Source organism: Rhodospirillales bacterium, assembly GCA_018666775.1.
Taxonomy (GTDB): Bacteria; Pseudomonadota; Alphaproteobacteria; order SMXQ01; family SMXQ01; genus JABIXC01.
Genome location: JABIXC010000012.1, coordinates 1 through 47,244, shown reverse-complemented (window position 1 = coordinate 47,244; position 47,244 = coordinate 1). Strand labels below are relative to the sequence as shown.

The following is a 47,244-nucleotide window of genomic DNA, read 5'->3' as shown; positions in this document are numbered from 1 at the left end:
GGTGCTGCCCATGTGGCTGTTCTGCTATGGCCTGTTTCACATGTTGCTGCGCATCCTGTGGCCACAGGCCTTGATTGGCACATGGTTCCCGGTTCTGCGGTCTATCCGCGAGATCAACCTGTTTTAGTTAGGTCCGGTAATTTGGATATAGCCGGTCCATCTGGCGACGGATGGCGTTCCAATCGCGCGCACCCGCGATGCCGGGATTGGGTCGATTTTCGATCCAGCCTTCGGCAATTTTGGCGCAGACATCATCGGATGGCTGGATGATTTCCCCGCCCCCGGCCAATGCGCCGATTTGGATGGTCATGGCGCGTTCCAGAAAATGATTGAGCAGAAATGCCTCGCCGATGGTGCGCCCGACAACCAATGTGCCGTGGTTGTGTAGCATCAAGACGGTTTTATCGCCCATATCATCGATCAGTTGTTTGCATTCTTCCAGGCCTTCGCCGTGCACCAGCCCTTCATAGGTGTGGGTGGCGATTTTGTTCCAAAACCGCATGGCATCCTGGGAAATAAACAGAAACCCTTTTTTCTGTGCCGATACGGCAGCGCCTGCATCGGAATGAAGATGCATGATGCAATTCACGTCCGTGCGCGCCTTCAAAAGGGTGCCGTGCAGATTAAAGGATGCGGGGCTTTTGTTCAGGGCCTGATCGTAGACCGGCCTGTCATCCAGATCGAAACACAAAAGGCTTGAAGCCGTGACCTCTTCGAACATCAACTCTGTTGGCTTGATCAGGAAGTGATCCGGTGCATCAGGCACGCGGGCCGTCAAATGGTTGAGGGTGACATCTTGAAACCCCGCATGGGCGGCGGCTCGGTAAAGGGCTGCCAGATCAAGTCGGGTTTCCCATTCAGCATCGCTGACCGCGTCCTTCATGGATGGGATGTCGATGTCGTAATGGTTGCTCATGATTTTATATACCCTCTAAAGAAAACGCGCCTGCGGCAATATTCCGCAGGCGCGTCTAATCGTCAAGTCCTGGAACGTCAGGACTATTTTTTCTTTTTCTTCTTTTTCTTTTTCTTACAATTTTTCTTACAGTTCTTCTTATAGCCCTTCACGACATTGCGGGTCATTTTGACCAGCGCTTTATCAGCGGACAGAACCACTGCCGTGATCTTATCCATTTCTTCGCCGGTACCAGGCTGGATATGGGCATTGCGTTTCTTGGCTTCGGCCAAGAATTTGGGGTCCTTCATGGTCTTTTTGAAGGCCACCCGCAAGGCTTTGACGCGGTCCGCAGGTACGCCAGGGGCTGCAATCAATGTGCGGCCAATGGCACCACCAGAGAACAAGAATTTGAAAATCTTCTTGTTTTCGGCGCTTTTTGTCAGGTCTTGTGGCAGGGGAAGATTGGGCAGATCCAATTCACGTACCAGACCAAACTGGAGGATAGGAATCAGGTTGCCGTTTTGGATTTGGTCAAATTTGCGAATTTTCCAGCTGATCCAGGCGCTGGACTGGGCATCAATATCGCCACGCGATTGTGCCAGACTCTGTGGGGCAGAACCCGCATAGCCGCAAACCATCTTGAAGTTATAGCCCAGCAATTCCAAAGTGGCCTTGGGATACAAGTAGCTCTGGGAAGACCGTCCAGAACAAGAGACGACCACTTGATGCTTTTTGGCATCGGCAATGGTCTTAACCTTGTGATTTTTATTGATCACCAAGACCGGGTTAACCGGGGTCAGGCGACCGATATAACGCATGTTGCGGGCGTCATATTTGGCCTTTTTTGGGAACATCAACTGCCCAAGGGCTAAAGAATCGGACAAAAAGCCGAGCATGGTGCCGTCTTTGGCAGCCACATTATAGAGATAGTTGGCAGCCCGTGAGCCACCGCCGCCTTGGCGATGTTTGGTCAGGATGTTGGGCTTGCCGGGAATATACTGGGCCATGTGACGGGCCAGCATACGGGAATAGGCGCCATAAGATCCACCGACGGAAAAGCCGACGATGAAGGTGACATCACGGCCCTTATAGAAATCTGCAACCGCATCTGCACGTGCAGGTGTGGCTGTCATGGTCGCAGCCAGCATTGCTGCGCCTGCAGCCATGCCAACCCCGATCCGGGTTAAAATAGAAAGTTTTTTCATAAAATAGTCTCCCAGTTATCAATTCAATTTACTGAAACGGCCCGAATTTCGGCTGTTTATATAGCCTTTTGTCCGTATCCGGCCCGCATTTAATTCGCATTCGGACAGATACTGTCACAATTCCGGATCACCTTCTACTGTTCTAACAGGGGTTTCGGGAATGACGTCTTTGACCCGGCGTTGCGCCGTTCTTCGGCCATTTTCTGCATAATCCCCCTCGACCGCTCTTCTGGCATTTTCATCCCATGCTTCGAACCAGTCCCCCATGTCGTATCCGTGCCAGGGGGATTGTTCCTTGATCGGGGGCAGGCCCAGTTTTTCCCAGAGAACCTTGGCATTTTCCATGAATTCGCGTTTTGGTAGTGCCAGCGGTGGCATATCACCCTTAGAGGTGGCATCGATCAAAAGGCTGCCATCCTGGGTGACATTGCCGCTTTTTGGGCCATGTCCCCGTGGCCGGTGGTGCAGGATTTCCACGTCTGACAAGACATTCGCGCGATACGCCAGCGCCCAGAAGATGGAATCGCCGTTTTCTGGGTCAATGTCATCGTTAACCGCAATGACATATTTTCCGCAATCAGCGCGCAAACTGGCCGCCCCATAAAGTGCCCGCCAGACTTCTGTTGCGGGGATGCCTTTTTCCACGACGATGAAAATCACCTTGCGGATGTTGGTCAACGGTTCATGGAGAGACACGCGTTTAATACCGCGAATGCCAAGATTGTCGCGCAAATGGGCCAGGAACATGGGCTCATAGGCCACCCGTTTGATGACACTGGATTCGCTGGGGGTGACTTGGGAAATGATTGATACCAGCACCGGCTTTTTCTTCATGGTGATGGCGGTCACTTCGAAGATCATGTTGTAATCTTCCAGCGCGATATGGCCGTGGGATTCCCCAAAGGGTGCTTCGGGTTCCAGATATTCGGTGTCCACCAATCCCTCAATCACCATTTCGGCTTCGGCCGGCACCATCAGGTCATTGGTTTTGCATTTTACCATGTTGATGGGTGCGCCCATCAAGGCACCGGCGACCTCTGCTTCATCGCGATCGGGGCTTAATTTTTGCGGGCCAAGATAGGCCACCGCCGGGGGTGCACCGACAACAATGGCGCAAGGCATGGTTTTGTCGCCGCGTTTTTGATATTTGACCCAATGCAAATAACCGCCCGCCCCACCGGTGCGCGATGCCATGCGCACGGCCAGACGGTTGGATGCCTTCAGGCCGGCGCGATAGGTGCCCATGTTCTGGACCCCGGTATCGGGGTCGCGGGTGACAACATTGGTGGCCGTAAAATACGCCGTGGCGTCATAGCCGGGCGTTGAAATGGGTACGGGCAGGGCATCGAGGCCCTTGTTTTCGCCAATCAGGTCTGCCCCGGTGATGACGGTTTCCTGACAAGGCGCTTCTTCAACCACGTTGGGGGGAATGGGCGCATTCATGGCGCGTTCCCAGGTTGGGCCAATCTCTTCGAGGGGGACATTCATGCCAATGCGATAAATTTCCTGATTGCCCGCCAATGCGCCAACCACCACGGGGATGTCAAATTTGCGCCCCCGCGCGTCGGTGACATTGGTAAACAGAAAGGCCTTACGCTCAGCATCGGGGATGCCGCCACGATATTGCCAGCGCACCAGCGGGTGCAGCTCTGTGTCCTTGTTGACGGGTTCATCAATGGTAACCAAAAGTCCGGCTTCATCGAGCGCCTTAAGGTGTTCTTGCAGGTCGCGATAGCCCCGTTTGGGGAAGGCATTTGCCATGGTCTCTCCAATATATTTTTGTTTTGCCCAAAAATTGTAATCAGGCCGGTTTCCAGTTGCCCCCGATTGCGCTACATATTGCGCATCATTCGGTGCCTGAAATTAAGTATTTAAGACGGCGAAGTCCATAGGGAGCGATCCATACCCATGTCTGGTGATTTTGACACATTTGAAACAGAGCTTGAAACCCCTGGAGATGACGGGTTTAGGGCCATCGGCAAGCCGATCCGGCGCAAAGAAGACCACCGGTTATTGACCGGTGCGGGCGCATTTTCTGACGATTTCAGCCTGGAAGGCCAGGTTCATGCCATTATGGTGCGCAGCCCCCATCCCCATGCTAAAATTTTGGGTGTGAACAAAGATGCAGCACTGGCCATGCCCGGGGTGCTTGGGGTTTACACCGGTGCGGATTGTCTGGCCGATGGGTTGGTTCCAATTCCCCATTCCCCGGTGCCGTCGACAAAGTTTGATATGAAGCTGACCGGCCCCGGTGGGGCGAAGGTCTTTGATGGCCCCAATATGTTGTTGGTCACAGATCGTGCCCGCCATGTGGGCGAAGCCGTGGTTATGGTGGTGGCAGAAACCAAGGCCCAGGCCATGGATGCTGCCGAATTGGTAGAGGTGGATTACGAAGAACTGCCATGGGTCCTTCATTCCGAAGATGCCATTGAGGCGGGTGCCCCCAGCGTTTGGGATGAAGCGACGGATAATATTCTGGTCGACACAACCTTTGGCGATGTGGCCGCGACCGATCTGGCTTTCGATGCCGCCGATCATGTTTTTAAGCGCGAATTTAACATTGGCCGCGTCACCGGCGTGCCCATGGAGCCCCGCGCGGCCCTTGGGGATTATAATTGTGAAACCGGGCGCTATACCTTGTACGCGGGCAGCGGTGGTGCGGTTCGCCAAAAAGGCGAAATGGCCGCGGTGTTGGGGGTTGATCGGGAAAAAATCCGGGTGTTGTCTTATGACGTGGGCGGCAATTTTGGCACCCGCAACCGGATCTATGTGGAATTTGGTCTGGTGCTGTGGGCATCTGAAAAATTAAAGCGCCCGGTGAAATATCTGGCAACCCGGTCCGAAGCCTTCCTCAGCGATTATCAGGGCCGCGATCTGGTCAGCCGGGTTGAATTAGCCCTGAAAAAGGACGGCACCTTTTTGGCCATGCGGGCGACAAACATTTCTAATGTCGGCGCGCGCTGTGTGTCGTTGTCCCCCTTGGCCAAGGGCTCTGCCCTGATCACGGCGGGCTACAACATTCCCGTGGCCACCATGCGCGCCCTTGGGGTGTTTACCAACACCATGCCGACTCAGGCCTATCGGTCATCGGGGCGGCCAGAGGTTAATTTTGTCATTGAACGCATGATCGAGCTGATTTCCAAAGATTTGGGCATTGATAAAATTGAACTACGGCGCAAGAACCTCCTGACCCCGGATGTGTTCCCTTATCGGAACCCGATGAACACCCTTTATGACAGTGGCACCTATGAAGTGAACATGGATTTGGCCATGAAAATCGCCGATTGGGATGGCTTTGAGGCGCGGCGCGACGAAGCAAAGGCCCGGGGCAAATTATTGGGTCAAGGCATTGCCAATTATGTTGAATCATCCACCGGCGCCCCAAAAGAACGCACAGAGATCACGATCAAGCCAGAAGGCAGCGTCGATGTGGTGATTGGCACCCAGCCCAGCGGGCAGGGCCATGAAACCAGTTTTGCCCAGGTGGTCTCTGATCTGTTGCATGTCCCGGTGTCTTTGATCCAGATCATTATCGGCGATACCGATATTGTTACTTTGGGCGGCGGGTCCCATTCGGGCCGGTCCATGCGCCATGCGGGAACAGTCATGTCAATGGCGGGTAAGGCACTGATCACCAAAGGCAAGGCTATTGCTGGTTTGGTGTTTAAAGTCCCGGCCGACCAGATCGATTTTAACGACGGGCTGTTCAGCGCACCCGATAGCAACAAGACCCTTGGCTTTCTGGAACTGGCGAAAGAAGCATCCCTTTTGGAATTGCCCGATGAACTTTCCGATGGCTTGGCCGTTGTCATGGACAATGAAATGCACGAACAGGTGTTTCCCAATGGCTGTGCGGTTTGTGAAATAGAGGTGGACCCAGATACCGGCGGCACCGTTATCACGCGCTATTCGGCGGTGGATGATGTTGGGCGGTGTATCAATCCCTTGATCGTTCATGGCCAAACCCATGGCGGCATTGCCCAGGGCGTTGGTCAGGCCATGTGGGAACAATGTTACATCGACCCACAAACGGGACAGCCCTTGATGGGGTCGTTCATGGATTACGGCATGCCGAAATCCAACAACCTGCCCTTTTTAAACACAGAAATTGTCGAAGTGCTCTCGCCCACCAACCCGCTTGGCATCAAGGCCGGCGGCGAAGGCGGGACCACCCCGGCACCGGCGGTGATCATCAACGCCATTGTTGACGCACTTCATGATTACAACATTGACCATCTGGAAATGCCCGCAACACCCCAATCGGTTTGGCGCGCAATTCACAAACAAGGATAATTTCACGTGAGCGAAACAAAAGCCATTGAGTTGATCTGTTTCCCGGGCGCCCCCAGCCTGCCCATTTTCGCTGCCCAGGAAAAAGGCTTCTTCGAAAAAGCAGGCGTTGCTGTCAATTTGTCGACCACGCCAAATTCTGCCTATCAGGCTGAAAACCTGATCAACGGCACCTTCCAGATTGCGGGCACCGCCTTTGATAATGTGGTCGCCTATCAAGAAGATGCAGGGGTCTATAAACCTGAAAGCACGCCCGACCTGTTTGCCTTTATGGGGGCATCACAGGTGCAATTGGCGCTGGTCACCGCACCGGATGTAAAAACCTTTGATGATCTAAAGGGTAAATCTTTGGCATTGGATGCGTTGTCTACGGGGTTCGCCTTTGTGCTGTATGAAATGCTGGCGCGCGCCGGGCTTAAATCAGATGATTATGAAATGGTCACCGTTGGGGCCACCCCACAGCGATGGGAATCGGTGCGCGAAGGCAAGACCGCGGGCACCCTGACCATCCAGCCCTTCACAGCCATGGCCCAATCCCAGGGCTTTAACGTGCTTCAAACCAGCACCGATTTGTTTGATTGTTATCAAGGCGGGTCTTTTGCCGCCAGCCGCGCATGGGCCGCAGATAACGCCGATACGGTAAAGGGCTACATCCGGGGCTATCTTGATGGGCTGGACTGGGTGTTTGATCCAGAAAATCAGGATGAAGCCATTGAGATTTTGCTGCGCAACATGCCCGCCATCAAACCAGCCGTTGCCGGTGGCGTTTTGAAAAACCTTTTAAACCCGCGTTCTGGCCTGACGCCTAAGGGCGCCATTTTGCCAGACGGCGTTGATACGGTTCTGGATCTGCGCTCGCGCTATGGCGATGGGCCAAAACTGACCGATCACGCCCGCTACATTGATCTTAGCTATTACAATCAAGTCATATAATCGTTTCAGGAGAATAAGACATGGATATCCGCAGGGTTGTGACCGGCCATGATAAGGACGGCAAGGCGATCGTTGAACGCGATGGGTTGATGAGCAATGTCAAAGTGATGCCATCGGGACACTCGGGCTGCGTCATGTGGGCGACCGAAGATTCCCCAGCCGCAGTGTCCGGCGATGATGATCCGGCCATGAAGGAAATGGGGCTGGCCCCCCAGCCCAGAGGGACCATCTTGCGCATTCTGGAACTGGCCCCCAAAAAGGATGCCTTCATGCACCGCACCGACACGCTGGATTATTGCATCGTGTTAGAGGGCAATTGCGTCATGCATCTAGACGATGATGAAGAAGTGGCCCTAAGTGCCGGCGACATTTTGGTGCAGCGCGCCACCTGGCATGGCTGGGAAAACCGCAGCGATGACACGTGCCGGTTGGCGTTTGTCTTGATGGGCGGCGAAGCACCTGAAAAACACCAGCACGAAAAACTTAAAGGCTAAGACCCTAACTTGCGCAGGGTCTTGACCTCTGTGGTGGCGGCCATGGACATCAGCACGCCATCGACCCGGCCCATGATAAACCGCCCACCCATGGCGTAAATGGCATCCAGCATCGGGCCTTCTTTAATGCCGCCAATGCCCAAAGCCTTACCGTGTTTTTTGCAGGCATCCGCCGTGGTTTGGTAGGCATCACGCACCTGATCAGAATCCAGCTGGCCGGGAATGCCCATTTCCATGCACAGATCATTGGTGCCAATCAGCAACATATCAACACCTTCTACGGCGGCGATGGCATCGGCATTTTTGATCGCTTCTGGCGATTCCAGCATGACAATTAAAACGGTGTTTTCATTGATCAACCGATACGCATCGGTGGTGCCCACCGATTGCCCGGCCAATGGGCCAAGCCCGGTCAATGACCGCCCGCCCATGGGCGGATAGCGGCACGCATCAACGCAGGCTTTGGCTTCATCGACGGTATCCACATGGGGCACAACCACCCCATGGGCACCGCCGTCCAGAACCCGGCTGATATAATGATGCCCATGACAGGGGACCCGGACCAGCGGCACAATCCCGCTCATGGCGGCGGCCATAGAAATTTGCGACACCTGATCAATGGTCAGCGCGCTGTGTTCAAGATCACAATACAACGCATCATAACCGGCCAATCGGGTCACCTGGGCGATTTCGATGGTGCGGGAATAGCGCACCGTCATGCACAGATTTAAATTTCCCGCCGCCAAACTGCGTTTAAAGTCGCGGCCCAAAAGCCCGGTGATCTTGCTGTCGTCTGTATCTGCCATGGTTTTTCCTTAACGCCGTGAATTAGCTTTGTGGTTTTTGAAATAAAAGGGTGAAGCGGTCGGTGTTGCCGCGCACGGTTTTGCGGCCCACTTCGAACCGCAATTCATCATCTAGGCGCAGGAACAGGTTGGTGTAGTCCACGAATTTGAAACCGGCGTCTTGCACCTGTTTGATGATCTTGACCGGGTCCATGCGGCGGCGATTTTCATTGGTGTCTGGTCCCATATGACGCCGGGTGTGGTCAATGATGCAGTAATAGCCGCCGGGTTTTAGGGCCTGATAGGTGGCTGCGTTAAATTTATCGACGGTCTTCATATCCAGATTGTGATATTCACGAATGTTCAGCGCCATATCGGCATCGCGCATGCCAAAATCCAGCGTATCAATGGTGATGTCATGGGTGATGGGATGGCGGATCACTTTGACGGGCAGTTTTTTAACGGCACGCATCAAGGGCGATTTTAGCAATTTGTTCAGGCGCTTTAAAGATACGGCGCGGTTGGACGCATAAAGCTGCCCCCGGTCTTTTAAAAGCACGCCCAGAATTTCGGTGTACCAGCCCCGGCCCGGTCCCCATTCAAGGACCTTCATATTGTCTTTCAGGCGGCAAAATTCCATGGCGCGGACAGGGTCACGGTTGCGATCACGGCGCCGGTTTTTGGCGCTGCGATGGGGCATTTTCAAGATGACAGCGATTTTTTTCTGCAATGCGGTGGGGTTGATCACCGATCGCGATGATTGGGCAAGTGTGGGCGTTGTGGCCAACATTGCTGAGACGAGAAGTCCCGAAAATGCCGTCATGGTGATGAATTTATGCATAATTCCCCCCTTGAATTTTGATATTCAGGATAATCGCTCCGGTGGCTGGCAACAACACGATATTGGCTTGCTTGCGGAATGTGCCCTAAATCCTTAAAACAGATGGATCATAAGGGGTTCACGTCAGGTTGTTTAAGGGGAAGTTGTTATGAGTGATACATCGAATATGAATTCTGTCCTGTTTTTAGGGCCCAGTGACGTCAAAGATGTCATCACAATGAAAGATGCCATTGATTTGGTCGATCAGGGTTACGCCGATGCGGCCAAATATCCCATTATCAATGCCCCGCGCAGGCGCGTGCATTCCCCCCAAGGGGTGCGTGTTTCCAATTTTCCCGGCGGCATCGATTCCCTTGGCGTGATCGGGTCGTTGACCCGGGCGGAATCTGTTTCGCATGACCCGAACAATCAGGTTTATCCTTATCGCGAACATCCGGTCTATTTGTTGTGGGATGCGGAAACGGCGCATCTGAAATCAATTATGGTTGGTGAAATTACCGACAAGCGGGTGGGCTTTTCTTCTGTCATGGCATTGCGCACGGCGGCCACCACCGGGGTGGGCATCCGCCATATGGCGCGCAAAGATTCCGAAATTGTCGGGGTCTATGGCACGGGCGGCCAGGCCTTGCACAAGGTTCTGGCGGCAGCGGAAGAAAGAAAAGTGAAGCGCTTTAAGATTTATTCCCGCGATCCAGCTAACCGCAAGGCGTTTATTGAAAAACTGGGCCCCTTGGTGGATGCGGAATTCGAAGACCTGTCAGACCCCCAGTTGGTTTGTAAGGATTCTGATATTGTGATTTGTGCGACCAATTCCAACGTGCCCGTTTTTGATGGGGACTGGTTAGAACCGGGCCAGCATGTGGTTACCGTGGTGGGATCGAACAATGCGCTGGTCAAGGGTGGCTGGCTGGAATCGGGGCGGCGTGAAAACGATGACCGCACCTGTGAACGGGCATCATTTATTGTCACCAATTGGCGCGAATCTGTGGTTCAGGATCAACAAGCCGGCTTGATTGAGCCCATTGAGGCCGGTGTCATTACTTGGGACAAGATCGTGGAACTGGGTGAAGTCATTGCAGGCACCCATCCGGGCCGCACATCGGATGAAGAAATCACCTATCATGCCAACAACAACGGCACTGCCGCATCGGACCTTGCCATTGCAAAATGGGTCTATGACAAATGCACCGACATGGGCCGCGGGCAAAAGCTTGAAATTCCCGTTCCCGGCACCCAGTAATTGATCCAGAAATTATGACCGCCAAATCAGTAACAGGATTTCAAACCCGCTGGAAGGCGTTGTCAGGGAACACACGGGGTGCCATCTGGATGATGGCATCGACCGTGGTGTTTATTTCCATGCAGGTCATTGGCAAATCCCTTGGGGATGAAATTCACGCGGTTGAGCTGACATTTTTTCGCTCCCTGTTTGGCACGCTGACGGTTTTGCCATTTGCACTGCGTTTGGGATTGAAGGGGATTAAAAGCAAACGCCCGGGCCTGCATTTGTTGCGGGGCATATTGGGGGCAACGGCCAGCTTTTGCGTCTTTTATGCGGTCACCCACATCTCTCTTGCCGATGCCACGGCACTTTCTTTTACCCGGCCCTTATTTATGATCATGGTTGCCATGTTCTTGTTAGGCGAAGGATTCAAGCCGCGCCGATCAATTGCCACGGTGGTGGGCTTTCTGGGCATTTTGGTCATGGTTCGCCCGGGCTTTGGTGGCGTCTTTGATCTGGGGGCAGCGGCGGCCGTTGGTTCGGCCCTGTTCTTTTGTCTGTCCCATGTTTGCATCAAAAAACTCTCAACGACCGAGGATTCATCAACCATCCTGATTTATTATTCTGTGGTATCGACGGTGGTCTTGTTTGTCCCGGCCTTGTTTTTCTGGGTGACTCCCAGTTTGGAACAATTGGTATGGCTTGCATTGATGGGCGCATTGGGGGCGGCGGCGCAGACATGTATCGTTTATTCATTGCGTGCCGGTGAAGCAACGGTGGTGGAACCGTTTGAATATGTCCGCCTGATTTTTGCCGTGGCCTGGGGCATTCTTTTGTTTAATGAATTCCCAAGCTACTGGACGTTTTTGGGGGCTGGGGTCATCATTGTCTCTAATTTGTATATCGGGCATCGCGCGTCACGCGCGGCACGCGCGTCAAAGATGGAACCCACGCCGAAAAAATAATGACCAATGATCTTGTTTCCCTATACCAGTCCCAGATTGAAAACGGGGACCTCAACGCCGATCCAATTCAGGAACGCACGGTTGCGGTGTTGGAGGCTAAGCGCAGCGAACTGGCAGCGTTTGATCCACGCCATGGGCGGGGATGGAAAAAATGGCTGCCCTTTGGCCGTGATGCGGCAGCACCCCGGGGCATTTACATCTATGGCGGCGTTGGGCGCGGCAAATCTGCATTGATGGACATGTTTTTTGAATCAGCTTTAGTGGTTGGTGATCGCAAACGCCGCGTTCATTTCCATGCTTTTATGCTGGAGGTGCATGACCGCCTGCACGCATGGCGCAATGATCCGTTGATGGCCGAAAAATCTGATCCCCTGCCAGCGTTGGCCATAGAGATCGCCCGGGAATCCCTGTTGATTTGTTTTGATGAATTTCAGGTGAGCAATATTGCCGATGCCATGATCCTGTCCCGATTGTTCGCAGCCATTTTGGACCAAGGCGTGGTGGTGGTTGCAACGTCGAACCGGGCACCGGACGCGCTTTATGAAAATGGTCTGCAACGGGAATTGTTTCTGCCCTTCATCGCCCTTTTGAAGGATCAGTTTGAAACCGTGCACATGGATGGAGAGACCGATTATCGTCTGATGCGGCTTCGCGATATGGATGTTTATTTTTCGCCCCTTGATGAGGGCAGCAATGGCAAACTGGATGAGGCCTTTTGTAATCTGGTTGAAGATGATGACGGCGAAATGCCGGAAGGTGAAGGGGTTACCTTGGCGGCACAGGGGCGCGAAATCGCCGTGCCCATGGCTGCCCGTGGCACGGCCCGGTTCAGCTTTGAAGACCTGTGCGCGCGCCCGTTGGGGGCCGGGGATTATCTGGCCATCGCCCAGGAATTTCATACGGTCATTATTTCCGATATCCCCCTTATGGGGCCAGAAACCCGCGATCGGGCGGCGCGCTTTGTGGTTTTAATCGATGCACTTTATGAGCATAGGGTGAAACTTATTTGTTCGGCAGCAGGCGCGCCCGTGGCGCTCTATCCTGCGGGGGATGGCAGCTTTGAATTTCAGCGCACCGCTTCACGGTTGATTGAGATGCAGACGAAGGAGTACAAAGCCCTCGAACACATTCATTCGACGGCTTAAAGCCACGGCCACAAACACAGCACCAAAGGATAATCTTATGCAGCTTGATCCCGATGATATTGAAGATTTCATCGATCGCGCACTCGAAGAAGACATCGGGCGCGGCGATCTCACCACCAATATCACCATTCCCGCAGACGCCGTCTTTCAGGCGTCTATGGTGGCGCGCGAAGAAATTGTCGTCTGTGGCATTGATATCGCCATGCAGACCTTTGAAATGATGGTGGATGATTTCGAAGGTGTGAAAAAGGTCGAAGATGGCGCAAAGGTTGCCAAGGGCACGATCCTGGCCACGGTTTCCGGGAATGCCCGGTCCATTTTGGCGGCCGAGCGGACGGCGCTGAACATTCTTCAGCATCTTTCTGGCATTTCGACAGAAGTCCGGAAATATGTGGAGGCGGTTGAAGGCACACCGGCCACCATGATTGATACCCGCAAGACCATCCCGACGCTTCGTAACCTTGCCAAATATGCAAGCTTCACAGGTGGCGCGCGCAACCATCGCATCCGTCTGGATGATGGCGTGCTGATCAAGGACAACCACATTGCCGCCGCTGGCAGCCTGACGGCTACGGTTGAGCGTGCCCAGCGCGCGACTCCGGCGCTGACGGTGATCGAGGTTGAATGCGATACCCTGGAACAAGTGGCTGAAGCTGCTGCGTCCAAGGTCGACATGATCTTGTTGGACAACATGGAAGCCTCCATGATGAAACAGGCCGTGGAAATTGTCGCAGGCCGTTGCCGGATCGAATGTTCCGGCGGCGTGCGCCTGGACACGGTTCGTGAAAAAGCGGAAACCGGGGTCGATTTTATTTCATCGGGCCGCATGACCCAGTCGTCGGCGGCAGTGGATATCGGCCTTGATTTTCTAGACTAGGATTAGGGGAAAAATTGATGCGCGCTGGATGGTATGAACTCGCTGGCCCTGCACAGGACGTCATTAACGTTGGTGATATGCCAACCCCGGAACCGGGTGCGGGTGAGGTTTTAATTCGCCTGCACAGTTCCGGCATCAGCCCATCGGATTACAAACGCCGGGGCAATGTTAAGGCGCCCATGGGATTTTCCCGGATCATTCCCCATTCCGATGGGGCGGGCGTGGTTGCCGGGCTTGGTGCGGGCACATCCGGGTTTACGGTCGGGGACCGGGTTTGGGTGTTCGAAGCCCAGTATGGCCGCGCGTTTGGGACGGCGGCTGAATATATCAGCTTGCCGCAATTTCAGGTGCGCCTTTTGCCCGAAAGCGCATCGTTTAATGACGGGGCTTGTTTGGGCATTCCGGCCATGACGGCCCACCGTGCGGTGTTCATGGATGGCCCCGTTACGGGCAAGACGGTTTATGTGCCAGGGGCTGCCTCTCGGGTGGGGGCCTATTGTGTGCAATTTGCCAAATGGGGCGGTGCCCGCGTGATCGGTGCGGCTTCCAGTGCAGAAAAAAGAGATGCCGTGAGCGCACTGGGTGCTGATTGTGTGATTGATCGGTTCGAGGATGTCGCCGAAGCGGTGCTGGCGGCAACCGACGGCATCGGGGTTGACCGCGTTACAGAAATTGAATTCGGTGGCAACATGGCCATCAATGAAAAAATTCTGGCCGAAGGGGGCATTATTGCGTCCTATGCATCTGCGTCCCAACCCAAGGCCACCATTACCGTCAGCCCCAGGCGGGCGCGGAACATGTCCATGCATTTTATCTTTTGCTACACCATGTCCGATGCGGCCAAAAACGCGGCTTGTGATGACATTATGCGTGCCGCAAATGATGGTGCGCTTACCCACCGCATCGCCGGGGTTCATCCCCTTGATGATCTGGCCTTGGCCCATCAGGGGGCCGAAACGCAGGCAGGCACCGGCCAGATGGTGGTCGAAATACCGTAAACCTTGATCCTGTTGACGATTCGGGCTAAATACCAGCCCGTCTATTGGCCCATCCCCCGCATGTAAGGAAGCAATCATGGCTCGCAGTAAAATCGCACTCATTGGCGCCGGCAATATCGGCGGTACTCTGGCTCATCTCGCTGGTATCAAGGAACTGGGCGATATTGTCCTGTTTGATGTGGTCAAGGACATGCCTCAGGGCAAAGCGCTTGATCTTTCTCAATCGGCTCCGGTCGAAGGCTTCAATGCTTCTATCAAGGGCGCAAATTCATACGCGTCCATTAAAAATTCCGATGTGGTGATTGTCACCGCCGGTCTGGCCCGCAAGCCGGGCATGAGCCGCGATGACCTTCTTGGCATCAATTCCAGCATCGTCACCACTGTTGGCAAGGCCATCAAGAAATATTGTCCCAAGGCTTTTGTGATTGTGATCACCAATCCTTTGGATGTCATGGTTTCGGTGCTTCGTGATGCATCGGGCCTGCCCCACCAGCGCGTTGTGGGCATGGCCGGGGTTCTGGATTCAGCGCGGTTCCGCTTTTTCCTGGCCGAAGAATTCAAGGTTTCCGTCGAAGACGTGACAGCCTTTGTGCTGGGTGGCCATGGCGACACCATGGTGCCCCTGCCGCGCTATTCGGCCGTTGGTGGCATTCCATTGCCTGATCTGGTCAAGATGGGCTGGACCACGCAAAAGCGTATTAATGACATCGTTCAGCGCACCCGGGATGGCGGCGCTGAAATTGTCGGGCTTCTCAAGACCGGATCGGCTTTTTATGCCCCCGCATCATCGGCCATTCGGATGGCCGAGGCCTATTTGAATGACCAAAAGCGGTTGTTGCCTTGTGCGGCCTATCTTTCGGGCGAATATGGGGTCAAAGGCCTTTATGTTGGTGTTCCCACGGTTATTGGCGCGAAGGGCGTCGAAAAGATCGTTGAAATTCCCCTTTCGGCCTCTGAAAAGACAGCCTTCAAGAAATCCGTCAGTGCTGTGAAGGTTCTTAACCGCGATGTTGCCAAGCTTTTGAGCAAAAAGAAGCCTGCGGCAAAGAAGGCTTCCAAGAAAAAGAAATAATTAGCATACCCCTTTGCTTGAAAAGGGGTTTTGCGGCTTTTTTTGGACCAAAAATGCCCCGGTTTAACGGTTGCTTAAAGGGTTTCGGGTGTTAAGTTAACCATAAATCCTTTCCAGGTTGGTGATTTTGCTGCCTGTTTCAAAATATTTGGAAGTAGCAATACGTTATGAACATCCATGAATATCAGGCCAAGGGCCTGCTGGCCGGATACGGCGTTGCAGTCCCCCGTGGAGGCGTTGCCTATACCGTCAAAGAAGCGGAAAAAGTCGCCCGCGACCTCAAAGGGTCTGTTTGGGTCGTCAAAGCCCAAATTCACGCCGGTGGCCGTGGCAAGGGCGGTGGCGTCAAGGTGGTTAAATCCATCAAGGAAGTCGCATCGACGGCCAAAGATATCCTCGGCATGCAGCTTGTTACCCCCCAGACCGGGCCGGAAGGAAAAGAAGTCAAACGCATCTATGTCGAAGAAGGCTGCGACATTGCCCGCGAACTTTATCTTGGTGTTTTGATCGACCGGGTCACGTCTCGGGTGACGGTTATGGCGTCCACTGAAGGCGGCATGGAAATCGAAGAGGTCGCCGCAAAAACCCCTGAAAAAATTATCAAGGTGGCCATTGATCCAGCCACCGGTATGCAGCCCTATCATGCGCGCGAGCTGGCCTTTGGGCTTGGCCTTGAAGGTGACCAAATTCGCAATGGTGTCAAATTTATGATGGCGCTTTATGAAGCCTTTATGGGGCTTGATTGTTCGCTGGCGGAAATCAACCCGCTGGTGGTGACGGGTTCGGGCGATGTTATCGCGCTGGATGCAAAAATGAATTTCGATGACAACGCACTCTTCCGCCATGGCAACGTCGCTGAATTGCGCGATGAGGCCGAAGAAGATCCAGCAGAGCTGGAAGCATCAAAGCATGATCTCAATTACATCAAGCTTGATGGCAATATTGGCTGCATGGTCAATGGTGCGGGCCTTGCCATGGCAACCATGGACATCATTAAACTTTACGGTGGATCACCGGCCAACTTTCTGGATGTTGGGGGTGGCGCTACACGGGAAAGGGTCACCACGGCATTTAAGCTGATCCTGTCTGATCCCAACGTTGAGGGCATTCTGGTCAATATTTTTGGCGGTATCATGCGCTGCGACGTCATCGCCGAAGGGGTGGTTAGTGCCGCACGCGAGGTTAGCCTGCATGTTCCCCTGGTGGTGCGTCTTGAAGGGACCAATGTGGAATTGGGCAAGAAAATTCTGAACGAATCTGGCCTCTCCATTGTTTCCGCCGATAACCTAGATGATGCTGCGAAGAAGATCGTGGCCCAAGTAAAAGAGACAGCCTAATGGCAGTTCTGGTCGACAAAAATACCAAAGTTATTTGCCAGGGGTTCACAGGGTCCCAAGGCACCTTTCATTCCGAGCAAGCCATTGCGTACGGCACCAAAATGGTTGGTGGGGTAACACCGGGCAAGGGTGGCACGCGCCATCTTGATCTTCCGGTTTACAATACAGTTGCCGAGGCTGTGGAAAAAACCGGTGCAAATGCATCTGTTATCTATGTGCCCCCGCCATTCGCCGCTGATGCCATTTTAGAAGCCGTGGGTTCAGAAATTCCTCTGGTGATCTGCATCACCGAAGGCATTCCTGTTCTTGATATGGTGCGGGTAAAGCGTGCCCTTGAAGGTTCACCTACCCGATTGATCGGCCCCAATTGTCCGGGGATTATCACGCCGGGTGAATGCAAAATTGGCATCATGCCGGGCCACATTCATTCCCGTGGTAAAATCGGTATTGTTTCACGCTCTGGCACCCTTACTTATGAAGCGGTTGCGCAAACGACGGCAGTGGGCCTTGGCCAAACCACCTGTATTGGTATTGGTGGTGATCCGGTCAATGGCACTGATTTTGTCGAATGTCTGGAAATGTTTGTGGCAGATAAGGAAACCAAAGGCATCATCATGATTGGTGAAATTGGTGGGTCTGCAGAAGAAGAGGCAGCGGCCTTTATTAAGTCATCAAAGACGAAAAAGCCGGTTGTGGGCTTCATTGCGGGCCAAACCGCCCCGCCGGGTCGGCGTATGGGCCATGCGGGGGCTATTATTTCCGGTGGTACCGGTGGTGCTCAGGACAAGATCGAAGCCTTGAAAAAGGCTGGGATCAAAGTGGCAAAATCGCCCGCCGCCCTTGGCAGCACAATGGCACAAGCCTTTAAAAAATAAGGTTTTGTTAGGCTTCCGCTGGTATTTTTAACTGTAAATTTAGGTTAACAACCAGATAAGGGCGGATAAAACCCGCTTCGTTATGGCATCGAAACTAGAACAGCAGAGCTTTCTGTCAGGGCCTAACACGGCCTTCATTGAAAACCTTTACGCCCGATATCTGAAGGATTCTTCGTCGGTTGATCCCGATTGGCAGGCCTATTTTTCGGGCCTTGAAGAAAACGCCACCGAAGCCCTGAAAGAAATCGAAGGTGCCAGCTGGGCGCCGCGCACCACACGGGATGTGCCCGATGAACAGTTGTCGGCCCCTTTGGAAAAGTCACCGTCATCTGGTTCTGGTCCGGCGTTGGATGCAGAGGCCGTAAGGCACGCCACCCTTGATACCATTCGGGCCTTGATGCTGATCCGTGCCTATCGCGTGCGCGGGCATTTAATGGCCGATCTTGATCCCTTGGGCATTGAAGACAACGGCACCCATCCCGAACTGGACCCCGAAGCCTATGGGTTTAGCGAAGCTGATTATGATCGCGATATATTTATTGATCATGTGTTGGGTTTGGAAACCGCGACCTTGCGTGAAATTTTGGCGATTGTTCGGGCCACGTATTGCGGCAAGGTCGGTGTTGAATTCATGCACATTCAAACGCCCGATGAAAAAGCCTGGATTCAGGAACGGGTGGAAAGTACGCGAAACCAGCCGGATTTCAGCGCCGATGAAAAGCGTAAAATTTTCAGTCATTTGGTTCGGGCTCAGGAATTTGAGCATTTCCTTCACGTTAAACACACCGGCACCAAACGCTTTGGCGTTGATGGTGGCGAAGCCATGGTTTCGGCCCTGGAGGAAATCATGCATTCGGCGTCCCGTCTGGGTGTGGAAGAAATTATCTTTGGCATGCCCCATCGCGGGCGGCTAAACGTTTTGGCGAATATCATGGGAAAACCCTTTAGGGCGATCTTTTCCGAATTTCAGGGCAGTGCTGCCAATCCCGATGATGTGCAGGGATCAGGCGATGTGAAATATCATCTTGGCACGTCTGCAGACCGGGAATTTGATGGCCGTAAGCTACATTTGTCTCTGGCCGCCAACCCATCGCATTTAGAAGCAGTGGACCCGGTGGTGGTAGGGAAGGTTCGAGCCAAGCAGGCCCAGCGCGGCGATGTTGAACGCGAACAGGTCATGGGAATTTTGATGCATGGCGATGCATCCTTTGCGGGCCAAGGCCCGGTGGCCGAAACCTTTACGCTATCAGATCTTAAAGGCTATCGATCCGGGGGCACGGTGCATTTGATTGTTAACAATCAAATCGGATTTACCACCTCACCCCATTACAGCCGGTCTTCGCCTTACCCGTCAGACATGGCAAAGGCCATTCAGGCACCAACCCTGCACGTGAATGGCGATGATCCCGAAGCCGTAGTGCATGTTGCCAGAATTGCTACGGAATACCGGGCAAAATTTAAAAAAGACGTGGTCATCGACATGTTCTGTTATCGCCGTTTTGGCCATAACGAAGGGGATGAGCCTTCCTTTACCCAGCCCTTGATGTATCAGCGCATCGCCGAGCATCCCCCGGTGGTTGAACTGTATGCAGCGCACCTTGCCGCAAGCGGGGTTATGACAAAAGAAGAATCCAGTGCCGAAATTGCGGCTTTCCGTGCAGAACTGGAAGTCGATTTTGAAGCATCTACCTCGTTCAAGCCAAACAAGGCCGATTGGCTGGAAGGCGCATGGACGGGATTCGAAATTGCATCGGGCGAAGACCGCCGTGGTCAAACCGCCGTTCAGCCGAGCTTTCTGAAAAAGGTCGCAAAAGGGCTGGTGCGCGTACCGGGCACCCTTGCGGTTCATTCCCGTATTGAGCGCCAGCTCAAGGCCAAGGCCAAAATGTTTGAAACCGGCAAGGGCGTTGATTGGTCAACGGCAGAGGCATTGGCCTTTGGGACGCTGGTTTTGGAAGGCACATCGGTGCGTCTTTCGGGCCAGGATTCCGGGCGCGGCACTTTTTCGCAACGCCATTCCGTTCTGGTTGACCAAAATACCGAAGAACGCTTTATTCCGCTGGCCAATCTGGACGAAGATCAGGCCACGTTTGAAGTCATCGATAGCCCACTCTCTGAAGCATCGGTTCTGGGGTTTGAATATGGCTATTCCATTACCGATCCCAATTCCCTTGTTCTGTGGGAAGCGCAGTTTGGCGATTTTGCAAACGGCGCACAGGTGATCATCGATCAGTTCCTGTGTTCGGGCGAAAGCAAATGGCTGCGCATGTCGGGGCTGGTGATGCTGTTGCCCCATGGCTATGAAGGCCAGGGCCCAGAACATTCATCGGCGCGGTTGGAGCGTTATCTGCAACTTTGTGCCGAAGACAACTGGCAGGTGGTCAATTGCACCACGCCAGCCAATTATTATCATGTCTTGCGCCGCCAGGTGCGCCGCAATTTCCGAAAACCCCTGATTATCATGACGCCGAAATCATTGCTGCGTCATAAATTGTGCGTTTCTGATCTCAGCGACATGGAAACCGGAACCACGTTCCACCGGGTGTTGGGTGAAACGGAAAAACTGGTGGCCGATGACAAAGTGCGCCGCATTGTTTTGTGTACCGGCAAAATCTATTACGACATTCTGGCCGAACGCGCGGAACGGGGCATTGATGATATTGCCATTGTTCGCGTGGAACAAATTTATCCCTTCCCCGTGCGCACCTTGTCCGTTGAATTTATGCGCTATCCCAATGCCGATGTCGTGTGGTGTCAGGAAGAACCCTGGAATATGGGGGCGTGGACATTTGTTGATCGGCGCATCGAAGATATCCTCTCGACCCTTGATGTCACAGCCACTCGCCCGGGTTACGCGGGCCGGGTTGAATCGGCATCGACCGCGACCGGGCTTATGAAACGCCATCTGGCCGAACAAGCGGCCTTGATCGATTGCGCCCTGACCATTACCGGCGATGCCGGTGCCAGTGCCGCCCGTGCGGGTGCACGGCATCCGGAAAACACCGAAAAAACGCGTGCCCGTGCTCGCTCGGCCAAAACAGCCAGCAAGACTCCAAAAAAAGTGGGAAAAAAAGCGGGAAAAAAAGCAAAGGCAAAGGTGAAATAAATGACACAGCAAATTGTCGTTCCTGCATTGGGTGAATCCGTGACCGAGGCAACCGTTGCCAAATGGTTCAAAGCACCCGGTGATGCGATTGCCGTGGATGAACCGCTGGTGGAACTGGAAACCGACAAGGTTTCGGTTGAAGTGAATGCAAAAAGTGCCGGGGTGTTATCGGAAATTATTCATGAAGCCGGTGCCGAAGTTGATGTCGGTGCTGTTTTGGGCAGCATTGAAGAAGGCGGCGCGCCAGCCAAAAAAGCAGCACCAGAACCAAAAGAAGAACCAAAAGCTGAAAAGGCACCTGAACCAGCCCCCGCACCAGCCCCCGCGCCCAAAGCAGCATCTGCCAATGCAGACATGGGGCTGTCACCAGCTGTGCGCAAACTGGTGGATGACAATGGCCTTGATCCCGCAACCATCCCAGCCACAGGCAAGGATGGACGGTTGACCAAAGGCGATGTTTTAGCGGCGATGGATGGGAGTGCAGAACCAGTACCCGCACCCGCACCCGCACCATCAGGCGAAGCTGTCGCCTCTGTTGCCGCCTCTGCTGGCCCCCGTGAAGAACGGGTAAAAATGACCCGTCTGCGCAAACGCATCGCAGAGCGCCTGAAAGAGGCCCAGAACACGGCGGCCATGCTGACCACGTTCAACGAAGCAGACATGAGCGTGATTATGAAAACCCGCTCTCAGGTCCAGGATTCGTTCACGAAGAAACATGGGGTAAAGCTTGGCTTCATGTCTTTCTTTGTGAAGGCGTGCGTGGTTGCCTTGAAAGAAATTCCGGAAGTGAATGCACAAATTGATGGCGACGAAATCGTTTACAAAAACCATTACGATATCGGCGTTGCCGTGGGCACCGAACAGGGCCTGATGGTGCCTGTGCTGCGCGATGCGGATCTCAAAAGTTTTGGCGAAATTGAGGCTGAAATTATTGATCTTGCTGTGCGTGCCCGAGGTGGCAAGCTTGGCATGGATGACCTGACCGGGGGCACGTTTACCATCACCAATGGCGGCATTTACGGATCACTTTTATCGACGCCCATTCTGAACCCCCCGCAATCGGGAATTTTAGGCATGCACTCCATCGTCAAACGGCCCATTGCCATTAATGATGAGGTTGTGATCCGCCCGATGATGAATTTGGCCCTTTCCTATGATCATCGCATGGTCGATGGCCGCGAAGCCGTTACCTTCCTTTGCCGGGTGAAAGATTGCCTCGAAGCGCCTGAACGCATTTTGTTGGATGTCTGATATGGCTGATACTCCCGATGCTTTTGATCTTGTTGTTATTGGCGGCGGCCCGGGCGGCTATGTTGCCGCCATCCGTGCGGCGCAATTGGGCTTGAAGACGGCCTGTGTTGAACGCCGCGATACCTTGGGCGGCACCTGCCTGAACGTTGGCTGTATCCCATCCAAGGCGCTTTTGCATTCTTCCGAACTCTATGCCCAGACCAAATCGGATCTGGCACCCCACGGCATCAAGGCCAGTGGCGTTGCCATTGATGTTGGGGCCATGCAAAAGCATAAAGACAAGGTGGTGGTCGACCTGACCAAGGGCATCGAATTTCTGTTCAAGAAAAACAAGGTGACCTGGCTTAAAGGCAAAGGTGCGGTGAGCGCACCGGGATCAGTCACAGTCAGCCCTGATAAAGGCAAACCCGAAACATATGGCGCCAAAAATATTCTAATCGCAACGGGTTCCGATGTGGCCCGCCTGCCCGGTGTGGAAATTGATGAAAAGAAAATCGTTTCTTCCACTGGTGCGCTGGCCTTGAAAAAGGTGCCGAAGCATCTGGTGGTGGTTGGTGGCGGTGTTATCGGCCTTGAAATGGCATCGGTCTGGGGCCGGTTGGGCGCTAAAATTACGGTGATAGAATTTCTCGACACCATTCTGCCCACCATGGATGCAGAAGTGGGTAAATCCATGCAGAAAATTCTTGGCACCCAAGGCATGGATTTCAAACTTGGCACCAAGGTTATGGCTGCAAAAAGCACCAGCAAGGGCGTCACCCTGACAGTGTCACCCGCCAAGGGTGGGGATCAAGAAGACATCAATTGCGATGTGGTTTTGGTGGCCATTGGCCGCGTGCCCTATACCCATGGGCTGGGCCTGAAAGAAGCGGGCGTTGAAATGGATGACCGCGGGCGCATTAAAACAACCGGAAATTTTGCCACCAATGTGGCCGGCATTTATGCCATTGGCGATGTCATTGATGGGCCGATGTTGGCGCACAAGGCAGAAGACGAAGGGATGGCGGCAGCGGAAATCATCGCCGGTCAAACCGCCCATGTGAATTATGATGCCATTCCGGGCGTGGTTTACACCGCACCAGAAGCCGCATCCGTTGGCAGATCAGAAGAAGAATTAAAGGCTGCCTCCGTGGCTTACACCACGGGCAAGTTTCCGTTCATGGCCAATTCCCGGGCACGGGCCAATGGCACCTCAGACGGATTTGTTAAAATTCTGGCCGATGCCAAAACGGACCGGGTTTTGGGGGTCCATATTGTGGGTGAGGATGCGGGCACCTTGATTGCAGAATTGGTGTTGGCGATGGAATTTGGCGCATCGGCCGAAGACATCGCGCGCACCTGCCATGCCCATCCCAGCCTGAACGAAGCGGTCAAAGAAGCGGCGATGGCGGTTGCTGGACGCGCGATTCACGCCTAAATTATCCTCATTTGATGCTTGCCTGAAGGGATCATTGTCATGACATTGGCTGCAAAACGCCGTTGGTTCATGGTCGGGGGCTGTGTGTTCCTGGTCCTGGGGGTGCTTGGCCTGTTTCTGCCCATCTTACAGGGCATTTTGTTTTTATGCGTGGGTCTGATCTTGCTGGCGAAAGCCCACCCGCGTTTCAGATTGTTGAAAATACGGTTGAAGAAACGCTATCCCAAATACGGTGCCATGTTTGATAGCGCCGAAGCCCGTGCCGCAAAATTTGCACAAGGCGGCCTGTTTAAAAAATTCCGCAAAAAGAAATAAAGCCTTATCGCCGTGCCCGTGGATGGGCATCGCGATAAACCTCAGCCAATCGCGCCGTGTCGACTGCGGTGTAGCGCTGGGTTGTGGTCAGGGACGCATGGCCCAGCAATTCCTGAATGGTGCGCAGATCGCCGCCACCTGCCAAAAGATGTGTGGCAAAGGAATGGCGCAGTGCATGGGGCGTTGCGGTTTGGGCCAACCCCAACGCATTGCGTAGTTTTCGGACCAACGCCTGCACGGGGGATGCCTGAAGGCGTTTGCCGCGCACGCCCACAAACAGGGGGTCATCGGGGCCTAATTCATGGGGGCACGCATCCAGATAATCCGCAATGGCGTCTACCACCACCGGCAGGACCGGGACCACGCGTTCTTTGTCGCCCTTGCCGGTGATGCGCATGCTGGGGCCTCTTGGGGTTTCCGAGTGGTTAAGCGACAGGGCTTCACCAATGCGCAATCCGGCACCATATAGCAGGATCAAAAGTGCCATATCGCGTTTGCCGACCCAGGGTTCTTTGGCCATTTCACGCGCGGCAACAATGGTGCGAAGGGCTTCGTTTTCTGAAAGTGCCTTGGGCACTGTTTTTGGTAATTTTGGCGTCCGGAGCGTATTAAGCGCCTGATTGTGAACCAGATCACTGCGTTCCAGCCAACGGAAAAATCCCCGAAGGGTCGACAACGCCCGTGCCGTAGACGCCTTTGCCATGCCGCGTGCCGCCCGGGCCGCCAGCCATGCCCTGAAATCACGGGTGCTGATAAGGTTCAGGGTTTGAAGCCCGATCAGCCCATCGCCCAGATGGCCAAATAAAAATTCCAGAAAATCAGAAAGATCATGGCTGTAGGCGGACAGGGTATGGGTGGACGCGCGGCGTTCATGGGCGAGCCAGGCAGACCAAGACCCAATGGCCGATCGTAATTCTGGATCGGCGGTCAAAAATTGGGTCGGCGTTATTTGCGGGGCAGACCCAGCCATGTGCGAATACAAAGTTCAAGGGTGCGGGCAAGGAAGCCCAAAAGCTCGGTGCCCTGACCGGGGTCAAACCGGTCCTTGTGGCGCGACCCGATTGCCAGCATGCCCGTTGGGGAATCGGGGCTGGCATGAAGCCGGAGCAGGGCTTCGGAGCGCACCAGACCGGATGCGCTGCCATAAATAGATTTTTCGCCTTCAATGTTTTGGCGCAATACGATATCGCGGTCATCCTGCATCAAGGCATCAATATCGCCCGGCATGACCATGTGGATGCCTGAGATGCTGTTGCCGCCAACGCCGTTTTCATCTTCGACCATCAACCGGACGACATCGACATCAAGCTTCACGGCAAGGTCTGTGGTGATGGCCTGAATCAGGTCGTTAAAGCTGCGCGCTTCCAACAGTGCCAATGCCCCTGCATGGATGCGGGACTGGGTGGTCATATTGGCGCGCGATGTGGCGATCAGTGTCGCATGTTCAGATGCCAACTGGTCGTTTTCTGCCCGCAAGCGATCGATGAGAATGCTTTGGAAATCCGCGATATTGTCATCATCGATGTGGCGGCGTTCGGGCGCAATGGCATCGAGGATTTTAGGATGTTTGGCGAGATAACCGGGGTTGGCCCCGAGAAACGCCTTGATGTCGCCATAGCTGGGCGTGGCCTGCTGTTGGGGCGTTTCGGCCTTTTTAGGGTCCGGTTTATCCGAAATTTCTGAAGGGTTTGTCGTGGATTTATCCATAATCTCTAATCTAGAACGCTTTGCCCGGTTTTTTCCCAGTCTGCCATAAAAGCAGCCAACCCCTTGTCGGTCAGGGGATGATTGTAAAGTTGGCGCAGTACGGCTGGCGGGATGGTGGCAACCTCGGCGCCCATTTTGGCCGCTTCGATGATGTGTCCGACAGACCGGATGGATGCCACCAAAACTTCGGTCTTGAAGGCGGGCTGGGCCTGATAAATGGTGCAAATTTCATCAATTAAATCCATGCCATCAAGGCCGATATCATCAAGGCGTCCGACAAAGGGGGAAACAAAGGTGGCCCCGGCTTTGGCGGCAAGGATGGCTTGGCCCGCAGAAAAACAAAGGGTGACATTGACCGGGGTGCCTTCATCGCTCAGCGTTTTACAGGCGAGCAACCCATCAGGCGTCAGGGGTACCTTGACGGTGACGTTGGATGCAATTTTGGCCAGTAACCGGCCTTCTGCGATCATGGTTTTACTATCCAGTGCCGCCACTTCTGCGGAAACGGGGCCGTCAACAATGCCGCAAATCTCGGCGATGGTTTCCTTGAAATCACCACCGGCCTTGGCGATCAGGGACGGGTTGGTGGTGGCCCCATCAACCAAACCGGTTGCGACAAGATCGCGAATTTCATTGATGTCAGCGGTATCGATAAAAAATTTCATGTCTGGTTAAACCTGATCGTGATTGATTTTTTGACGCCCCGGTCGGTTCTCTTGGCACGACCGGGACAGGATGACTAAAGTGTACCCGATGCAATGACCCCATGCCAGATCAGATCGACATGAAATGACCTTGAATAATTCAGATGTCCCAGAAACGGTGCCAGTGCTACTGCCGCTGGCGTTGCCCGGTGCGTTTGATTACCGGGTGATGGGGCAAACCCCTAAACCTGGCAGTTTTGTCCGCGTGCCTTTGGGCAAACGCGAACGCATTGGCGTGGTTTGGGATGCTAGAGAAGGTGATCCAGAAAAGGATGCAAAGCCCATCAATGCGGCCCGGCTTAAAGATGTGATCGAAATTCTGGATGCACCGCCACTGCCCGATGTCATGCGCCGTTTTATTGATTGGGTGGCAAATTATTCTGTGGCGGCCCCCGGTGCGGTTCTGCGCATGGCCATGTCTGCCCCAAAAGCATTGTCCCCTGAAAAGGGCGTTACTGCATATGCACGCTCAATGGGCTGGTCTCAGCCTGATGGCTTTCGCCTGACGCCTGCGCGAACGCGTGTTTTGAATTTATTGTCTGATGGTCCCGATGGCGCGCCCCGAACCCTTGCCGATATTCGTGCAGAGACCGGGGCGTCTGCCCAGGTGATAAAGGGGTTGGCAATTGCCGGTGCGGTGGTGTCGGCAGATTTACCGCCCCCCCCGCCCTTTGCGCTTCCCGATCCAGATCAGGTTGGGCTTCAGCTCAGCTCGGATCAGGAACAGGCCGCAGGGGTGTTGCGCGAACGGGTATTGGCGGATGCCTTTTCGGTGACCCTGCTTGATGGGGTAACCGGTTCGGGCAAGACCGAGGTTTATTTTGAAGCCATTGGGCAGGCCTTGAAACAAGGCCATCAGGCGCTGGTGTTGCTTCCTGAAATTTCCCTTTCAAACCAATGGCTTGATAGGTTTGAGACGCGCTTTGGCGTGGCCCCTGCACTGTGGCATTCGGAATTGTCGCCAGCCACCCGGCGCAAGACCTGGCGCGCCGTGGCCGAGGGCACGGCAAAGGTTGTGGTGGGTGCGCGGTCTGCCTTGTTTTTGCCCTTTCCCGATCTTGGGCTGGTGGTGGTCGATGAAGAACATGACGGTTCTTACAAACAAGAAGACGGTGTTTTTTATAACGCCCGGGACATGGCCGTGGTGCGCGCCAACCTTGGGTCTATCCCGGTGGTGCTGGCATCGGCAACGCCGTCGTTGGAAACGGTGGTCAATGTGGAACGCGATCGGTATCACGTTTTGGCATTGCCAGAACGCATCGGGGATGCCGTCTTGCCAGAGGTTGCCTTGATTGATCTTCGTGAAGACCGTCCCGCATCGGGGCATTTTCTGGCCCCCGCTCTGGTTGAAGCCATTGGTGAAACCGTGGCGGCGGGGGAACAGGTGTTGTTGTTCCTCAATCGCCGGGGGTATGCCCCGTTGACCTTGTGCCGGGCCTGTGGGTACCGGGTGCAATGTCCCAATTGTTCCGCCTGGCTGGTGGAACATCGTTCAAACGCAAGGCTAAGCTGTCACCATTGTGGCCATGCGCCCAGGCTGCCTGAAATCTGCCCAAAGTGTGAAGCGGAAGAAAGCTTTGTTGCCTGCGGCCCCGGTGTTGAACGCATCGCAGAAGAGGTTGCCAATCTTTTCCCAACGGCAAGGCACCGAATCATGGCCAGCGACACCATGACCGGGGCATCCGCCATGGATGAGATGATCAGCCTGATTACAACGGGTGGGGTAGATATTTTGATCGGCACACAGGTGATTGCCAAAGGGCATCATTTTCCACACTTGACCCTGGTGGGCGTGGTGGATGCGGATTTGGGGTTAAGCGGCGGTGATTTGCGGGCGTCTGAGCGAACCCATCAGCTTTTGACCCAGGTCGCAGGTCGCGCCGGGCGGGGATCAAAGCCCGGGCGGGTCTTGATCCAGACCCATATGCCCGAACATGATGTGATGGCGGCGTTGGTCGAAGGTGATCGCGCGGCTTTTCTGGCAGCAGAAAAGGCCGAGCGCGAATATGCCCATATGCCCCCCTTTGGCCGGTTAGCGGCAGTCATTATATCAGGCCCCATTGAAAAAGAGGTGGATGGAACGGCGCGGGCGTTGGGTAGAGGGCGCCCAAAGGTAGATGGCGTGGAGATTCTGGGCCCGGCCCCGGCGGCTTTGGCGCTGCTGCGCGGCCGACATCGGCGCCGGTTTTTGGTCAAAGCCAGCCGCAATACCGTGTTGCAAGCGGTATTAAAGGCCTGGATTGGCGCTGTGCGACCCGGAAAGGGTGTGCGCATTCAGGTCGACATTGACCCCATGAGCTTCCTCTAGGCCTCTAATTTCGGCCTTTTTTCAGGGTAATTCGGGCTTAATTCGGGGGCGCGCTAAGCCCTTGTTCCGATTCTGCTTTATATGCGCTTTTTTAGTGCCTTCCCCGGTTGCAACACCGCACGCCGTGTGTTACCAAAAGCCCGCCTCGCAAGGGGCATTGGGGCCGTTGCTCCGACATTCGGCTAAGACCCGGTTGGTCCGGGCCTTATTCAAAGTTTTGGGAGAAAATCCGAGTGCCATCCCAGTCAAAAGACATGGGCGGCGTCGCTGGACGTTACGCTAGTGCCCTTTATGAATTGGCGGATTCCGCCAATGCCCTTGATCAGGTAGCAGATGACCTTCGGGCGTTGCGTGATCTTGAGGCGACCAATGCTGATTTCGCCCGCCTGATCGCCTCTCCGGTTGTTGGCAGGGATGCTCAGGTGCGCGCCATGACCGCCATTGCGGAAAAGGCAGAATTTAATGAACTTACCGTCAAATTTGTTGGCTTGTTGGCCCGCAACCGTCGTCTCATGGCGTTGGATCGTGTGGTTGGGGCCTTTCTTTCGGCCCTGGCAGCGCACCGTGGCGAAGTGACGGCCGCAGTGACATCGGCCAGCACAATGAAACCTGCCAATATCGCTGCGGTGACCAAGGCTCTTTCTGATGCGCTTGGCTCCAAAGTGACATTGGAACACAAAATTGACCCGTCGTTGATCGGCGGCATGATCGTGCAAGTGGGATCAAAAATGGTCGATTCTTCGATTGCAACGAAACTTCAAAAACTTAGGCTTTCCATGAAAGGGATCGGTTGATGGACATCCGGCCGGCAGAAATTTCCGCCATTCTTAAGGAACAAATTTCCAATTTCGGCACCGAGGCCGAAGTGGCCGAGGTTGGCCAAGTCTTGTCTGTGGGGGACGGCATCGCCCGTGTCCATGGGCTTGATAAAGTGCAGGCCGGTGAAATGGTTGAATTTCCGGGCGGCATTAAAGGCATGGCGCTGAACCTCGAGGCCGACAATGTGGGCATCGTGATTTTCGGCGATGACCGAACCATCAAGGAAGGCGACACCGTCAAGCGTACGGGCGACATTGTTGATGTGCCCGTGGGCAAGGGGCTTCTTGGCCGCGTTGTTGACGCACTTGGCAATCCCATTGATGGCAAAGGCCCCATTGAAGCCACGACCCGCAATCAGATTGAGGTCAAGGCACCGGGCATTATCCCGCGCCAATCGGTGAGCGAGCCCATGCAAACGGGTTTGAAAGCCATCGATAGCCTGATCCCCGTTGGCCGTGGCCAGCGCGAACTGATCATTGGTGATCGGCAAACCGGTAAAACAGCCATCGCCATTGATACCTTCATCAATCAGAAGGGCCTGAACGCAGGCGATGATGAAAGCAAAAAACTTTACTGTGTTTACGTGGCCATCGGCCAGAAGCGCTCCACCGTTGCCCAGATCGTCAAGACGCTGGAAGAACAGGGCGCCATGGAATATTCCATCGTTGTGGCAGCGACGGCATCAGAGCCCGCTCCGCTTCAGTTCTTGGCGCCTTATGCGGCATGTACCATGGGTGAATATTTCCGTGATAACGGCATGCACGCGGTCATCGTTTATGATGATCTGTCAAAACATGCTGTGGCCTATCGCCAGATGTCGCTTTTGCTGCGTCGCCCACCAGGGCGTGAAGCATTCCCGGGTGATGTTTTCTATCTTCATTCACGGCTTCTTGAACGTTCTGCCAAAATGGGTGAAGCCAGTGGTTCTGGTTCTTTGACCGCATTGCCGGTGATTGAGACCCAGGCCGGTGACGTTTCGGCATACATTCCCACCAACGTGATTTCCATCACCGATGGCCAGATCTTTTTAGAAACAGAACTGTTCTATAAGGGTATCCGTCCTGCGGTGAACGTGGGCCTGTCGGTCAGCCGGGTTGGTTCTGCCGCCCAGATCAAGGCCATGAAACAGGTTGCGGGTTCGATTAAGCTGGAACTTGCCCAGTATCGTGAAATGGAAGCCTTCGCCCAGTTTGCATCCGATCTTGATGCCTCCACCCAGCGCTTGCTGGCCCGTGGTGCGCGATTGACCGAATTGCTGAAACAAGCCCAGTTTTCGCCCATGAGCGTGGAAGAAGAGGTTTGCTCTCTTTATCTCGGTGTGCGTGGCTATCTTGACGGGATTGCGCTGGCCGATGTTGGTCGATTTGAGGAAGGCGCTTTGGCGGAACTACGTTCCAAACATGCCGACATCATGCCGACCATTCGAAGCGAGGGCCAAATTTCTTCTGAGACAGAAGAAAAGCTGAAAGCTGCCCTTGATGAATTTGCCCGTTCCTTTGCTTGATTAATCGCTGAAAGCAGTCTTAGACAATGGCCAATCTAAAAGACCTTCGCAACAGGATCGTCAGCGTGAAATCCACGCAGAAGATCACTGCGGCCATGAAGATGGTGGCGGCATCGAAGCTTAAACGTGCCCAGGAACAGGCAGAATCAGCCCGTCCCTATGCAGAGCGTATGGAGCGTATGCTGGGGTCATTGGCGGCATCCATTGGTGCCAATGCCGGTGCGCCTAAACTGCTCAGCGGATCCGGTGCCGATCAGACCCATCTTTTGGTGGTTGTGACATCGGACCGTGGCTTGTGTGGCGGCTTTAACGGCCAGATCGTTCGGGGCGCTCGCGCTGAGATCAACCGGTTACGCGCTGATGGCAAGGACGTCAAAATTCTCTGTGTTGGGCGCAAAGGCCGTGATGGTTTGAAGCGGGATTTTGACGATATTATTGTTGATACCCTAGAAAACCTGGCCCGCAAGGGTGTGCAATTTGAAGATGCCCGCGATACAGGGGCCCGGGTTGCAGAAATGTTTGATGCCGGGGAATTTGATGTCTGTACGTTGATCTACAACCAGTTCAAATCAATTATGTCCCAGATATTTACGGCCCAGCAATTGATCCCGTTCCCGGTTGAAGATGCAGCAGATGAAGATGCCGAAACGGCTGGCCCATCGGCCATATACGAATTTGAACCCGAAGAAGAAACCATCCTTCAGGACCTTTTGCCACGTAATCTTGGCATTCAGGTTTACCGGGCCTTTTTGGAAAGCTATGCAGGCGAACAGGGTGCACGCATGGCCGCCATGGATAGCGCGACGCGCAATGCAGGTGAAATGATTGACCGGCTGGAACTGACTTATAACCGTAAGCGCCAAGCCGCCATTACAACTGAAATGATTGAAATTGTATCCGGTGCAGAGGCCGTTTAGGTCCACCGAAGATTCCACTAGGAGCTGAGAATGGCAGATAAAATTGTTGGACGTATTTCACAGATCATTGGCGCTGTCGTCGATGTTCAGTTTGATGGCGATCTGCCACCGATCCTGAATGCGCTGGAATGCGAAAATCAGGGCAAGCGTCTGGTGCTAGAAGTAGCGCAGCATCTGGGCGAATCAGTGGTTCGTACCATTGCCATGGATGCCACAGAAGGCCTTGTGCGCGGCGCAGATGTGACAGACACCGGGGCGCCGATTAGCGTGCCCGTGGGACCGGGAACGCTGGGTCGTATCCTGAACGTCATTGGCGAGCCCGTTGATGAACGCGGCCCCGTTGTGACGGATAAAAAAATGCCCATTCATCGTTCCGCACCGTTGTTCGAGGAACAATCAACGGAATCCGATATTCTGGTGACCGGCATTAAGGTGATTGATCTGTTGGCACCCTATTCCAAGGGCGGCAAGATCGGCCTGTTTGGCGGTGCCGGTGTTGGCAAGACGGTTTTGATCATGGAATTGATTAATAACGTTGCCAAGGCCCATGGCGGCTATTCAGTGTTTGCCGGTGTTGGGGAACGAACCCGTGAAGGCAATGATCTTTATCATGAAATGATCGAATCAGGGGTTATCAACCTCGATGGCGAATCAAAAGCGGCGCTGGTTTATGGCCAGATGAACGAGCCCCCGGGCGCGCGTGCACGCGTTGGTTTGACCGGATTGACCTTGGCGGAATATTTCCGTGACGAAGAAGGCCAGGACGTTCTTTTGTTCATCGATAACATTTTCCGCTTTACCCAGGCCGGTTCCGAAGTGTCCGCGCTTTTGGGTCGTATCCCTTCTGCTGTGGGGTATCAACCAACCCTGTCTACAGATATGGGTAACTTGCAGGAACGCATTACATCAACCCGCAAAGGGTCTATCACGTCCGTGCAGGCCATTTACGTACCTGCCGATGATTTGACCGATCCGGCACCGGCCACATCGTTTGCCCATTTGGATGCGACAACCGTGTTGTCGCGGCAAATCGCGGAATTGGGGATTTATCCCGCCGTTGATCCGCTGGATTCCACGTCACGCATCATGGATCCCCGCATTGTGGGTGAAGAACATTACGAAGTGGCCCGCGGTGTGCAGCGCGTGTTGCAGACGTACAAATCCTTGCAAGACATCATTGCCATTTTGGGCATGGATGAATTGTCGGAAGAAGACAAACTGGTGGTGTCACGGGCACGGAAAATTCAACGTTTTCTGTCACAGCCGTTCCATGTCGCCGAAATCTTTACAGGTTTCCCCGGCGTGCTGGTCGGCCTTGCTGATACCATTTCTGGTTTCAAGGGCATCATTGAGGGTGACTATGATGATCTGCCAGAAGCTGCTTTTTACATGGTCAGCACCATTGAGAAAGCGGTTGAAAAGGCCAAAAAGATGGCCGCAGAAGCCGCGTAGAACTCAGGGTAAGAGGGAGCATTCTTTATGGCCGATAAGGTCGAATTTGAACTGGTTTCGCCAGAGAAAATATTGTTCTCCGATGCTGTCGACATGGTCGTGGTGCCGGGTGCAGAAGGTGATTTCGGCGTGCTTCCCAACCATGCGCCGTTCATCTCTCAGGTGCGTCCGGGCGTGATTGCCATCCATGGTGCCGAAGATGCGGCCCAGGGCGATATTTTTGTCGCTGGTGGCTTTGCCGAAGTAACGCCGGAACGATGCATTGTTTTGGCGGAAGAAGCGGTGCCTGTTTCCGATATCGATACCAATGCCGCCGGTGAACGCCTGACATCTGCGCGCGCCGCCGTTGAAAGTGCAGAAACCGACGGTGCCCGCAGCCAGGCCATTCGTAATGTGGCCATTGCTGAGGCAATGATTGCAGCGGCCAGCTAAGACTTTCCAAGACTTTCAAATTTATCGTTATAATATGGCCCGGCCCCCCCCTCATCGGGTGCCGGGTTGTTTTATGGGGGAGCGCTGCGTGGCGCATTGGACACTGCAAGATATTCCATGGGATGAATTTGACCCAGCCGGTTTAGCCCCCGATGTGGTCAATGTGGTTAAGGCCGCCGCCATGGTGGAAAAGAATGCGGGCGATTATGCGACGTATCTTTGCAATGTGTTTTGCGGTGATGAGGCATTTCAGAATGTCGCAAAGGCATGGGCGGGCGAAGAAATTCAGCATGGCGATGTTTTGGGGTGCTGGGCAGAAATGGCGGACCCGGATTTTGATTTTGCCGCGCGCTTTGACGTCTTTCAAAAAGGCTATCAAATTCCCATAGGGGCAACGCGGTCTGTCCGGGGCAGTTGTTCCGGAGAACTGGTGGCCCGTTGTGTGGTAGAGGCGGGCACCAGTTCGTATTACACCGCCCTTCGCGATTTCACAAAAGAACCCGTCTTAAAGGCGATTTGTGGCCACATCGCCGCTGATGAATTTCGCCATTACGCCTTGTTCCATGCGCATCTTTTACGATATTTGCCCAAAGACAGGCTGGGGATTTTGGCGCGCATTAGAATTGTGTTGGGGCGCATTGGCGAAGCCGATGATGATGAATTGTCTTATGCCTATTTTGCAGGGAATAATCAGGGTGAGGTATATGATCGGGGCAAATGTTCCGCGGCCTATGGCTCACGGGCGAGCGGGTTTTATCAGCCCGCCAATGTGCACCGGGCCACGAACATGGCCCTTGAAGCGGCAGGGTTCAGCCCCGATGGTGCTTTGGCAAAGGTATCGGGGAAAATTGCATGGTGGGCATTAAACCGCCATCGCGCGCACTTGAAAGACGTTCTGGCCGGTTGAGTCAGGCGTTGTTTTTGATGTGTTCGGCCCAATGGCCAAAACGCTCGACCAAGGCTGCATACAGGTCCCGTTTAAAGGGCACAATCAGGTCGGGCAGGGTGGCCGGGTCGGCCCATTGCCATTCTGAGAACTCCGGAACCTCAGTTTCGATGTTGATGTCGGCGTCATCGCCTAAATACCGCATAGCGAACCATTTCTGGGTTTGGCCACGAAAATTGCCCCCCCAGATTTGTCCCAGCAATTCATCGGGCAGGTCATAATTAAGCCAGTCTTCGTGTTCATCCAGCAGTTCGGCGTTGTTGGTGCCGATTTCTTCTTTCAATTCACGAAAAGCAGCCGTGACAGGGATTTCGCCCTCTTCTATGCCACCTTGGGGCATTTGCCAGGCCGCTGATGGCATATCAATGCGCCGGGCAACAAAGACCCGCCCATCCGGGTTGAACAGCATGATGCCCGCACAGGGCCGATAGGGAAGGGCGTCGCGGTTAATAGCATCACTCATGGATGCTGGTTGCCTTGGCTGTTCACCATGGCGGATATGGGCGCCAGAACAAACCCCCGCTTTTTCAGGGTTCTGGACCAAAGGGCCAGCCTGTCCAGGGTGACAGGGAAGGGCGATCCGATACCGACTGCAAAACCCGATACTTTGGCTATTCTTTCCAATTCCCTGAGCCGCTTGTCAATGGCCCCCCGCGATGCTTCTGCATCGATAAACCTGTTATTGACCGCACGGGGCAAATTCAATCTGATGGCCACGTCGGCGGCCACGGAGCGGAGCGAGGATCGGGAATCAACGAACAACAAGCCCCGTTTTTTAAGTTCGCCAAGGATGGGCCGAAGATGGGGTTCTGAAATTGTGAACCGTGAGCCCATTTGATTAACAACCCCGACATAACCCGTGACCCGACCCAAAAGCCAATGCAACCGGGCAATGTTTTGGGTCGTGGTCAGGCTGGTCAGAAGGGTGTGGGGGCCGGGATCGCTGGCTGGGAAATCAAGGGGCTCCATCGGCAGGCCCAACATCACTTCGTGGCCTGCTGTGCGGGCCAATGCGATCCATTGCTTTAATCCCTTGGCATAGGGTGCAAAGGACAGGGTGATGGTGCCGGGCAGGCGCTGGATGGCTGCTTCGGTGCCAGCACCGGACAGCCCAAGGTTTTCAATAATGATCCCTATTCTGGGTAGCCGGGTGCCATGATCAAAGGGACGGGCATAAATTTTCCATGGCTTTCGGCCATCCGTAGAGATGCGGGGCAGGGGGCCGGCCCGGCTTTTTTCCACCAATGACGGGTCCGGTGCCGGGCGCAATCCCCGGCGCGATGCGCGGCTTGATCGGGTTCTGATCTTTGCCGGTTTTGGCGCTGGTGCCAGGACAACAGGCGCGGGCGGTGCCTTTGCCGCAGGTTTTGGCACAGGTATTGTTGGCGGCGTTTTTACAACGGGCGGCACTTCTGCTGGCTTTTTTGCAACAGGGGATGTTTTTGCGACGTCTTTCCCTGTGGGTTTTGTTTTAGGGTGTATCGGGGGCTTTGCCTTGGCCGATTTTTTTGGTGCCGTTACAGGGCTTGTAATTGATTCAAGATACAAGGCAGGCGACGGCGGGGCTTTTTTGGGCGCTTGTTTTTTTTCACTGACATCGGTTAAGGCAAGCCACGTAACAACGCCTGTCACCAAGAGAACCAGTGACAGGGAGGTTATCGTCAGAGCACTTAACCGCCATTTTTGAGGGCGGGTCTGGGGGGTGCCTTGGGGTGAACTCATTTGACGATGAAAACCCTTCTAGTTTTTCTGTTGGCGGTAGAGGGCAATGCCCCGAAGCACGCCCATGGCACGGGTTAACTGGTAATCCTTAATTTTTTTATCTGCTTTTGCATCTTTTTCATCTTTGGCCTTCTTTTTGTCTTTGGCCGTAACTTTGTCGCCGCTAAGGGCCCCGCGTAAGTCTTTTTCACGGCGCTGCTTCAGATCAGAAATTTCTTTGACTTCCAACTGGGTAATCATGATGTCCGGCTCGATGCCCTTCCCCTGGATGGAACGCCCTGAGGGCGTGTAGTAACGCTGTGTGGTCAGGCGGATGGCCCCGTGTCCCGGCAGGGGCATAATGGTCTGGACCGAACCTTTGCCAAATGAACGCGTTCCCAAGATGATCGCCCTTCGGTGATCTTGCAATGCACCGGCAACGATTTCTGATGCAGAAGCTGATCCACCATTTACTAAAACCACGATGGGCAGCCCATTGGTGATGTCACCTTTTTGGGCATTCGAGCGCGTGCTTTCCGTTTTTTTCCGGCCACGGGTGGAAACAATTTCACCGCGATCAAGGAAGGCATCGGAAACGCTGATGGCTTCTTTCAAAAGCCCGCCGGGATTATTCCGAAGATCAAGAACAAGTCCGGAGATTCCTTTCTTGGCTTTCTTTTGCAATTTTTTGTAGGCCTTTTTCAGATCAATGGTGGTTTGATCATTGAAGGATGTAATACGAATGTAGCCAATGTTATTGGCTTCAAGGCGGTGTTTGATGGGCGTTATTTTGATGCGCGCCCGGGTGATGGTGACATCAAAGGGCTGCTTTGTGCCGCGTTGAATGGTCAGCTTGATATCTTCACCGACCTTGCCCCGCATTTTCTCTACCGCTTGTTGAAGGGTCAGGCCACGGATGGGGGCGCCGTCAAGATGGGTAACCATATCACCGGCCTTGATGCCTGCGCGAAAGGCCGGGGTATCGTCGATGGGGGACATAACCTTTACAAGGCCATCGGTCATGGTGACCTCAATGCCAAGCCCGCCAAATTCGCCCCGGGTCCGGACCTGCATATCTTTAAAGCTTTTTTCACTGAGGTAACTGGAATGGGGATCAAGGGCAGAAAGCATGCCGTTGATGGCCGTCTCAATCAGATCCTGATCTTTGGTGGTTTCGACATAATCATTGCGGATGCGATCAAAAACAGTGCCAAAGAGTTCCAGTTGGCGATAGGTTTCCCGGCCCTTGTCTTGTGCCAGAGATTGAGAGGGGGCGATCGCTGCCATAGAGGTCAGGAAAATCACCAGGAACGCTATTCGTTTCATCCGCTTACCTTATCGGTTGGTGGTGCCGCCAGCCATGGCAGGGGGTTAATGGGCTGGCCATTTCTTCGTAATTCCAAGTAAAGCTCAGGCCGGCCTTTTGAGGGCTGGCCCATGGTTCCTATGGGCTCTCCGGTCAATAAACGCTGATTGACGTCCGTGTCAATACGCTCAAGGCCAGAGAGCAAAGTATGATATCCCCCGCCGTGATCGATGATCAAGAGCCGCCCATACCCCCGAAAGGGTCCTGCAAACACGACCAAGCCATCAAAGGGTGCAATCACCTGCGCTTGGGGGGTGGTTGAAATTCTCAACCCCTTGTTTTTAGGTCCAAAATTGGCCTTTGAACCATAGCGCGCAGTGATGGTGCCAAGGACGGGTGGTGCAAAATTTCCGCGCGCGCGCGCCACCACAAAGGGCCGTGTCTCGCCGTGCTTGGGCAAATTTCTTTTTGTCCGGCGTTGGTGTCGGGATGGTGGGGGAAGCAATCTGGCCGTGCGCAGACGTTTTTTGTGTTGTTTGAGCTTCTCTAAAAGGTCGCGCAGGCCTTTGGCTTTTGCCGCCAGTTGAAGCACGTCATTTTTGCTGCGGGTGTGTTTGGATAAGGCCTTTTTCTCAAGGGCACGCTTTTTTTTCAGAAGCTGATAAAGCTCGCGGCGCTTGTGTTTCAGGGACGTCACTTTTGATGCCAGATTGGCTTCGCGCTTCCCTGCAAGGGTGCGCAAACGGGTAAGGGCAGAAAGGGTTTCTTTCAGTTCCCGTGCGCGGGATTCTACTTCGGGAATGGCCGAGCGCAGCAACAGGGCACTCCTGAGGGTGTCTTGGGGGGTCGCGGAATACGCCATGACCGCTTCGGGGGGGTGGCGTGCGATGCGCTGAAGGGCAGCGATGAGTTCCGTCAGGCTTTTGCGTCGCGCATCAAGGGATTGTGTTTTGGCGCGTTCCTGAGCCTTGAGACGGGCCACATGGTTCTTTAGCCGATCTATGGCACGTTGCCGGATCTGGGTATCCCTAGCGGCACGGATCAGGGTTTTTCGAATTTTTGCCCGTTCTTTGGTAATGCGTTTTGCATCCAAGGCAAGCGATTTGCTTCGGGCCTCACTTTGTTTGAGGGCACGCTCAACAGATTTAAGATCGGTTTCCGGGGTCTCTGCCGCCATGCCCTGAAACGGGATAAAGATGGCAAGGACAAGGGACAAAAAGACCCAACCCGGCGCACGCGATTTACGCCCGCATTTATGGGGGGGCGCAAAATACCATGTTGTGTGATCAGGCAGTGGCCTGTATCCGTTCACGTGCACCATCCCCATGGGTTGGTTCCAGAAGTGATTTTCCAGTCATTTCAGTAGGCCTTGTAAGGCCCAGCAGTGCCAAAACCGTCGGGGCAATATCTGCCAGACGTCCATCGGCAATCCCTGTTACCGGTTCTGGCCCATTAACAAGGATAAGGGGGACCAGATTGATCGTGTGGGCCGTATGGGGCTGTTTGGTTTCATCGTCATACATCTGTTCCGCATTGCCATGGTCCGCCGTGACCATCAAGACACCGCCAGCATCAATCACGGCCTTTTCAAGACGGCCCAGGCTTTGATCAACGGTTTGGGCGGCGATGACGGCAGCATCAAAATTTCCGGTGTGCCCGATCATGTCGCCATTGGCGTAATTCACAAGGATGAAGTCAAACCGGTCTTCACCGATGGCCGTTACCAAATGATCGGTGATTTCTTTGGCCGACATTTCGGGTTCCAGGTCATAGGTTGCAACTTTTGGCGATGGCACAAGAATCCGTTCTTCATGCTTCATGGGTTCTTCCACGCCGCCATTGAAGAAGAAGGTGACATGGGCATATTTTTCGGTTTCCGCAATCCTCAATTGGCTCATGTCAGCGCGCGATAATACATCGCCCAGAATATTATTCAGGGTTTGTGCCTTGAACAGGGCTTCCATTCGGGTGTTCAGCGCCGTTGAATATTCGGTCATCCCAAGGGCGCAAGCGAGGGCAATGGTTTGGCTTCTTTCAAACCCATCAAATTTTGGGTCAACCAATGCGGTCAGAATTTCACGCGCCCGGTCAGATCGGAAATTGCCCATGACAATGCCATCGCCATCTTTCATGCCCTGATAGCCATCAATGATGGCGGGGGTTATAAATTCATCAGTGATATCATTGGCATAGGCCACATTCACCACATCCTGCGCTGTGGCATGGGGGGCCCCTTTGGCCGATACCAACCCGTCATAGGCTTGTTCAATGCGTTCCCATCTGGTGTCCCGGTCCATGGCGTAATAGCGCCCCGTCACAGTAACGATTTTTGGACCTGGCCCTAAATCGGCTTCGAATTTTTGAAGGAAGCCGATGGCGCTTTGGGGGGGGCTGTCGCGCCCATCCAGAAACACATGCACAGCGACGGGCACACCGCATGCATCAAGGATGCGTGCCAGTGCGGCGATTTCATCTTGATGGGAATGAACGCCACCGGTGGAAATTAATCCCATCAGGTGGCAGGTGCCGTTAGTGCTTTTTAGTTTTTCGACAAAGGCTGCCAGTTCAGGTTTTAATGCCAGGCTGCCATCAATGATGGCGGCATCAATTCTGGGCATGTCCTGCATGACAACGCGTCCTGCGCCAATGTTCATATGGCCGACTTCTGAATTTCCCATCTGTCCAGGCGGCAGGCCGACATCCAGTGCCGATGCTTCCAGTAACCCATGGGGGCATTGGGTGCTGATCCGGTCCCAATTTGGCGTTTTGGCTGCGGCAATTGCATTGTGTTCAACCGCAACCCGATGTCCCCAACCATCAAGCACGCAAAGCACCACCGGTTTGGGGGTGGGTTGCACTTTGGTTGGCTGAAGGTTCGGGTTGTTTTGTGTCGAATTTGGCATATGGCCTGCATTCTGGTCTTTGGAAATGGTGAAATCTTATCTCGGGACCCTACTCTGAACAGGGTTTCTTCTCAAGACGTTAACGGGTTTTCCCGGGCTTCTTTCCAGATACAGGTGGCGGTCCGGCACGGTGATAGGGGTGGCCTGCCAGAATTTCCTGCCCACGATAGATTTGTTCGCCAATCATGGCCCTGACCATCTGATGGGGCCATGTCATGGCACCTAGGGAAAGCACAAGATCAGCCTTGTTTATAATGGCCGGGTCCAGACCGTCGGCCCCGCCGATGATAAAGGCAACATCGCTGATCCCGTCATCTCTATAGCGCCCCAAGCGTGCGGCAAAGGCTTCGCTGGAGAGTGTCTTTCCCCCGCCATCTAGGGCAACAACCATGGCCCCATCGGGGATGCGCGATAGCAACAATTGGCCTTCGCGTTGGACGCGCTCTGCGGGGCTTGATGGCCGGCGTTCTTCGACATCGATCAACGTTATGGGCCACAAAACCCGGTCGGCAAAAACCTTGAATAGATCGTTTTCTGGCCCTTTGCGGGCTTTGCCAATGGCGATGATGGTTAGACGCATGATGGACCCGTCGGGTGGCTCAGGCTTTTGGTCCGTCTGGGTTTTCTTCCAGATGGTCTTCGGACGAGTCTTCCGGCCATGCGGCACCCCCCCACATTTTTTCGAGATTATAAGACATGCGGATTTCCGGGTGGAAAAGGTGAATGATAACGTCGCCGCCATCAATCAAGACCCATTCGCTTTGATTCAATCCTTCCGTGGGCGGTGTTAACCCGCCGGCGGTCTTGATCTTTGCCTTAAGGTGGCTGGCCATGGCGCTGATATGGCGCGTGTTGCGACCCGATGCGACAATCATGAAATCAGCGAATGCAGTTTTTCCCGAAAGGTCGATGACAGTGACGTCATCGGCTTGATCATCATCCAGACATTTCTGAACAAGCTTCAGAAGTTTCCGAGGATTAGCGCCCGGCGTTCTTTTGCGCGCGCGGGGTGCTTTCTTTTTGGTCGAGGGGGTTTTCACCATCCCTATTTTTTACCTCTCAATGTCTTATTCGAATTAGATGTCTTATTCGATTTAGCGCCAGATTTTTTATGTCGCGATGCACGGATTTCGGTGCCCGATGCCGGATGCAGGGTAGAATGAAAATAGACCCACGCAGGGGGCGATTTCCCAACAATGCTAGCAGCATTCCGTGGCCGTACCCGGTATCGCTGAAACCGGTGCGCTGCTTTGCTTGCCAGTGCCTTGAAAGAATACGTGGCGCGGTCAAAAATCGCAATGGGGACCATACGGAAGATGAAGGTCCATTTTTCCCATCGTGGAATTTGTTGAAGGTTATCTGCCCCCATCAGCCAAATGAACCGGGTATAGGGAAAGGCCGTCAGCAGGGCGCGCAGGGTCGATGAGGTATAGCGGGTATTCAGCCTGGTTTCGATGTCGGTCACCAGAATGCGGGTGTTTTTCCCGGCGATGGTTTCTGCCGATGACATGCGGTCGGCCAGCGGGGCCATATCTTCTTCTGATTTCAAGGGGTTCTGGGGGGAAACCATCCACCAGACTTGATCCAGCTCCAGATGTTTCAACGCCAGCATCGTGATATGCAGATGGCCTTCATGGGCAGGATTGAACGATCCCCCCAGAATGCCAATCCGCAATCCGGCCGAATTTACCCCTGAAATCCGGGGGCCCTTGGCATGGGCTGGAATGGCGGCGCGATGTTTCAGGGTGTCGATCCAGAATGTGGTGGTGTGGGGTTCATTGTGGGTGTGCGATCTCAGGGGCGAATTTGGCCCGACCCATGGACCACATATTTATAACTGGTGAGCTGTTCAACGCCAACCGGGCCGCGAGCGTGCAGTTTGTCTGTTGAAATGCCAATTTCGGCACCCATGCCAAATTCGCCGCCATCGGCGAACTGGGTCGATGCATTATGAAGCACAATGGCGCTATCGATTTGCGATAAAAATTTTGCCGCCGCGTCCCCATCATCGGTAACGATGGTCTCGGTATGATGAGAGCCGTGGGTTTCAATATGGGCGATTGCGCCTTCTACGCCATCGACGATTTTGGCAGAGATAATGGCGTCCAGATATTCGGTATTCCAGTCATCGTCATCGGCGGCTTTTACCCGGGCATCGGCCGCCATAACGGCTTCATCGCCGCGCACGTCGCAACCGGCATCAATCAGGGCACCAACAATCGATGCGATATCGCTCGCAGCCACGGCGCGGTCGACCAAAAGAGTTTCCGCCGCACCACAAATACCGGGCCTGCGCATCTTGGCATTGACGGCCACGTCCCGGGCCATATCCAAATTGGCACCGCCATCGACATAGACATGGCAAATGCCATCCAGATGCTTGATGACCGGAATGCGGCTTTCGCGGCTAACGCGTTCAATCAGGGATTTGCCACCCCGGGGCACGATGATGTCGATCAGCCCGGCCATGGTCAGCATTTCGCCCACGGCAGCCCGGTCTGTGGTGGGCACCAGTTGGACACAGGATGCGGGCAAGCCCGCAGCCTTCAGGCCGTCATGGATTGCATTTGCAATGGCGTGGGATGAATGTTGGCTTTCGGAACCGCCGCGCAGGATCACCGCGTTGCCAGATTTAAGGCAAAGCCCCGCAGCATCGGCCGTGACATTGGGGCGCGATTCATAGATGACCCCAATCACGCCAAGCGGCACCCGAACTCGGGTGATATGCAATCCGTTGGGGCGCGTGGTTTCGAAAATAATTTTCCCAATGGGATCATCCAGATCAATGATGCTTTCAAGGCCCTTCGCCATGGCCTCTATGCGGTCTGGGTCCAGCAAAAGCCGGTCGATAAAGGCACCCGTTGTGCCTGCTTTTCGGGCCGTAGCAACATCGCGTGTATTGGCATCCATAATGATGGTGGCTTGATCGCGGATGGCATCGGCCGCCCCTTTCAGGGCCGCGTTCTTGGCATCGGTAGTCGCATTGGCAAGGGCTTTTGCGCCCAGCCGGGCAGCCTCACCCATGCGGATCATTTCATCATGAAGATCGGGATTAAGATCGGCGGCAGTCATGACACCCCCCTTATCTCGATGTCGTTATGCGTTATGGTCATGGTCTTCACCCGAGACAACAAGATCGTCCCGATGGATCATTTCACTGCGGCCACGGTAGCCCAGAATTTCTTCAATTTCACGGCTTTTATGACCGGCGATCCGGCGGGCATCATCGGCGGCATAGGCGACAAGCCCCCGGGCAATCTCAGTGCCATCAACGGTTTTGACGATGACCGCATCGCCCCGATCAAAATTGCCCTCAACATGGGACACCCCCGCAGGCAACAGGCTTTTGCCATCATAGAGCGCTTTCACGGCACCAGAATCCAGCGTCAGCGATCCGGCCGGTTTCAGCGATGATGCGATCCAGTGCTTGCGCATGCCCAATGGATTTTCCTTGGCAATAAACCAGGTGTGGCGGTCGTGGCTGTCTATGTTGCCAAGCGCATGATCGGCGCTGCCATCAGCAATCACCATGCGGCACCCAGCCCCCATGGCGAGGCGGGCCGCTTCCAGCTTCGTTACCATGCCGCCAGACGTATAGCCCGGCGGTGCATCACCGGCCATGGCGCAAATGTCAGGCGTCAGTTCACGCACTTCGGGGATCAATTTTGCATCCTTGTTGTTCAGGGGATCGGAATCGTAAAGCCCGTCAATGGTGGACAGCAAAACAAGGGTATCGGCGCTGATCATGGTGGCCACGCGCGCCGCCAGCCGGTCATTATCGCCATAGCGAATTTCGTTGGTGGCGATGGTGTCATTTTCATTGATGACGGGCACCGCGCCCAGGCGCAACAGCGTATCAAGGGTGTTGCGGGCATTAAGATAGCGTCGCCGTTCTTCGGTATCGTCCAGGGTCAATAAAATCTGGGCGGTGTCGATCTTGTGATGCGCCAGCGCTTCTTGATAGGCATGGGCAAGGCGAATTTGTCCGGTTGCAGCGGCGGCCTGCTTTTCTTCCAAACGCAGTTGGGGACGATCAAGGCCAAGCTGGCTACAGCCCACAGCCACGGCTCCGGACGAGACCAGAAGAACCTCTGTGCCGGCTGCTCGAAATTCAGCGATATCTTTTGCAAGGGCTGACAGCCATTGGGTGCGGATGGCCCCCTTTGCTTCATCTGCAAGAAGGGCAGAGCCGACCTTGACCACCATGCGCTTGGCGCCAATCAATTTCTGGCTCATGGGGCTATTCCTTCGCTCTTTTCTGCATCGCGGATCTGGCGGGCTTTCCGGTCATTGTGGATATGGGACAGGGCAACCCGCATTAATTTTTCAACCCCTGCCCCGGTAACCCCGGAGATGACATGAACCGTGTCAGGGGAACACCCCGCAGATTTGGCGAGGGTTTTAACCCGTTCATCAATTTCATCCGCAGCAATGGCATCACATTTTGTCAGAACGGGAATGGAAATCTTTTCTTCCAGCCCAGCCCCGTATTGGATCAGTTCTTCGCGCACGGTTTTATAAGATTCGGCAATGGCTTCATCGGTGCCATCTACCATATGCAGCAAAACCCCACAGCGTTCCACATGGCCCAGAAAACGTGCCCCGAGGCCAGCCCCTTCATGGGCGCCTTCTATCAGGCCGGGGATGTCGGCCAGCACAAATTCTTCTGTATCCACGTAAACCATGCCCAGTTGGGGGGTCAGGGTGGTGAAGGGATAATCGGCAATTTTGGGTCGTGCCCGGGAAGCTGCCGCCAAAAGGGTGGATTTGCCCGCATTGGGCAGGCCGACCAACCCGGCATCGGCCAAAACCTTTAACCGCAGCCAAACACAGCGTTCTTCCCCCGGATGGCCGGAACCGGCCTTTCTTGGGGCTTGATTGGTGGATGTCTTGTAATGGGTGTTGCCGAAACCACCGTCACCCCCTTTGCACAGGACGAACCGTTGTCCGTCACGGACCATATCCGCCAGAACGGTTTCGCCATCTTCGGCCAAAATGGTGGTGCCTGCGGGGACGGTGATGATGACATCGTCGGAATTTGCACCGGTGCGGTTTTGGCCTTCGCCGTGGTGACCGTTTCTGGCCTTGAAATGTTGTTGAAAGCGGAAATCGATCAGGGTGTTCAGCGCGTCTGTTGTCACCACGATCACATCGCCCCCGCGTCCGCCGTTACCCCCGTTGGGGCCGCCGAATTCGAGGTTCTTTTCGCGGCGAAAACTTAAAGACCCAGGGCCGCCGCTGCCACTTTGGGTGTATATTTTTGCTTCATCTAGGAATTGCATGGCTTTGGCTCTTTGCGCATACAGAAAAGGGGAATGTTAGCCATTCCCCTTTATGAATTATCGGAAATGACCAAATTAATTCAGGACGCTGGCCCTTCCACAGACACAAAGGTACGCCCTTCGCGTCTCTTGCGGAACTTTACCTCGCCGTCGGTCAGTGCAAAGAGGGTGTGATCCTTGCCCATGCCAACGTTATCGCCGGGATGAAATTTGGTGCCCCGTTGGCGCACGATGATGTTGCCAATGATTACGGCTTCGCCACCGAACTTTTTGACGCCAAGACGTCTGCCGGCTGAATCGCGACCGTTACGGGATGAACCGCCTGCTTTTTTATGGGCCATCGTTCAGAGTTCCTTATTTCTTATCAGCCGGGGCTTTTTTAGCCGCGGGCTTTTTGGCAGCGGGTTTCTTCGCTGCGGGTTTCTTTGCGGGCGCTGCTTTTGCGGGGGCGTCTGCCTTTGCAGGTGCTTCTGCCTTTGCAGGTGCGTCTGCCTTTGCCGGTGCGGCCTTTTTCGCCGCAGCCTTTTTCTTGCCATCGGGCAGAATGGCCGTAATGCGGATTACGGTCGTAAGCTGGCGATGGCCTTTCTTGCGACGGTAATTCTGGCGGCGCTTCTTCTTGAAGACAATGACTTTGGCGCCCTTTTTCTGGTCCAATACATCGGCGGTGACTGTTGCACCACTGACCAGCGGTTGGCCCAGCGTGAGTTCTTTGCCGTCATGGAATGCCAAAACGTCAGAAAAAGTCAGCTCTTCGCCTTCTTTGCCGTCCAGTTTTTCAATGAAGAGGACGTCGTTTTCAGCGACTTTATATTGTTTTCCGCCCGTGCGAATTACAGCGTACATAACGCTTTTCACCTTAAAATTCTTGAAAGGCGACTAAATGTCGCCGGAAGCTGCGGAATATAACGTTCCAACCCGCCCTGTCAATTGGTTTTTGGGTATTTCTGGGCGTATCAGGGCGTTTTTTGGGGGCATTGAGGGTGGGGCTTGATGCGGTGTCTAAATTGTTGAACGCCAGGCCGGTTTTTGTCTAACGTCAGCGCCTATGGGACAGATTAGGGGCATTGCATAAGAGAGGGTTTCTGGCACATCGTAATTGTCTAACGTCAGCGCCTATGGGACAGATTAGGGGCATTGCATAAGAGAGGGTTTCTGGCACATCGTAATGACCCGAAGGGGAATGAAGATGAAACAGAAATCGCAGACAAGACAGACGGGTGCAGCCAAGGCGATC

Annotated in this window: 43 protein-coding genes; 22 read left to right on the top strand and 21 right to left on the bottom strand. The window is 54.3% G+C overall.

What is annotated here, in order from left to right:
* Window positions 1-127 precede the first annotated feature (127 nt).
* The 3 genes from HOJ08_07185 to HOJ08_07175 all read right to left on the bottom strand — a co-directional run bounded on the left by HOJ08_07185 (window position 128) and on the right by HOJ08_07175 (window position 3,864).
* Window positions 128-916: a hypothetical protein gene (locus HOJ08_07185; protein ID MBT5673216.1), complete on the bottom strand. Its 789-nt coding sequence runs from the start codon at window positions 914-916 to the stop codon at window positions 128-130.
* 83 nt (window positions 917-999) lie between these two features.
* Window positions 1,000-2,103, bottom strand: a complete 1,104-nt coding sequence (locus HOJ08_07180) for a hypothetical protein (GenBank protein ID MBT5673215.1) — start codon at window positions 2,101-2,103, stop codon at window positions 1,000-1,002.
* A 114-nt stretch (window positions 2,104-2,217) separates the two neighbouring features.
* Complete coding sequence (locus tag HOJ08_07175) at window positions 2,218-3,864, bottom strand: UbiD family decarboxylase (protein ID MBT5673214.1); 1,647 nt, start codon at window positions 3,862-3,864, stop codon at window positions 2,218-2,220.
* Window positions 3,865-4,011: 147 nt separating this feature from the next.
* Between HOJ08_07175 and HOJ08_07170 the strand changes: the two genes are divergently transcribed.
* The 3 genes from HOJ08_07170 to HOJ08_07160 are packed head-to-tail and all read left to right on the top strand — an operon-like array spanning window position 4,012 to window position 7,820.
* On the top strand, window positions 4,012-6,396 hold the full coding sequence (locus tag HOJ08_07170) for a xanthine dehydrogenase family protein molybdopterin-binding subunit (GenBank protein ID MBT5673213.1): 2,385 nt from the start codon (window positions 4,012-4,014) through the stop codon (window positions 6,394-6,396).
* 6 nt (window positions 6,397-6,402) lie between these two features.
* Window positions 6,403-7,326, top strand: a complete 924-nt coding sequence (locus tag HOJ08_07165) for an ABC transporter substrate-binding protein (GenBank protein MBT5673212.1) — start codon at window positions 6,403-6,405, stop codon at window positions 7,324-7,326.
* A gap of 20 nt (window positions 7,327-7,346) precedes the next feature.
* Window positions 7,347-7,820: a cupin domain-containing protein gene (locus HOJ08_07160; GenBank protein MBT5673211.1), complete on the top strand. Its 474-nt coding sequence runs from the start codon at window positions 7,347-7,349 to the stop codon at window positions 7,818-7,820.
* Here the strand turns inward: HOJ08_07160 and HOJ08_07155 are convergent.
* On the bottom strand, window positions 7,817-8,626 hold the full coding sequence (locus HOJ08_07155; GenBank protein ID MBT5673210.1) for an aldolase: 810 nt from the start codon (window positions 8,624-8,626) through the stop codon (window positions 7,817-7,819). The genes HOJ08_07160 and HOJ08_07155 overlap by 4 nt on opposite strands.
* 22 nt (window positions 8,627-8,648) lie before the next feature.
* Window positions 8,649-9,446 carry a class I SAM-dependent methyltransferase gene (locus tag HOJ08_07150; GenBank protein ID MBT5673209.1) on the bottom strand — a complete coding sequence of 266 codons (798 nt, stop codon included), beginning with the start codon at window positions 9,444-9,446 and terminating at the stop codon, window positions 8,649-8,651.
* 148 nt (window positions 9,447-9,594) lie between these two features.
* Here HOJ08_07150 and HOJ08_07145 point away from each other — a divergent pair, with 148 nt between their 5' ends.
* The 12 genes from HOJ08_07145 (at window position 9,595) to HOJ08_07090 (ending at window position 24,026) form a co-directional block, all read left to right on the top strand.
* Window positions 9,595-10,686, top strand: coding sequence for an ornithine cyclodeaminase family protein (locus tag HOJ08_07145; protein MBT5673208.1), 1,092 nt, complete (start codon window positions 9,595-9,597; stop codon window positions 10,684-10,686).
* 14 nt (window positions 10,687-10,700) lie between these two features.
* Window positions 10,701-11,633 carry a DMT family transporter gene (locus HOJ08_07140; protein ID MBT5673207.1) on the top strand — a complete coding sequence of 311 codons (933 nt, stop codon included), beginning with the start codon at window positions 10,701-10,703 and terminating at the stop codon, window positions 11,631-11,633.
* On the top strand, window positions 11,633-12,778 hold the full coding sequence (locus HOJ08_07135; GenBank protein ID MBT5673206.1) for a cell division protein ZapE: 1,146 nt from the start codon (window positions 11,633-11,635) through the stop codon (window positions 12,776-12,778). Before HOJ08_07140 ends, HOJ08_07135 begins: the two co-directional genes overlap by 1 nt.
* Before the next feature lie 37 nt (window positions 12,779-12,815).
* Entirely contained in the window at window positions 12,816-13,655 is an 840-nt protein-coding gene (gene nadC / locus HOJ08_07130) for a carboxylating nicotinate-nucleotide diphosphorylase (GenBank protein ID MBT5673205.1), read from the top strand.
* Between the two features lie 17 nt (window positions 13,656-13,672).
* A complete protein-coding gene (locus tag HOJ08_07125; GenBank protein ID MBT5673204.1) occupies window positions 13,673-14,653 on the top strand; it encodes an NADPH:quinone reductase in 981 nt (326 codons plus the stop codon).
* Between the two features lie 76 nt (window positions 14,654-14,729).
* Window positions 14,730-15,725 carry a malate dehydrogenase gene (gene mdh / locus HOJ08_07120; GenBank protein MBT5673203.1) on the top strand — a complete coding sequence of 332 codons (996 nt, stop codon included), beginning with the start codon at window positions 14,730-14,732 and terminating at the stop codon, window positions 15,723-15,725.
* A 167-nt stretch (window positions 15,726-15,892) separates the two neighbouring features.
* Window positions 15,893-17,062, top strand: coding sequence for an ADP-forming succinate--CoA ligase subunit beta (sucC, locus tag HOJ08_07115; protein ID MBT5673202.1), 1,170 nt, complete (start codon window positions 15,893-15,895; stop codon window positions 17,060-17,062).
* Window positions 17,062-17,937, top strand: a complete 876-nt coding sequence (gene sucD, locus HOJ08_07110) for a succinate--CoA ligase subunit alpha (protein MBT5673201.1) — start codon at window positions 17,062-17,064, stop codon at window positions 17,935-17,937. The genes sucC and sucD overlap by 1 nt, the downstream gene beginning before the upstream one ends.
* Window positions 17,938-18,019: 82 nt before the next feature.
* A complete protein-coding gene (locus HOJ08_07105) occupies window positions 18,020-21,043 on the top strand; it encodes a 2-oxoglutarate dehydrogenase E1 component (GenBank protein ID MBT5673200.1) in 3,024 nt (1,007 codons plus the stop codon).
* Window positions 21,044-22,294, top strand: coding sequence for a 2-oxoglutarate dehydrogenase complex dihydrolipoyllysine-residue succinyltransferase (gene odhB / locus HOJ08_07100; GenBank protein MBT5673199.1), 1,251 nt, complete (start codon window positions 21,044-21,046; stop codon window positions 22,292-22,294).
* A gap of 1 nt (window position 22,295) precedes the next feature.
* Window positions 22,296-23,711 carry a dihydrolipoyl dehydrogenase gene (locus HOJ08_07095; protein MBT5673198.1) on the top strand — a complete coding sequence of 472 codons (1,416 nt, stop codon included), beginning with the start codon at window positions 22,296-22,298 and terminating at the stop codon, window positions 23,709-23,711.
* A 39-nt stretch (window positions 23,712-23,750) separates the two neighbouring features.
* Window positions 23,751-24,026: a hypothetical protein gene (locus HOJ08_07090; protein ID MBT5673197.1), complete on the top strand. Its 276-nt coding sequence runs from the start codon at window positions 23,751-23,753 to the stop codon at window positions 24,024-24,026.
* A gap of 4 nt (window positions 24,027-24,030) precedes the next feature.
* On the opposite strand, the gene HOJ08_07085 is transcribed toward HOJ08_07090, so the two are convergent.
* Genes HOJ08_07085 through fsa form a run of 3 tightly spaced genes read right to left on the bottom strand, consistent with a single transcriptional unit; the run spans window position 24,031 to window position 26,398 of the window.
* Entirely contained in the window at window positions 24,031-24,996 is a 966-nt protein-coding gene (locus HOJ08_07085) for a tyrosine recombinase XerC (protein MBT5673196.1), read from the bottom strand.
* The gene (locus tag HOJ08_07080; GenBank protein ID MBT5673195.1) at window positions 24,972-25,733 is read right to left on the bottom strand and encodes a DUF484 family protein; all 762 of its coding nucleotides are present in this window, start codon (window positions 25,731-25,733) and stop codon (window positions 24,972-24,974) included. The genes HOJ08_07085 and HOJ08_07080 overlap by 25 nt, the downstream gene beginning before the upstream one ends.
* Before the next feature lie 5 nt (window positions 25,734-25,738).
* Window positions 25,739-26,398, bottom strand: a complete 660-nt coding sequence (gene fsa / locus HOJ08_07075; GenBank protein ID MBT5673194.1) for a fructose-6-phosphate aldolase — start codon at window positions 26,396-26,398, stop codon at window positions 25,739-25,741.
* 124 nt (window positions 26,399-26,522) lie between these two features.
* Between fsa and HOJ08_07070 the strand changes: the two genes are divergently transcribed.
* The 7 genes from HOJ08_07070 (at window position 26,523) to HOJ08_07040 (ending at window position 34,776) form a co-directional block, all read left to right on the top strand.
* Window positions 26,523-28,745 carry a primosomal protein N' gene (locus HOJ08_07070; protein MBT5673193.1) on the top strand — a complete coding sequence of 741 codons (2,223 nt, stop codon included), beginning with the start codon at window positions 26,523-26,525 and terminating at the stop codon, window positions 28,743-28,745.
* Window positions 28,746-28,999: 254 nt separating this feature from the next.
* Window positions 29,000-29,539 carry a F0F1 ATP synthase subunit delta gene (locus tag HOJ08_07065; GenBank protein MBT5673192.1) on the top strand — a complete coding sequence of 180 codons (540 nt, stop codon included), beginning with the start codon at window positions 29,000-29,002 and terminating at the stop codon, window positions 29,537-29,539.
* Complete coding sequence (locus tag HOJ08_07060; protein MBT5673191.1) at window positions 29,539-31,068, top strand: F0F1 ATP synthase subunit alpha; 1,530 nt, start codon at window positions 29,539-29,541, stop codon at window positions 31,066-31,068. Before HOJ08_07065 ends, HOJ08_07060 begins: the two co-directional genes overlap by 1 nt.
* 26 nt (window positions 31,069-31,094) lie before the next feature.
* The gene (locus tag HOJ08_07055; protein ID MBT5673190.1) at window positions 31,095-31,985 is read left to right on the top strand and encodes a F0F1 ATP synthase subunit gamma; all 891 of its coding nucleotides are present in this window, start codon (window positions 31,095-31,097) and stop codon (window positions 31,983-31,985) included.
* Window positions 31,986-32,015: 30 nt separating this feature from the next.
* A complete protein-coding gene (gene atpD, locus HOJ08_07050; GenBank protein ID MBT5673189.1) occupies window positions 32,016-33,437 on the top strand; it encodes a F0F1 ATP synthase subunit beta in 1,422 nt (473 codons plus the stop codon).
* 27 nt (window positions 33,438-33,464) lie between these two features.
* A complete protein-coding gene (locus tag HOJ08_07045) occupies window positions 33,465-33,869 on the top strand; it encodes a F0F1 ATP synthase subunit epsilon (GenBank protein MBT5673188.1) in 405 nt (134 codons plus the stop codon).
* A gap of 88 nt (window positions 33,870-33,957) precedes the next feature.
* Entirely contained in the window at window positions 33,958-34,776 is an 819-nt protein-coding gene (locus HOJ08_07040; GenBank protein MBT5673187.1) for a ferritin-like domain-containing protein, read from the top strand.
* A 1-nt stretch (window position 34,777) separates the two neighbouring features.
* Here the strand turns inward: HOJ08_07040 and HOJ08_07035 are convergent, their stop codons facing one another.
* The 13 genes from HOJ08_07035 to rplU all read right to left on the bottom strand — a co-directional run bounded on the left by HOJ08_07035 (window position 34,778) and on the right by rplU (window position 46,853).
* A complete protein-coding gene (locus HOJ08_07035; protein MBT5673186.1) occupies window positions 34,778-35,278 on the bottom strand; it encodes an RNA pyrophosphohydrolase in 501 nt (166 codons plus the stop codon).
* Window positions 35,275-36,537: a divergent polysaccharide deacetylase family protein gene (locus HOJ08_07030; GenBank protein ID MBT5673185.1), complete on the bottom strand. Its 1,263-nt coding sequence runs from the start codon at window positions 36,535-36,537 to the stop codon at window positions 35,275-35,277. Before HOJ08_07030 ends, HOJ08_07035 begins: the two co-directional genes overlap by 4 nt.
* Window positions 36,538-36,555: 18 nt before the next feature.
* Window positions 36,556-37,842 (bottom strand): S41 family peptidase, encoded by a 1,287-nt coding sequence (locus HOJ08_07025; protein MBT5673184.1) that lies wholly within the window; start codon window positions 37,840-37,842, stop codon window positions 36,556-36,558.
* The gene (locus HOJ08_07020) at window positions 37,839-39,134 is read right to left on the bottom strand and encodes a peptidoglycan DD-metalloendopeptidase family protein (protein ID MBT5673183.1); all 1,296 of its coding nucleotides are present in this window, start codon (window positions 39,132-39,134) and stop codon (window positions 37,839-37,841) included. The genes HOJ08_07025 and HOJ08_07020 overlap by 4 nt, the downstream gene beginning before the upstream one ends.
* On the bottom strand, window positions 39,109-40,725 hold the full coding sequence (locus HOJ08_07015; protein ID MBT5673182.1) for a 2,3-bisphosphoglycerate-independent phosphoglycerate mutase: 1,617 nt from the start codon (window positions 40,723-40,725) through the stop codon (window positions 39,109-39,111). The genes HOJ08_07020 and HOJ08_07015 overlap by 26 nt, the downstream gene beginning before the upstream one ends.
* Window positions 40,726-40,804: 79 nt before the next feature.
* Window positions 40,805-41,305, bottom strand: coding sequence for a 23S rRNA (pseudouridine(1915)-N(3))-methyltransferase RlmH (gene rlmH / locus HOJ08_07010; GenBank protein ID MBT5673181.1), 501 nt, complete (start codon window positions 41,303-41,305; stop codon window positions 40,805-40,807).
* A 19-nt stretch (window positions 41,306-41,324) separates the two neighbouring features.
* Window positions 41,325-41,768, bottom strand: a complete 444-nt coding sequence (gene rsfS / locus HOJ08_07005; protein ID MBT5673180.1) for a ribosome silencing factor — start codon at window positions 41,766-41,768, stop codon at window positions 41,325-41,327.
* Between the two features lie 2 nt (window positions 41,769-41,770).
* Window positions 41,771-42,451: a nicotinate-nucleotide adenylyltransferase gene (locus HOJ08_07000; GenBank protein ID MBT5673179.1), complete on the bottom strand. Its 681-nt coding sequence runs from the start codon at window positions 42,449-42,451 to the stop codon at window positions 41,771-41,773.
* Between the two features lie 68 nt (window positions 42,452-42,519).
* Complete coding sequence (locus tag HOJ08_06995; protein ID MBT5673178.1) at window positions 42,520-43,797, bottom strand: glutamate-5-semialdehyde dehydrogenase; 1,278 nt, start codon at window positions 43,795-43,797, stop codon at window positions 42,520-42,522.
* Window positions 43,798-43,821: 24 nt separating this feature from the next.
* The gene (locus HOJ08_06990) at window positions 43,822-44,961 is read right to left on the bottom strand and encodes a glutamate 5-kinase (GenBank protein MBT5673177.1); all 1,140 of its coding nucleotides are present in this window, start codon (window positions 44,959-44,961) and stop codon (window positions 43,822-43,824) included.
* Window positions 44,958-46,007 carry a GTPase ObgE gene (gene obgE, locus HOJ08_06985; protein MBT5673176.1) on the bottom strand — a complete coding sequence of 350 codons (1,050 nt, stop codon included), beginning with the start codon at window positions 46,005-46,007 and terminating at the stop codon, window positions 44,958-44,960. Before obgE ends, HOJ08_06990 begins: the two co-directional genes overlap by 4 nt.
* A gap of 80 nt (window positions 46,008-46,087) precedes the next feature.
* Window positions 46,088-46,348 (bottom strand): 50S ribosomal protein L27, encoded by a 261-nt coding sequence (gene rpmA, locus HOJ08_06980; GenBank protein MBT5673175.1) that lies wholly within the window; start codon window positions 46,346-46,348, stop codon window positions 46,088-46,090.
* A gap of 13 nt (window positions 46,349-46,361) precedes the next feature.
* Window positions 46,362-46,853, bottom strand: coding sequence for a 50S ribosomal protein L21 (rplU, locus tag HOJ08_06975; protein ID MBT5673174.1), 492 nt, complete (start codon window positions 46,851-46,853; stop codon window positions 46,362-46,364).
* Window positions 46,854-47,244: the final 391 nt, after the last annotated feature.

Coding starts and splice junctions, on each gene's coding strand:
- HOJ08_07185 (MBT5673216.1), bottom strand. CDS start 916: ATGAGCAACCATTACGACATCGACATCCCATCCATGAAGGACGCGGTC.
- HOJ08_07180 (MBT5673215.1), bottom strand. CDS start 2,103: ATGAAAAAACTTTCTATTTTAACCCGGATCGGGGTTGGCATGGCTGCA.
- HOJ08_07175 (MBT5673214.1), bottom strand. CDS start 3,864: ATGGCAAATGCCTTCCCCAAACGGGGCTATCGCGACCTGCAAGAACAC.
- HOJ08_07170 (MBT5673213.1), top strand. CDS start 4,012: ATGTCTGGTGATTTTGACACATTTGAAACAGAGCTTGAAACCCCTGGA.
- HOJ08_07160 (MBT5673211.1), top strand. CDS start 7,347: ATGGATATCCGCAGGGTTGTGACCGGCCATGATAAGGACGGCAAGGCG.
- HOJ08_07155 (MBT5673210.1), bottom strand. CDS start 8,626: ATGGCAGATACAGACGACAGCAAGATCACCGGGCTTTTGGGCCGCGAC.
- HOJ08_07150 (MBT5673209.1), bottom strand. CDS start 9,446: ATGCATAAATTCATCACCATGACGGCATTTTCGGGACTTCTCGTCTCA.
- HOJ08_07145 (MBT5673208.1), top strand. CDS start 9,595: ATGAGTGATACATCGAATATGAATTCTGTCCTGTTTTTAGGGCCCAGT.
- HOJ08_07140 (MBT5673207.1), top strand. CDS start 10,701: ATGACCGCCAAATCAGTAACAGGATTTCAAACCCGCTGGAAGGCGTTG.
- HOJ08_07135 (MBT5673206.1), top strand. CDS start 11,633: ATGACCAATGATCTTGTTTCCCTATACCAGTCCCAGATTGAAAACGGG.
- nadC (MBT5673205.1), top strand. CDS start 12,816: ATGCAGCTTGATCCCGATGATATTGAAGATTTCATCGATCGCGCACTC.
- HOJ08_07125 (MBT5673204.1), top strand. CDS start 13,673: ATGCGCGCTGGATGGTATGAACTCGCTGGCCCTGCACAGGACGTCATT.
- mdh (MBT5673203.1), top strand. CDS start 14,730: ATGGCTCGCAGTAAAATCGCACTCATTGGCGCCGGCAATATCGGCGGT.
- sucC (MBT5673202.1), top strand. CDS start 15,893: ATGAACATCCATGAATATCAGGCCAAGGGCCTGCTGGCCGGATACGGC.
- sucD (MBT5673201.1), top strand. CDS start 17,062: ATGGCAGTTCTGGTCGACAAAAATACCAAAGTTATTTGCCAGGGGTTC.
- HOJ08_07105 (MBT5673200.1), top strand. CDS start 18,020: ATGGCATCGAAACTAGAACAGCAGAGCTTTCTGTCAGGGCCTAACACG.
- odhB (MBT5673199.1), top strand. CDS start 21,044: ATGACACAGCAAATTGTCGTTCCTGCATTGGGTGAATCCGTGACCGAG.
- HOJ08_07095 (MBT5673198.1), top strand. CDS start 22,296: ATGGCTGATACTCCCGATGCTTTTGATCTTGTTGTTATTGGCGGCGGC.
- HOJ08_07090 (MBT5673197.1), top strand. CDS start 23,751: ATGACATTGGCTGCAAAACGCCGTTGGTTCATGGTCGGGGGCTGTGTG.
- HOJ08_07085 (MBT5673196.1), bottom strand. CDS start 24,996: ATGGCTGGGTCTGCCCCGCAAATAACGCCGACCCAATTTTTGACCGCC.
- HOJ08_07080 (MBT5673195.1), bottom strand. CDS start 25,733: ATGGATAAATCCACGACAAACCCTTCAGAAATTTCGGATAAACCGGAC.
- fsa (MBT5673194.1), bottom strand. CDS start 26,398: ATGAAATTTTTTATCGATACCGCTGACATCAATGAAATTCGCGATCTT.
- HOJ08_07070 (MBT5673193.1), top strand. CDS start 26,523: ATGACCTTGAATAATTCAGATGTCCCAGAAACGGTGCCAGTGCTACTG.
- HOJ08_07065 (MBT5673192.1), top strand. CDS start 29,000: ATGGGCGGCGTCGCTGGACGTTACGCTAGTGCCCTTTATGAATTGGCG.
- HOJ08_07060 (MBT5673191.1), top strand. CDS start 29,539: ATGGACATCCGGCCGGCAGAAATTTCCGCCATTCTTAAGGAACAAATT.
- HOJ08_07055 (MBT5673190.1), top strand. CDS start 31,095: ATGGCCAATCTAAAAGACCTTCGCAACAGGATCGTCAGCGTGAAATCC.
- atpD (MBT5673189.1), top strand. CDS start 32,016: ATGGCAGATAAAATTGTTGGACGTATTTCACAGATCATTGGCGCTGTC.
- HOJ08_07045 (MBT5673188.1), top strand. CDS start 33,465: ATGGCCGATAAGGTCGAATTTGAACTGGTTTCGCCAGAGAAAATATTG.
- HOJ08_07035 (MBT5673186.1), bottom strand. CDS start 35,278: ATGAGTGATGCTATTAACCGCGACGCCCTTCCCTATCGGCCCTGTGCG.
- HOJ08_07030 (MBT5673185.1), bottom strand. CDS start 36,537: ATGAGTTCACCCCAAGGCACCCCCCAGACCCGCCCTCAAAAATGGCGG.
- HOJ08_07025 (MBT5673184.1), bottom strand. CDS start 37,842: ATGAAACGAATAGCGTTCCTGGTGATTTTCCTGACCTCTATGGCAGCG.
- HOJ08_07015 (MBT5673182.1), bottom strand. CDS start 40,725: ATGCCAAATTCGACACAAAACAACCCGAACCTTCAGCCAACCAAAGTG.
- rlmH (MBT5673181.1), bottom strand. CDS start 41,305: ATGCGTCTAACCATCATCGCCATTGGCAAAGCCCGCAAAGGGCCAGAA.
- rsfS (MBT5673180.1), bottom strand. CDS start 41,768: ATGGTGAAAACCCCCTCGACCAAAAAGAAAGCACCCCGCGCGCGCAAA.
- HOJ08_06995 (MBT5673178.1), bottom strand. CDS start 43,797: ATGACTGCCGCCGATCTTAATCCCGATCTTCATGATGAAATGATCCGC.
- HOJ08_06990 (MBT5673177.1), bottom strand. CDS start 44,961: ATGAGCCAGAAATTGATTGGCGCCAAGCGCATGGTGGTCAAGGTCGGC.
- obgE (MBT5673176.1), bottom strand. CDS start 46,007: ATGCAATTCCTAGATGAAGCAAAAATATACACCCAAAGTGGCAGCGGC.
- rpmA (MBT5673175.1), bottom strand. CDS start 46,348: ATGGCCCATAAAAAAGCAGGCGGTTCATCCCGTAACGGTCGCGATTCA.
- rplU (MBT5673174.1), bottom strand. CDS start 46,853: ATGTACGCTGTAATTCGCACGGGCGGAAAACAATATAAAGTCGCTGAA.